55 protein-coding genes, 1 tRNA gene and 1 pseudogene (1 of these 57 running past the window's edge) are annotated in these 57,671 nt (G+C 39.2%); 39 read left to right on the top strand and 18 right to left on the bottom strand.

Annotated features, from left to right (window positions below; all coding sequences use genetic code 11):
- From H6G59_RS22520 to H6G59_RS22395, 26 genes are all read left to right on the top strand, one after another.
- A protein-coding gene (locus tag H6G59_RS22520) for an ABC transporter ATP-binding protein (protein WP_190718735.1) crosses the window boundary here: on the top strand, positions 1-90 show its final stretch. 1,167 nt of this gene lie to the left of the window's left edge; the window shows 90 of its 1,257 coding nt (coding positions 1,168-1,257); the start codon falls outside the window, past its left edge; its stop codon occupies positions 88-90.
- On the top strand, positions 80-604 hold the full coding sequence (locus H6G59_RS22515; RefSeq protein ID WP_190718732.1) for an acyltransferase: 525 nt from the start codon (positions 80-82) through the stop codon (positions 602-604). Before H6G59_RS22520 ends, H6G59_RS22515 begins: the two co-directional genes overlap by 11 nt.
- Positions 589-1,632: a glycosyltransferase family 2 protein gene (locus tag H6G59_RS22510; protein WP_190718729.1), complete on the top strand. Its 1,044-nt coding sequence runs from the start codon at positions 589-591 to the stop codon at positions 1,630-1,632. The genes H6G59_RS22515 and H6G59_RS22510 overlap by 16 nt, the downstream gene beginning before the upstream one ends.
- A 23-nt stretch (positions 1,633-1,655) precedes the next feature.
- Positions 1,656-2,315, top strand: coding sequence for a class I SAM-dependent methyltransferase (locus H6G59_RS22505; RefSeq protein ID WP_190718726.1), 660 nt, complete (start codon positions 1,656-1,658; stop codon positions 2,313-2,315).
- A 17-nt stretch (positions 2,316-2,332) separates the two neighbouring features.
- On the top strand, positions 2,333-3,310 hold the full coding sequence (locus tag H6G59_RS22500; protein WP_190718724.1) for a glycosyltransferase family 10 domain-containing protein: 978 nt from the start codon (positions 2,333-2,335) through the stop codon (positions 3,308-3,310).
- 46 nt (positions 3,311-3,356) lie between these two features.
- A complete protein-coding gene (locus H6G59_RS22495; protein ID WP_190718722.1) occupies positions 3,357-4,352 on the top strand; it encodes a polysaccharide pyruvyl transferase family protein in 996 nt (331 codons plus the stop codon).
- 7 nt (positions 4,353-4,359) lie between these two features.
- Positions 4,360-5,259 (top strand): hypothetical protein, encoded by a 900-nt coding sequence (locus H6G59_RS22490; RefSeq protein ID WP_190718719.1) that lies wholly within the window; start codon positions 4,360-4,362, stop codon positions 5,257-5,259.
- Complete coding sequence (locus H6G59_RS22485; protein ID WP_190718716.1) at positions 5,259-6,356, top strand: glycosyltransferase; 1,098 nt, start codon at positions 5,259-5,261, stop codon at positions 6,354-6,356. The genes H6G59_RS22490 and H6G59_RS22485 overlap by 1 nt, the downstream gene beginning before the upstream one ends.
- An 88-nt stretch (positions 6,357-6,444) precedes the next feature.
- Positions 6,445-7,401 (top strand): glycosyltransferase family 2 protein, encoded by a 957-nt coding sequence (locus H6G59_RS22480; RefSeq protein WP_190718714.1) that lies wholly within the window; start codon positions 6,445-6,447, stop codon positions 7,399-7,401.
- Positions 7,402-7,527: 126 nt separating this feature from the next.
- Positions 7,528-8,349: a glycosyltransferase family 2 protein gene (locus H6G59_RS22475; protein WP_190718711.1), complete on the top strand. Its 822-nt coding sequence runs from the start codon at positions 7,528-7,530 to the stop codon at positions 8,347-8,349.
- Between the two features lie 34 nt (positions 8,350-8,383).
- On the top strand, positions 8,384-9,241 hold the full coding sequence (locus H6G59_RS22470; RefSeq protein WP_190718708.1) for a polysaccharide pyruvyl transferase family protein: 858 nt from the start codon (positions 8,384-8,386) through the stop codon (positions 9,239-9,241).
- A 25-nt stretch (positions 9,242-9,266) separates the two neighbouring features.
- Entirely contained in the window at positions 9,267-10,178 is a 912-nt protein-coding gene (locus tag H6G59_RS22465; protein WP_190718705.1) for a glycosyltransferase family 2 protein, read from the top strand.
- Positions 10,179-10,245: 67 nt separating this feature from the next.
- Positions 10,246-11,139, top strand: a complete 894-nt coding sequence (locus tag H6G59_RS22460; RefSeq protein WP_190718702.1) for a glycosyltransferase family 2 protein — start codon at positions 10,246-10,248, stop codon at positions 11,137-11,139.
- Positions 11,140-11,383: 244 nt separating this feature from the next.
- The gene (locus H6G59_RS22455; RefSeq protein ID WP_190718699.1) at positions 11,384-12,739 is read left to right on the top strand and encodes a calcium-binding protein; all 1,356 of its coding nucleotides are present in this window, start codon (positions 11,384-11,386) and stop codon (positions 12,737-12,739) included.
- A gap of 562 nt (positions 12,740-13,301) precedes the next feature.
- The gene (locus H6G59_RS22450) at positions 13,302-14,648 is read left to right on the top strand and encodes a calcium-binding protein (RefSeq protein WP_190718696.1); all 1,347 of its coding nucleotides are present in this window, start codon (positions 13,302-13,304) and stop codon (positions 14,646-14,648) included.
- Positions 14,649-14,971: 323 nt separating this feature from the next.
- Positions 14,972-16,198 (top strand): glycosyltransferase family 4 protein, encoded by a 1,227-nt coding sequence (locus H6G59_RS22445; protein ID WP_190718693.1) that lies wholly within the window; start codon positions 14,972-14,974, stop codon positions 16,196-16,198.
- A 136-nt stretch (positions 16,199-16,334) separates the two neighbouring features.
- Positions 16,335-17,285: a glycosyltransferase family 2 protein gene (locus H6G59_RS22440; protein WP_190718690.1), complete on the top strand. Its 951-nt coding sequence runs from the start codon at positions 16,335-16,337 to the stop codon at positions 17,283-17,285.
- A 45-nt stretch (positions 17,286-17,330) separates the two neighbouring features.
- A complete protein-coding gene (locus H6G59_RS22435; protein WP_190718686.1) occupies positions 17,331-18,065 on the top strand; it encodes an FkbM family methyltransferase in 735 nt (244 codons plus the stop codon).
- 144 nt (positions 18,066-18,209) lie between these two features.
- A complete protein-coding gene (locus H6G59_RS22430; protein WP_190718683.1) occupies positions 18,210-19,310 on the top strand; it encodes a glycosyltransferase family 4 protein in 1,101 nt (366 codons plus the stop codon).
- Between the two features lie 54 nt (positions 19,311-19,364).
- Positions 19,365-20,540, top strand: a complete 1,176-nt coding sequence (locus tag H6G59_RS22425) for a glycosyltransferase family 4 protein (protein WP_190718680.1) — start codon at positions 19,365-19,367, stop codon at positions 20,538-20,540.
- 67 nt (positions 20,541-20,607) lie between these two features.
- Positions 20,608-22,065: a hypothetical protein gene (locus H6G59_RS22420; RefSeq protein ID WP_190718677.1), complete on the top strand. Its 1,458-nt coding sequence runs from the start codon at positions 20,608-20,610 to the stop codon at positions 22,063-22,065.
- A gap of 22 nt (positions 22,066-22,087) precedes the next feature.
- Positions 22,088-23,254, top strand: coding sequence for a glycosyltransferase (locus H6G59_RS22415; protein WP_190718672.1), 1,167 nt, complete (start codon positions 22,088-22,090; stop codon positions 23,252-23,254).
- Between the two features lie 115 nt (positions 23,255-23,369).
- Positions 23,370-23,966 (top strand): YdcF family protein, encoded by a 597-nt coding sequence (locus H6G59_RS22410; RefSeq protein ID WP_190718668.1) that lies wholly within the window; start codon positions 23,370-23,372, stop codon positions 23,964-23,966.
- On the top strand, positions 23,953-24,507 hold the full coding sequence (locus H6G59_RS22405; protein WP_190718664.1) for a WcaF family extracellular polysaccharide biosynthesis acetyltransferase: 555 nt from the start codon (positions 23,953-23,955) through the stop codon (positions 24,505-24,507). The genes H6G59_RS22410 and H6G59_RS22405 overlap by 14 nt, the downstream gene beginning before the upstream one ends.
- A 408-nt stretch (positions 24,508-24,915) precedes the next feature.
- Positions 24,916-27,141 carry a GumC family protein gene (locus H6G59_RS22400; protein WP_190718660.1) on the top strand — a complete coding sequence of 742 codons (2,226 nt, stop codon included), beginning with the start codon at positions 24,916-24,918 and terminating at the stop codon, positions 27,139-27,141.
- Positions 27,142-27,526: 385 nt separating this feature from the next.
- Complete coding sequence (locus tag H6G59_RS22395; protein ID WP_190718657.1) at positions 27,527-28,321, top strand: LmeA family phospholipid-binding protein; 795 nt, start codon at positions 27,527-27,529, stop codon at positions 28,319-28,321.
- A 151-nt stretch (positions 28,322-28,472) separates the two neighbouring features.
- On the opposite strand, the gene H6G59_RS22390 is transcribed toward H6G59_RS22395, so the two are convergent.
- The 9 genes from H6G59_RS22390 to H6G59_RS22350 all read right to left on the bottom strand — a co-directional run bounded on the left by H6G59_RS22390 (position 28,473) and on the right by H6G59_RS22350 (position 38,199).
- Positions 28,473-29,864, bottom strand: coding sequence for a UDP-glucose dehydrogenase family protein (locus H6G59_RS22390; protein ID WP_190718654.1), 1,392 nt, complete (start codon positions 29,862-29,864; stop codon positions 28,473-28,475).
- Between the two features lie 82 nt (positions 29,865-29,946).
- The gene (locus H6G59_RS22385) at positions 29,947-30,882 is read right to left on the bottom strand and encodes a UDP-glucuronic acid decarboxylase family protein (RefSeq protein WP_190718652.1); all 936 of its coding nucleotides are present in this window, start codon (positions 30,880-30,882) and stop codon (positions 29,947-29,949) included.
- Between the two features lie 377 nt (positions 30,883-31,259).
- The gene (locus H6G59_RS22380; protein ID WP_190718649.1) at positions 31,260-33,404 is read right to left on the bottom strand and encodes a cation:proton antiporter domain-containing protein; all 2,145 of its coding nucleotides are present in this window, start codon (positions 33,402-33,404) and stop codon (positions 31,260-31,262) included.
- 145 nt (positions 33,405-33,549) lie between these two features.
- Positions 33,550-34,206, bottom strand: a complete 657-nt coding sequence (locus tag H6G59_RS22375) for an HAS-barrel domain-containing protein (protein WP_190718647.1) — start codon at positions 34,204-34,206, stop codon at positions 33,550-33,552.
- Positions 34,207-34,310: 104 nt separating this feature from the next.
- Complete coding sequence (locus H6G59_RS22370; RefSeq protein WP_071191365.1) at positions 34,311-34,505, bottom strand: NAD(P)H dehydrogenase subunit NdhS; 195 nt, start codon at positions 34,503-34,505, stop codon at positions 34,311-34,313.
- 192 nt (positions 34,506-34,697) lie between these two features.
- A complete protein-coding gene (gene rodA, locus H6G59_RS22365; protein WP_190718644.1) occupies positions 34,698-36,011 on the bottom strand; it encodes a rod shape-determining protein RodA in 1,314 nt (437 codons plus the stop codon).
- A 166-nt stretch (positions 36,012-36,177) separates the two neighbouring features.
- Positions 36,178-37,248, bottom strand: a complete 1,071-nt coding sequence (locus tag H6G59_RS22360; protein WP_190718641.1) for an Mrp/NBP35 family ATP-binding protein — start codon at positions 37,246-37,248, stop codon at positions 36,178-36,180.
- Positions 37,249-37,380: 132 nt separating this feature from the next.
- Positions 37,381-37,905 (bottom strand): SRPBCC family protein, encoded by a 525-nt coding sequence (locus H6G59_RS22355; protein ID WP_190718638.1) that lies wholly within the window; start codon positions 37,903-37,905, stop codon positions 37,381-37,383.
- 87 nt (positions 37,906-37,992) lie between these two features.
- The gene (locus tag H6G59_RS22350) at positions 37,993-38,199 is read right to left on the bottom strand and encodes a hypothetical protein (RefSeq protein WP_190718635.1); all 207 of its coding nucleotides are present in this window, start codon (positions 38,197-38,199) and stop codon (positions 37,993-37,995) included.
- 91 nt (positions 38,200-38,290) lie between these two features.
- Here H6G59_RS22350 and hemF point away from each other — a divergent pair, with 91 nt between their 5' ends.
- On the top strand, positions 38,291-39,337 hold the full coding sequence (gene hemF / locus H6G59_RS22345; RefSeq protein WP_190718632.1) for an oxygen-dependent coproporphyrinogen oxidase: 1,047 nt from the start codon (positions 38,291-38,293) through the stop codon (positions 39,335-39,337).
- A gap of 252 nt (positions 39,338-39,589) precedes the next feature.
- Positions 39,590-39,952, top strand: a pseudogene (locus H6G59_RS27665) (STAS domain-containing protein); the annotation flags it as partial.
- A 133-nt stretch (positions 39,953-40,085) separates the two neighbouring features.
- Here H6G59_RS27665 and H6G59_RS22335 read toward each other — a convergent pair.
- On the bottom strand, positions 40,086-40,667 hold the full coding sequence (locus tag H6G59_RS22335) for a chromophore lyase CpcT/CpeT (RefSeq protein WP_190718630.1): 582 nt from the start codon (positions 40,665-40,667) through the stop codon (positions 40,086-40,088).
- Positions 40,668-41,034: 367 nt separating this feature from the next.
- Here H6G59_RS22335 and psb29 point away from each other — a divergent pair, with 367 nt between their 5' ends.
- Positions 41,035-41,742, top strand: a complete 708-nt coding sequence (gene psb29 / locus H6G59_RS22330) for a photosystem II biogenesis protein Psp29 (protein WP_190718626.1) — start codon at positions 41,035-41,037, stop codon at positions 41,740-41,742.
- A gap of 181 nt (positions 41,743-41,923) precedes the next feature.
- Here the strand turns inward: psb29 and H6G59_RS22325 are convergent, their stop codons facing one another.
- The 3 genes from H6G59_RS22325 to H6G59_RS22315 form a co-directional block, all read right to left on the bottom strand.
- Positions 41,924-42,286, bottom strand: coding sequence for a phage holin family protein (locus tag H6G59_RS22325; protein ID WP_016953266.1), 363 nt, complete (start codon positions 42,284-42,286; stop codon positions 41,924-41,926).
- Between the two features lie 247 nt (positions 42,287-42,533).
- Positions 42,534-43,190 carry an ExbD/TolR family protein gene (locus H6G59_RS22320; RefSeq protein WP_190718622.1) on the bottom strand — a complete coding sequence of 219 codons (657 nt, stop codon included), beginning with the start codon at positions 43,188-43,190 and terminating at the stop codon, positions 42,534-42,536.
- Positions 43,180-43,968 (bottom strand): MotA/TolQ/ExbB proton channel family protein, encoded by a 789-nt coding sequence (locus tag H6G59_RS22315; RefSeq protein WP_190718619.1) that lies wholly within the window; start codon positions 43,966-43,968, stop codon positions 43,180-43,182. Before H6G59_RS22315 ends, H6G59_RS22320 begins: the two co-directional genes overlap by 11 nt.
- 215 nt (positions 43,969-44,183) lie before the next feature.
- Between H6G59_RS22315 and H6G59_RS22310 the strand changes: the two genes are divergently transcribed.
- Complete coding sequence (locus tag H6G59_RS22310) at positions 44,184-44,486, top strand: YkvA family protein (RefSeq protein ID WP_190718616.1); 303 nt, start codon at positions 44,184-44,186, stop codon at positions 44,484-44,486.
- 49 nt (positions 44,487-44,535) lie between these two features.
- Here H6G59_RS22310 and H6G59_RS22305 read toward each other — a convergent pair whose 3' ends face one another.
- Positions 44,536-44,913, bottom strand: a complete 378-nt coding sequence (locus H6G59_RS22305; RefSeq protein ID WP_190718613.1) for a GxxExxY protein — start codon at positions 44,911-44,913, stop codon at positions 44,536-44,538.
- Between the two features lie 41 nt (positions 44,914-44,954).
- Positions 44,955-48,161: a glycoside hydrolase family 15 protein gene (locus H6G59_RS22300; protein ID WP_190718610.1), complete on the bottom strand. Its 3,207-nt coding sequence runs from the start codon at positions 48,159-48,161 to the stop codon at positions 44,955-44,957.
- 343 nt (positions 48,162-48,504) lie between these two features.
- Between H6G59_RS22300 and H6G59_RS22295 the strand changes: the two genes are divergently transcribed.
- The 3 genes from H6G59_RS22295 (at position 48,505) to H6G59_RS22285 (ending at position 50,471) form a co-directional block, all read left to right on the top strand.
- Positions 48,505-49,608: an acyltransferase family protein gene (locus H6G59_RS22295; protein WP_190718606.1), complete on the top strand. Its 1,104-nt coding sequence runs from the start codon at positions 48,505-48,507 to the stop codon at positions 49,606-49,608.
- 246 nt (positions 49,609-49,854) lie between these two features.
- Positions 49,855-50,130 carry a ribbon-helix-helix domain-containing protein gene (locus H6G59_RS22290; protein WP_071191377.1) on the top strand — a complete coding sequence of 92 codons (276 nt, stop codon included), beginning with the start codon at positions 49,855-49,857 and terminating at the stop codon, positions 50,128-50,130.
- Positions 50,127-50,471, top strand: a complete 345-nt coding sequence (locus H6G59_RS22285) for a type II toxin-antitoxin system PemK/MazF family toxin (RefSeq protein WP_190718603.1) — start codon at positions 50,127-50,129, stop codon at positions 50,469-50,471. Before H6G59_RS22290 ends, H6G59_RS22285 begins: the two co-directional genes overlap by 4 nt.
- 50 nt (positions 50,472-50,521) lie before the next feature.
- Here H6G59_RS22285 and H6G59_RS22280 read toward each other — a convergent pair whose 3' ends face one another.
- The gene (locus H6G59_RS22280) at positions 50,522-51,460 is read right to left on the bottom strand and encodes a serine hydrolase (RefSeq protein WP_190718600.1); all 939 of its coding nucleotides are present in this window, start codon (positions 51,458-51,460) and stop codon (positions 50,522-50,524) included.
- A gap of 113 nt (positions 51,461-51,573) precedes the next feature.
- On the opposite strand from H6G59_RS22280, the gene H6G59_RS27660 reads away from it, so the two are divergent.
- The 4 genes from H6G59_RS27660 to H6G59_RS22265 all read left to right on the top strand — a co-directional run bounded on the left by H6G59_RS27660 (position 51,574) and on the right by H6G59_RS22265 (position 55,035).
- The gene (locus H6G59_RS27660) at positions 51,574-51,702 is read left to right on the top strand and encodes a hypothetical protein (protein WP_277924647.1); all 129 of its coding nucleotides are present in this window, start codon (positions 51,574-51,576) and stop codon (positions 51,700-51,702) included.
- A gap of 88 nt (positions 51,703-51,790) precedes the next feature.
- A complete protein-coding gene (locus H6G59_RS22275; protein WP_190718598.1) occupies positions 51,791-52,504 on the top strand; it encodes a C40 family peptidase in 714 nt (237 codons plus the stop codon).
- A 240-nt stretch (positions 52,505-52,744) separates the two neighbouring features.
- Positions 52,745-53,755, top strand: a complete 1,011-nt coding sequence (locus H6G59_RS22270; protein ID WP_190718595.1) for a glycosyltransferase family 2 protein — start codon at positions 52,745-52,747, stop codon at positions 53,753-53,755.
- A 47-nt stretch (positions 53,756-53,802) separates the two neighbouring features.
- Complete coding sequence (locus H6G59_RS22265) at positions 53,803-55,035, top strand: MFS transporter (protein ID WP_190718592.1); 1,233 nt, start codon at positions 53,803-53,805, stop codon at positions 55,033-55,035.
- A gap of 139 nt (positions 55,036-55,174) precedes the next feature.
- Here the strand turns inward: H6G59_RS22265 and H6G59_RS22260 are convergent.
- Positions 55,175-55,248: transfer RNA gene (locus H6G59_RS22260), tRNA-Arg, on the bottom strand.
- A 38-nt stretch (positions 55,249-55,286) separates the two neighbouring features.
- Here H6G59_RS22260 and moaC point away from each other — a divergent pair.
- On the top strand, positions 55,287-55,793 hold the full coding sequence (moaC, locus tag H6G59_RS22255) for a cyclic pyranopterin monophosphate synthase MoaC (protein WP_190718588.1): 507 nt from the start codon (positions 55,287-55,289) through the stop codon (positions 55,791-55,793).
- Position 55,794: 1 nt separating this feature from the next.
- On the opposite strand, the gene H6G59_RS22250 is transcribed toward moaC, so the two are convergent.
- Complete coding sequence (locus H6G59_RS22250; protein WP_190718585.1) at positions 55,795-55,992, bottom strand: DUF2795 domain-containing protein; 198 nt, start codon at positions 55,990-55,992, stop codon at positions 55,795-55,797.
- 446 nt (positions 55,993-56,438) lie between these two features.
- Between H6G59_RS22250 and H6G59_RS22245 the strand changes: the two genes are divergently transcribed.
- Positions 56,439-57,578 (top strand): GAF domain-containing protein, encoded by a 1,140-nt coding sequence (locus H6G59_RS22245; protein WP_190718583.1) that lies wholly within the window; start codon positions 56,439-56,441, stop codon positions 57,576-57,578.
- Positions 57,579-57,671: the final 93 nt, after the last annotated feature.

Raw genomic sequence — 57,671 nt, 5'->3', positions numbered from 1 at the left:
TTTTATGTAGAACCAGCTTTTATAAATGGCAAAAAATACGACCAGCGTTTAGGTAAGATGAGTATTCAAGGCAGTTGGTATGCTGAGTAAGAAAATTAGGGACATTATCATACCAATTAGAGTGAAATTTTTCCAGAAAATTAATGAATATCTGCTGGAAAGCCAAAAACATACTCTAATGCAGCAATTGAAAAGCTACGGTGACGAATGCCATTTTTATGTTCCATTATATATCAGTAAACCTAGCAATCTTGAGATCGGTAACGCCGTTTCAATTGGAACTTATGTACATATGTGGTGTCAAGGTGGAATCAAAATTGGTAACCGCGTATTAATTGGTTCTCACACCGCGATTACTTCAGTTACTCATGACTATGAGCAAGAGGATATGCGGAAAAACACTATTCTACAACAAGTAGTTATAGAAGATGATGTTTGGATCGGTACACATTCTGTAATTTTACCTGGTGTAAACATTGGCAAAGGCTCTGTTATAGGAGCTAATTCAGTAGTTACCAAAGATATTGAACCATATTCAATAGTTTTTGGAAGTCCTGCAAAACACTATAAGTATCGAGATAGCAAAGAATGCAACCAAATTTAAAAGAGCTACCTCCTCCTATATCTAATCAATTAGGTTTGTATTGGGATGAACAGGAGTATTCTTTATCTGCAAAAATATTATTAAATATTTCTGATTTACCTCGAATTAGTATTATTACACCCAGTTATAATCAAGGTCATTTTATTGAACAAACTATCCGCTCAATATTATTACAAGGGTATCCCAATTTAGAATATATAATTATTGACGGTGGTAGCACAGATAATACAGTAGAGATTATCAAACAATATGAACCCTGGATATCCTATTGGATAAGTGAGCCAGATAATGGTCAAGCTCATGCTATTAATAAAGGTATTACCAAAGCAACTGGTGAAATCATCGCTTATATAAACAGTGATGACTATTATTTACCAGGAACATTGTTTAAAGTTGCTGAACATTTTCGCCAATTTCCTAACACTGACTTACTACATGGAATTTGTCGTTATGTAAATGAAGAAGGGGAAAAAATTGGTGAACAATTTGCAAATATACAAACTCTAGCAGAGATTTTAGATGTATGGGATGTATGGTGGAAAAAACGCCAATTTGTACAGCCAGAAGTTTTTTGGACAAGACGGATTACTGAAAAAGTTGGCTTCTTTAAAGAAGACCTAAACTATGTGATGGATTATGAATACTGGTGTAGAATTTTGCAAGAAAATAGTGTGGTTGGCAAAATTGATAGTGAATTATCTTGCTTTAGATTTACTAGTAATCAAAAATCAACTCATAAAACAAAAGTTGCCCAGGAATTGCTCAAGGTTGTATTTCCTCTGATTTGGAGTGACTCCAAAAAATTAAAAATCAAAAGTCGTATGACTTTACAAGGCAAATGGTTGTATCATGTTGTTCTCGATCAAGAAGTTCAAAAATCATTGAATGCAGGGGATAAAAAATATTTTAGATTTATAAAAATGTTAATTATCGTCTTCAGTAATCCCCAAATTTTATTAGTATCAAATCTTCAAGATAGAATTAAAAGATTTCTATTTCAGTCGAAAGTAACGAAAATAAAGCACTGATTGCGTTTGAGGCAAATATAGCTATGAAAAGTAAGTTGAGATTGGGATATTTGTATTTAAAATTGCAACAACTAAGGGGGAGCTTAAATGTCAGCAGTGAAAAAATAAAAAGACAATTTAGTAGACCAACACTTCCCGTAGATAATAAAGAAATTAATTTGCATCTTGGGTGTGGAAATATTGCTCACCCAAAATTTATTAACATTGATGGCCGTCCTGCACCGCACATTCACTATGTTCGAGCCATCGATAATTTGGCTCCATTTAAAGATAATAGTGTTGACTTGATTTATGCTTGTCATTGTTTGGAACACTTCTCTTACAATCGAGTTCCACTAGTTATCAGCGAGTGGCATAGAGTTTTAAAAGATAATGGAATTCTCCGCATATCAGTACCAGATTTTGATCTGTTAATAAAAATATATAATGATTGTGATCAAAATCTTGATTCTATTATTGGATTACTAATGGGAGGACAGGATTATCAATTCAATTTTCATAAAGCTGCTTTTAATGAAGCAAGTTTGAGAAGGTTACTATTGAATGCAGGTTTTAATGAAGTCAGATCTTGGCAACCTGGTTCAACAGAACTCATGACCTTTAATGACTGGTCAGGACGTTTGCTGGGAGGAAAATATCCTGTAAGTTTAAATCTAGAAGCCATTAAAAACTCAAGTTCATAAAATAAATTTATTACTCCATGCGGATAAAAGTAACTGTTGGCTATCCAAATTGGATAGGAATACGCCAGACACCTAATTCTCAGGGAATTTGGGGAGACTGCGAATTTATCATTAATCAAGAATGTGATTCCTGCGATGCTTGGGTGGTATTGCAAAGTTCAAAAGGGTTGCTTAAACAAGAAACTACACTTTGTCCATCAGAGAATCTGATTTTGATTACCCGTGAACCACCTGAAATGATGTCATGGGCAACCAACTATATTAAACAGTTCAATGTTGTAGTTACTTGTCATTCTGATATCAAACATCATAATAAAATTATTTCTCAGCATGGTCAAACTTGGCATCTTGGTGACAGCCATTCCTTTGATAAATTGGTTAACATAGAACCCCCACAGAAGCAGAAATTATTATCTGTGATTTGTTCTAACAAAACTTTTACTTCTGGTCATCGTGCGAGACTCAAACTGCTGGAGGCACTCAAGAACCATTTTAAAGAACTAGAATTTTTCGGCAGACCAATTAGACCAATTGAAGATAAATGGGATGCTATTTTTCCTTATAAATACAATATTGTATTAGAGAATGGTAGCGTGCCACATTACTGGACGGAAAAATTGACAGATGCATATTTGGGATATGCTTTGCCTCTGTACTATGGCTGTCCCAATATAACTGATTACTTCTCTCCAGATGCATTTCTGCCTATTGATACAGAAAGAATTGATTGGACAATTCATACAATTGAACAAGCAATTAATAATAATTTGTATGAAAAGTCTCTGCCGGCAATTATTGAGGCTCGTCATCAGGTACTATATCGCTACAACTTATTTCCTATGTTGGCTGAACTGTGTAGTCAGTTAACTGGTAGTTCAAAACAAAAAATCACACTTCGTCCAGATTTCGAGTTTAAAACTGAATCGAAAATCTCCTTACTAGCTAAAACTAATCAAGTATTGCGCTCGGTGGTAAGGAATTTTATTAAAAAATAAATAATTCAATGCTAATTTCTACATTTTAAAAATTGTTTTATAACTCATGAAAATTGCGATTTTTGGATATTACAATGCCCTAAATGCTGGAGATGACCGCATTCAATACTGCATTACTCGATTACTTAAAGGTAACAATCTTGTTTTTCTACCTCATTATCTATCTCCACCACAAGAATACCTTCAGAGTTTCGATTGGATATTAATTGGTGGAGGTGGACTGGTATTTGAAAGGGTAGGAATATGGGTTAATATAAAGCAATGGATTACAAAATGTAAGGCTAAAATTGGTGTCTTTGGTTTAGGAGTCAATCGAGTTTCTGAAGATTTACTGCCAGAATTATTGGATTTAATCGAAAAAGCTGATTTTTTTTATGTAAGAGATGAAATAAGTAAGTCATTGCTCAACGAGCATCCTAAAGTAGAAGTGCATCCAGATTTAACTTGGTGTTTTCCTTTTCCACCAGTTGAACCAACTACCTCTAGTAGCAGTAATAAAATTGCTATTAATTTAGCACCATGTCACTGGAAAGATTTTGAACCAGAAATGTGGATAAAAGAATTATCTCAATTTCAACTTAATCCTTTTCCTTTTGACTTTAATGTGAATAGAGATTTTGATTTACTGGAAAAATACTTGGGGAAAATACCTTTTCAAGAATTTACCTTGCAACCACTAATAGATAGTGAAATACTCGTTGCTTGTAGATTTCATGCCATCATTTTTGCTATGCAAATGGGAAAACCTTTTCTAGCTATCAATTATGATGATAAGGTAGAACGATTACTAAAAGAAAGTAATCTTTCAGAATGTTGCTTAGAAACTACAGAATATGCTGTTTTAGGAGAAAAAATCAATTTTATCCGCGAAAATCAGGAAAAAATTCAGGAAAAAATTAATGCATTTGCAGCTTTACAACAAGAACGGTCAATATACTTAAAACAAGCTATTCAAAATCATCTTGCAAATAAAGAAAAAAGGGAAAGTAATTCATTTGCGACTTTGAAAGCCAGCGTCAAAAAAATTCTGATGAGGAGTTGAAAGAGTTATGTCTATTGGTTCAATAATTTATCAGATCCGCAAAAAGTATGAGCATGGTCTGCCCACAGCTTACTACAGGGATTCAGTTAGAAAAAATATATTAGGTTCCAAACCGATTACTAACACATCTGATACTAGTTGTGAAATTCATGTTTTTACTTCTGCCAATGATTGGCTAAATTTAGTCTGGGCATTAAAGTCGTTTTATCATTTTTCTCAGCGTCATTATGCTTTGTGTATTCATGATGATGGAACTCTGACTGATGAAAATCTAGCAACTTTGCAGCATCACTTTCCCAATGCTCGCATTATTGACAAAAAACAGGCTGATGAAAAGGTTTTAGCCTCTCTAGCATCCTATCCTCGCTGTTTGGAGTTTCGCAAAACAAATCTCCTCTCACCCAAGGTGTTTGACTTTGCTCTATATTTGCAGTGCGATCGCTTATTACTGTTAGACAGCGATATCCTGTTTTTTGCAGCACCTACAGAACTTCTGAACCGCATCGATAATCCAGATTATCAACTAAATACACTCAACGCTGATGTGGAGAGTTCCTATACAGTTGAAGCGGATGTAGTGAAAAATCATTTGGGCTTTGATTTGTCCGAGCGAGTAAATTCAGGATTGGGACTAATTCACAAGCGATCGCTTAATTTAGATTGGATAGAAGAATTTCTGGCACTACCAAATATTATTGGACATTTCTGGCGGATTGAGCAAACTATCTATGCCTTATGTAGCTCCAAGTTTGGAGTAGAACTGTTACCACCTGCTTATGACGTGCATTTAGAAGGAAGTATCAACGGTTCCCCATCTCGTCACTATGTCGGCAAAATTCGACACTTAATGTATAGTGAAGGCATTCGTCATTTAGTCCAAAATGGATTCCTCAAGGAGTTACAGTAATGAGTTATGGTAATTCGCCCGCAGAAACTTTGAGGGTTCTGATGATGCCAGATTACAGCGTTCATAACCCCTATCAAACACTCTTATCTAAAGCTTTAGAGAATCAAGGAGTGGAAGTCTTATTTTCTTATGGTTATCGTCGAGTGTTGCCCATATCCAGAGCTATTCAAACTAGTCCAAATAAAATAGATATTTTACATTTACACTGGACAACTCCCTATACCAAAGGAAAAAATATAGTAATTAGATGGATCTATACCATCAAATTATTAGTTGATATTTTGCTAACTAAATTAACAGGTGTAAAAGTAGTTTGGACAAATCATGATCGTATTGACCATGATTCTAAGTTCCCATTGATAGAACAGTGGATGAAACAAAATTTGCTCAAACTAGCAGATAAAATCATTGTTCACCAGGCTTCATCTGTTCAGGATCTTGCTCAAACCTACAACCTAGAAAGCAGCAAAATTGAAGTTATTCCTCATGGACACTATCGAGAATTTTATGGTAGATCAGTTTCTAAAATTGAAGCCAGAAAAGCTTTAGACATCCCATTATCTGGACGTGTTTACCTTAACTTAGGTATGTTACGCCCTTATAAGGGAATTGAACGCTTACTAAAAGTTTTTGAGGGAAATCAGGAATTGCTCAAAGAAAGTATCCTATTAATAGCAGGAAAAGCATTAGATGAAGCCTATGGTCAAAAACTCAAAGAACAAGCTGCTAAAATCCAGGGAGTTTTCCTTTATGATCAGTTTGTAGAAAATAGCCAAATACATCTTTTTTTTAGTGCTGCTGATGTGGTAGTTCTGCCTTTTAAAAGTATTTTAACTTCAGGTAGTCTGATTCTCGCAATGTCATATAATAAACCAATTATAGCTCCTCGCGCTGAAAGTCTCATGGAAACATTAAATGGAGCAGATTGGTTGCTATATGATCCAGAAGATGAGCAAGGATTATTACAGGCTTTAAAGGCTAGTACTCAGCTTGATTTAGACAAATTGAGTGATGTAGTTCAGGAGTCATGCGATCGCTTGGGTTGGGACTATATAGGAACACAAACTCAAAAATTATATCAAAACTTAATTAACTAGTTGATTAATAGTTAAAAGTTTACATATTGAAATTTAATGTATCCATTCAATCAATTTAAATTGAATTTAACTAAAACTAAATCAAATTATGCTACCAAAAATTAGTATTTTAATTCCCTGCTACAATGCAGAACAATGGATTGCACAAGCTATAGAAAGCTGTTTAAATCAGAGCTATCCTCACAAAGAAGTAATTGTTGTTGATGATGGCTCAACAGATGGAAGTTTAGAAAAAATTAAAAGTTTTGGTAATTCCATTCACTGGGAAACAGGAGAAAATCGCGGGGGGAACGTTGCTCGTAATCGTTTATTAGAACTCAGTACAGGAGAATGGTTACAATATCTAGACGCAGATGATCACTTACTTCCTAGCAAGATTGAACAACAAGTCAAATTTATAGCTCAGGTTCCCAGTGCAGATATAATTTACAGTCCCAGTATTTTTGAATATTGGGAAAAAGATATATCTAGACAAGAAATTTTACCTATTCCTGAACCTCACGATCCTTGGATTTTACTAGCTCGTTGGTACTTACCTCAAACAGGTAGTCCCCTTTGGAGAAAGCAGGCTCTTTTAGATGTAGGAGGGTGGAAAGCTAGTCAATCATGCTGTCAAGAAAATGAATTGTATTTACGACTGTTAAAAGCAGGGAAAAAATTTGAGTATTTTGCCGAATCTGGTTCAGTTTATAGACAATGGAGTGAGTCAACAGTTTGTAAGAAAGATAAATCTAAAAATTATCGTGAACGCTTAAATATTACAGATCAACTAGAAGAATTTCTCAAATCTATTGGTGAATTAACAGAGTCAAGACAATTAGCAATTAATCAAGCAAGGTTTGAGTGCGCTCGAATTATTTGGTTATCTAATCCAGATTGGGCAAATCAACTTATTCACCAAATTAAGATGAAGCAAAAAAACTTTATACCTGAAGGTAATTATGCTCCTCAAACTTATAGGTTAACTTACAAAATCTTTGGCTTTTCCGTAGCTGAAGAAATAGCTGCTTGGAAAAGAAAATTTCAAACCAAATTTATTACATAATAACTAACTGTGTGATACCTTACATATTTCATCACAAGATTAAAAGCTCGGATACCATCCGTTCTGTCTAGGTGCAAGATGTGAGGTAAATAAAAAAAGAAATTTAGCATATTTAATGGAGAACTTATGTCAAATAATGATTTTAAAATTCACTCAATTTGTTTAGTTAAAAATGAAGTCGATATTATTGGATACTGCTTAGAACAAGCTTCTCAGTGGTCTGATTATATCTACGTTTATGATGGTGCAAGCACAGACGGAACCTGGGAAAAAGTCCTGTCTATGCAAAGCGAGAAAATTATTCCCTGGAAACAAGATGGTAAAGTGTTTCAGGAATCTCTAAGAGGTGAAGTATTTAATGCTTTTAAGCATCAAGCCAAACCAGGTGATTGGTGGTGTCATCTCGATGCTGATGAATTTTATAGTCCATCTCCGCGTGAATTTCTCTCAAAAATTAGTCAGTTTAATCACGTTGTCTGGGGAATTCCTATCGAATACTATCTAACTGATAAAGATATAGATTTAATAGATTTTAATCAACCTATATCGGAAATATTATCATCCCTAAAGTTCTATCACATAGTAAATTCTGAACCAAGATTTTTCCGGCATCGTGATGGATTAATCTGGGATAATGGTTCTTGGCCACATCACATGGGAGTAGTTAATAAAGAACGGATTTTATATAAACACTACAAATACAGAACTCCTGAACAAATTCAGAAAAGATTAGATACTCGTCGTCTTGCTAGAGAACGAGGCTTTCCCGGATGGGATCATGCTGTAGAAAAAGATTGGCGAGAAAAAATTACCAATCCTGATACATTAAATTACGATGCTCAAGATGGAAATTATGTGATCAATACAGATAGTCTTCCTAATCATTTAGAGTCTTTCCCTCGAAGAATAATGAAAAGATTTATGCATGGTGTTGGTATCTGGACTTAGTTATCATTTTCAAATTTATAACTGAGGAATAAAAATGAAATTATACTATGCAAACAAAACCAGAAGTTATGTTCCCTTTGCTAACTTTGGTGACGATCTAAATGGCTGGCTTTGGCCACAACTTTTACCAGGAGTATTTAATGATGCTTCTTCTGAGTCCGCATTTGTCGGATTTGGCACATTGCTAAATGAAAATTTGCCTAAATTCAAGCAAACTATTATTTTTGGTACAGGCCATGGATTTGGTAATCTTCCCCAGATAGATGATACATGGAAAATATATTGCGTGAGAGGACCTTTAACTGCTGCCGCTTTAAACATTCCACCAGAGTTGGGAATTGCTGATACTGCTATTTTAGTCAACCGAGTTTATCGTCCCACTGATACGAAGAAAAAGTATAAATTGGCGTTCATTCCCTATGCATGGGAGATGGAAAGTAGCCCGGAAATATTTTTAGAAGTTTGTCAGCAATTAGATTACATTTGTATTGATCCACGCTGGGAGGTGGAAAAAGTTCTTCAGGAAATTAGCAAATCCGAACTTGTCGTCAGTGCAGCAATGCATGGTGCAATAGTCGCTGACGCACTGCGTGTACCTTGGATTTCTCTAAAATCTAATGCGGGTATCCCTGATTTTAAATGGACTGACTTCTGTCAATCATTAGAACTTGAGTACAAAGTCAATCGTTTTTATCGATTTAATAGTATTAGTAAGAAAATTCCCAGTTTAAAATTTATTGAAATCAAACGAATGGTTTATTATATTCGCCAACTTGTTCACAAAGCTCAGTTTCAGTTAAGCAAAGATCATGTTATGGAGAATAAATTGAATCAATTAGATGAAAAACTGGATTTGTTTAAACAAGACTTGAAAGCCGGGAAATTTAAATAAATAATTTTTATCAACTTAATTAAATATGGTATTTTTCTCCGTTGTTATTCCTGTTTACAATAGAGTGAATATTATCAAAGCAACAATTGACTCTGTATTTAACCAAGATTTTGATGATTATGAAGTGATTGTTGTCGATGATGGTTCCACAGACAATACTATTGATGCATTAGCACAGTATGGACACAATATAAAAATTCTCCAACAGAACAACCAAGGCCCCGGAAAAGCCAGAAATATGGCTATTCAAATTGCTCAAGGAGAATATATTGCCTTTCTTGATAGCGACGATATATGGTTTCCCTGGACTTTAGGAGTTTACGCAGCAGTCATTAGAGAAACACATCAGCCTGCTTTTTTGGCAGGTAAAGCTATATTTTTTAGTAATGAAAATGAAATAAATTTTGACCAAGTTTCACAACTAAACTATACTGCCTATAAAGATTTATATGCATCGCATAAAAATGCTAATTCATTTCTCACGAGTTCCGTTACCATTCGGCGAGATATTCTCCAAGAAGTAGGTAGTTTTACAGATAAATGGATTAATTCTGAAGACAATGATTTGTGGTTGAGATTGGGAACAGCAAAGGGATTTATTTACATTAATTCTCCTTCTGTATTAGCCTATCGTCAGCATTCTAATAGTGCAATTGCTATCACCACAAAAACTTATGAAGGAACTTGCTACCTGATACAACAAGAAAAAATCAGTCAATATCCCGGTGGTAAAATACGAGAGAGAGAAAGACTGGAAATATTGACAAGGCACATTAGACCTGTAAGTTTAGAGTGTCTACGTGAAGGTGAAATGAAAAAAGGTTGGGAATTATATAAAGAAACATTCAAATGGCATCTTGGTTTAGGACGTTTTCGTTATTTAATCGGGTTTTTATGGCTGTTTTTACTAGCAAGACTGAGTGATAGCCGTAAATAAAATTAGCTAATTTCCATTCCTCAAATCCTGACAGGATAGTTGTCATAAATGATTAACAATTAATATAATGAATAATTGTAAAATTAGTGTAATAATTCCCACGTATAATCGGTTATCCCAACTGTTAGAAACAGTGGAGAAAATTTTAGAATGTAATCCTTGTCCCAATGAAATCATTATTCATATCGATGGTAATGACATCACAACTGAGCCAGGACTCAAACACTTAAATTTTCCGGCTATCAAAATTATTAAGAGTTCTGTTCAAGTTGGTCCAGGTGGTGGGAGGAATATAGCCATTGCTCATGCAAATAACCCAATCATAGCCAGTTTTGATGATGATTCTTATCCTCTAGATACAGACTACTTTGAACGCTTAACAAATCTTTTTAATTCTTTCCCCACAGCAGCAGTTATAGCAGCTAGTATATTCCATATTAATGAAACAATTACACCAGCACAATTGACTGGTACATGGGTATCTAATTTCATCGGCTGTGGATGCGCTTATCGGAAAGAAGTATTTCAACAAACTACTGGATATGTTAATTTGCCAGTTGCTTATGGAATGGAAGAAGTTGATCTATCGCTGCGGCTTCATGATATGGGGTGGAGTATTCTCGAAAGTTCATGGCTGAGAGTATTTCATAACACTCAATTAGAACACCATAACAACCCACGCATTACTGCTGCAAGCATAGCTAATCAGATTTTATTAGCTTATTTGAGGTATCCTATCCTCTTTTGTTGGTTAGGCATTGGACAGTGTATGAGCCGTATTTTCTGGTTAATCAGGCACGGAAGAACGTCTGGCATTGTAGAAGGTTTGTTTCTTATCCCTAAATTGATTAGACAATATCATCAACAACGTCAACCGATTTCCTCCAAATCATTACTTTCTTATCTCCATTTACGTAGGAATACTCTTCCTGTATCTTCAGAGAAGATTTTACCATCGTGAAATTATTAGCTCAAATAATTCCCATGAATTTCCATAATCATAGGCTATACTCAATCAACAAAGTCAGTAGTTTAAGTAGACATTGGTAGATTTTTTGCAACTTTGCCGATGTGTAGTTTATACTGAATGAGTCTTAGCTAACAAGTTAAAATTCTGGTGGGGATATTTTTTTAGATCCTGACCAAAGACTAGCAAAATTGAGTTAAGTTCCAGACCTGGATAACAAAAGGAGTCTCTCGAAAATATGGCAAATTTCATTATCTATAACGGCTATTACACTGTAGATGGAGTTGAAGTTGCTAATCCTACCAATGCAACGATTATCGGTACAGGCGCTAACGATGTCTTTGTTACTTCCACTCCCGCTGTCACTAACGTCAAAATCCGAGCCGGAGCGGGAAATGACATTTTAAAAGGAACAGCTGGTGGCAGACTCGACGGGGAAGCAGGTAATGATACTTTTGATCTCACCGCTACTTCAGGTGTTTATATAGGCGGTGCAGGCGACGATCTTTACAAAGTTTATGATTTTGCCTACACAGGTCTGTCTATCAACGAAATCGGTGGTGGAACAGATACTGTTTTTTCACAGCAGAACTTTTCTTTGTCAACAGGTGCTGCTGGAATCAATTTAAACAGCAGTAGTATTGAGAACCTGACTTTTGACGCTCTCAGCGCCGCGATTGTAGGTGAAGGCAATAACCTAAACAACCAGATTATCGGCAATCAGCAAAATAATATCTTAATCGGATTAGCTGGTGCTGATACCATTTTTGGCGGTTTAGGCAACGATATAATTGATGGCGGTGCCGATAATGATCAATTATTCGGTAATCAAGGAGATGACCTTTTAATTGCTGGAACAGGCACAGATACCGTGACTGGTGGAGTTGGCAATGATAGGTACATTATCGATTCTCTTGATACTGTAGTAGAGCTTGCTGGCGAAGGCACTGAAACTGTTGATGTTACTGTTCTTACTGCTGGCGGTACTTGGGTTACGAGTGCAGAGGTTGAATTCATTAATATTGCTGGAACTAACGCTGCTAATGTCACCCAGACCAACGCTGTTGATACTACTATAATTGGCAACTCTGCTGCTAACACTCTCATCGGTGGGGCGGGCATTGACATCCTGAAAGGAAAAGCTGGTAATGATATTCTTACAGGTGGTGCTGGCCCTAACGGTTTTGAATTTGGTGGTAATGCGTTAGCTGTAGATCCAGTCACAGGGTTCCTAGAAGAAATAGGTGTAACTTTAGGGTTAACAGGAACAGCAACTAATACCATCGGCAAGGATACAATTACGGACTTTGTGTCTGGAATAGATGCAATTGGTTTGAATGTTGCCACCTTTACAGCTGTAGCTGGTTTTGCAGGGTCAGATTTATCAGCAGTTGCGAATGGTTTTACTGTAGTCAACCAAGCTACTAATGCTGGTATTGACAGTCAAAATTTCTACTTTGTTTATAATCAAGGCACAGGAGACTTGTTCTACAATGTCAACTTGTCTGCTTTTGGTTCTGGTGGAGGCGGAATCTTCGCTAACTTGATAGCCGGTACCGCATTAGCCGCGACAGACATAATCCTCTTCGCTTAATAGCCATGCTTGACTTATAGTTAAGCGTCTTTCAAAAGTAAAAGTTAATATTTACTATTTCAGATCCCCGATTTCTTTGAGAAGTTGGGGATCTCATTTTTCAATAACCTCTGATTGCAAAAGTCGAAAAAATCGTGATGTCATTGTGAATGAAATGGAGAATAGCCCCAGATATTAGAGAATGCGCGGAACTTTAGGGCGTAGATAATAGAGTATATCTATGTTTAGTATTTAGTCTATATACATATAAGTACAAAATATTATGCTAATACATAAATTAATCCAAGTCTTGCCGAAGGTTAGATGGCGCGAAATACAAAAAAATATTTTTTAAGTCTGTATATGCAACATTACTTTTAGTATATGCAACGTATAGTCACTAATGTTAGCTATTTAAGTTTGTTAAACAACAAGTATGGTACACTCTCATATGTAAAACCGAATCAGTACTCTAACAGGATTGGAAATTCACATTAAGCTAGGGATATTTTTTTATCCTGAGCAAGAGTACCAAAGTCGAATTAAGTTTTACACCTAGATAACAACAGGATTCTTCCGAAATATGGCAATATTCAATATTTTTGACGGATATTACACTGTCGATGGTACTGTAGTACCCAATCTTAGCAATGCAACGGTAATCGGTACAGGCAGTAACGATCTGTTTGCCAGTTTTACCACTAACACCAAGGTAAAAGCTGGAGCCGGGGATGATGTTTTAAGAGGAGCCGAGGGTGCAAGACTCGAAGGGGAAGCCGGCAATGACACTTTTGACCTTATTGGTCCTTCTGGTGTCTATATAGGCGGTGCAGGAGATGACTATTATCAAGTTTATGATTCTATTACCTACACAGGCTTAAATATCAATGAAACAGGTGGTGGAAACGATACCGTTTTTTCTACCCGTGACTTTTCTTTGTCGACTGGTGCGGCTGGAGTCACATTTATCAGCGGAAGTCAGATTGAGAACCTGACTCTTGGTGGAAGCGCTGTAGTTGGTGAAGGCAATAATTTCGCCAATGTTATTACCGGCAACGGCAGCGATAATATCTTATTTGGATTAGCTGGTAACGATACAATTACTGGTGGTTTCGGCAACGACATAATTGATGGCGGTGCGGGTAATGATCAATTATTCGGTAATCAAGGGAATGACATCTTAATTGCTGGAACAGGCGCAGATATCCTCAGTGGTGGAACCGGTGATGATAGCTACATCATTGATTCTCTTGATAATATAATCGAGCTTCCCGGTGAAGGTTTTGATAGTGTTGACGTTAACGTCCTCGGCACTGGCAATACTTGGACTAATATGGGTAGTGAAATTGAATTTATCAATATCGCTGGAAATAATGTTGCCAATGTCAGACAGAACAGCAATGTTGATACTACAATAATAGGAAATTCTGCTGCTAATATTCTGACAGGTGGCGCGGGCAATGACACCCTGAATGGAAAAGCGGGTAATGATACTCTCATTGGCGGCTCTGGCGCTGATATTTTTGAATTTGGTGGTCAAGCTTTAGCTGTAGATCCATTCACAGGGTTGTTAGCAGAAACAGGGGTTACTTTAGGGTTCAACGGATCTACAAGTACTACTGTGGGCAAGGATAGAATTACAGGCTTCGTATCTGGAATAGATGGAATTGGTTTGAATGTTGACACCTTTGCAGCTGTAGCTGCTTCTGTGGGGTTAGATTTGTCAGCGGTTGCTAATGGTTTTATCTCAGTCAACCAAGCTACTAACTCTGGTCTTGATGCTCAAAATGCATACTTTGTTTATAATCGAGGCACGGGAGACTTGTTCTACAATGAAAATTTGTCGGCTTTTGGTACTGGAGCAGGTGGAGTCTTCGCTAACTTGGGAGTTGGTACTGTATTAGCAGCAGCAGACATAACACTCGTTTAATAGCCATGCTTGACTTATAGTTAAGCATCTTTCAAAAGTAAAAGTTAATATTCAGTTTTTAGATCCTCGACTTCTTTAAGAAGTGGAGGATCTCATTTTAGTATTATAGAAGTTACGCATTGACAATCAATGTTAAATATGTATTGTCTAAAAACCATATCTTCCGTAGGGGTAAAGCGCATTGCTAAACCCCTACAATACTGGTCTATTTACAATCAAAATAATTGTGGATAAAAGCCGGAAACGACCTACTTTCGTGAAAGCATACTATGATTAATTTGTACAGTGCGTAAGTCCTATAGTTAGAAATAAATTCCGCATCCATGCCTACAGCACCTTATAATTGGATATCTTGCCAGATTGGAGCGCGTGAACATTACACCATACCCAGAGCTTTACAACAGCAGGGACAGCTTGCTCACTTGATTACAGATGCTTGGGTATCACCTCAGTCTCCACTAAATTTTTTACCTAAATCTTTCCTAGCTAATTTACGGGAAAGATACCATCCAGACTTAGATCAAGCATCTGTTCACGCTTTCAATACTTCTTTAATTAGATTTGAATTAACTCAACGTCTGCAAAAAAAGACAGGATGGAATCGAGTTATTGCTCGTAATCAATGGTTTCAAAAACAGACAATCAAGACCTTAACAAGGCTATCTGACCAGATTACACATCCTCCCATACTATTTTCCTACAGCTATGCAGCTTTAGATATTTTTCGATTTGCAAAACAACAGGGATGGTATACAATACTAGGTCAAATTGACCCAGGTTTGTGGGAAGAAAAAATTGTTACTCAAGAGTATGAACGATACCCCCAATATCGTGCAGACTGGCAACCAGCACCTTCTGAATATTGGCAAAGCTGGAGAGAAGAATGTACTCTAGCTGATGCTATTGTGGTCAATTCCAATTGGTCGCGTCAACTCCTAGAAAACACAGGTGTTGAGCCTAAAAAAATCCATATCATTCCCTTAGTATATACTCCACCAGAGGCAGCTAGTAAGTTTGTCCGCACTTCTCCAGAATTATTTTCTCAAGAGCGTCCTTTAAGGGTATTATTTTTAGGACAGGTAATTTTGCGAAAAGGAATTGCGGCTGTATTAGATGCTGTTCAATTACTTGAGGGATTTCCTGTTGAGTTCTGGATCGTTGGCTCTGTGCAAATTGAGATTCCATCTCATTTCCAAAACCATCCACAAATTCGTTGGTTAGGCCATGTTAATAGGAGTGAAACAGCACAATATTACCAGATGGCAGATGTGTTTTTGTTCCCGACTATTTCCGATGGGTTTGGATTAACGCAACTAGAAGCACAAGCATGGAAATTACCTATTATTGCTTCTCGTTTCTGTGGTGAAGTGGTTGTAGATGGTGTAAATGGTTGGATTTTGGAGGAAGTTAGTGGTAATGAAATTGCTAATTTGATACAGTCTATTTTGAGAGAGCCAGCGCAATTACGATATTTGTCTCATGGTTTAGCTTTACCATTGAAATTGAGTCTTGAAAATTTATTTCAGTCATTACAAAGTTCCATTCTGTAAGGATTTAGCCTCTATCACTACCTGAATTATTTCTAATAAACTAATAAATATTAGAATAGAAGCTGATCATTTTCGATACAGGTAGCGTTGTGAATATAGGCTTTTGTATTTGTAATATTTGTACTACTCAAGTTTTATGAAAATTTCCGTAATAGTTCCTTCCTATCGGCGTTTTTGGCCTCTTATCAATACAATTCAGGATTTACAACAACAAAACTATAATGACTTTGAAATCATTGTGGTTGATCAGAATCAAGTTTGGCCGGAAGAATGCGAAGAGAGTTTAGCAAAAGTTCGTCAAGACTCTCGGCTTGTTTGGTTAACTTTAGATAAGCCTGACGTTGTAATTGCTAGAAATATGGCTGTTCAGCAGTCTCAAGGAGAAGTTTTACTTTTTATTGATGATGATGTAAAAATTCCTGATCAATTATTTATCGCCAATCATGCTGCAAATTTTATAGACCCTAATACTCACATAGTTTCTGGACGCGAATGTAATCCCGATTCTATTCCCGAAACAAAAGTAGATAAAATCCCTCAATCTTCTGCTTATCTGGAAAAAATTAAAACTTTCTCTCCGCTACAGCAAACTCTGTGGTTTGATCGGAATAGCGAACACAGCACAGAAGTTTGCACTTTTTCAACTTGCAACGGTGCAATTCGTAAGAGTGCTTTCCTTGCAGTGGGTGGATTTGATGAAAACTTTTGTGGTAATTCCTATGGTGATGATTATGATCTGATTTTAAGGCTGCATCAATTAGGCTATAAAAGTATTTATGATCCTCGTCCTTGGCTGATTCATCTGAGAGTTCCTATGGGTGGATTGAGAATGAGTGATTTAAAAAATAAAGTTAATTACGTAAACACAGCAACAGGCTTTTGGTTATTTCTCCTGCGTCATGGTACATTCAGTATGTACTGGCATTTGTTATATAATCATGTTTTGAGAAAAACAGTATTTCTGAAAGTGAATTTACAAAGACCGTGGCGGCAATTATATGTAATTCCAGGGGTAGTTGCCGCATTTTTTCGAGCTTTGTTGTTATTGCGTAGAGGCACTAAATCGGGAATATTAATTTGTAATTAGAATTAAGAAAAAATTAGCTTTTTTTGATTAAAAGTGGATACAAGCATGAAGCAAATTATCAAAAAAATATTCTATCATTTTGGTTATGATATCCAGTCTCGCAGTACTTGGTATTCACATGATGTACGCCGCATAAAGTTCCTCAATGATCATCATGTTTCTTTGGTTTTAGACATTGGTGCTAATGAAGGACAATATGCCCAATCTATACGCAAAGCAGGATATAAAAACCTGATAATATCTTTTGAACCCATTAAAGATGTGTTTGATTTGTTAAATCAAAAAGTCATATCTGATTCACAATGGCAGGCTATGAACATAGCCATTGGTGATTTTGATGGCTATACAGAAATAAATATCTCTAACTTATCTCAAGTTAGCTCGATATTATCAGCAACGGGTTTGGGTGATACTGATTATTGGAAAGGAACTCGCCAACAGCAAGTACAAGTCAGTAAATTAGATTCTCTCATTGATGAACTGAATATTAAAGACCATCGCGTTTGGTTAAAAGTCGATACTCAAGGTTTTGAAGAGCAAGTATTAAAAGGCTGTCAAAATTTAATTAAAGAGAGCATTATTATACTGGAGATAGAACTATCTATGAGGCAGTTATATTCTGGTGAAAAACTTTTTCCAGAAATGTTTATGTTGATTTTGAACATGGGGTTTGAATTGGTTTCTATGTCACCAGTTTATGTGGATTCAGTGACAGGATATGTGTTGCAGTATGATTGTATCTTTATAAAGAAAAGTATTTTAGATTTGGAGGAAAAATAAAGTCTTTACTTTCGGGAAGGGCTGTGAAATTCTAAATTTAGAACTAAAGAAAATATTGAATAATGTCAAATAAATTTAATTTAAGAAAGTATCATTTAAAATACTAACTAAGTTAAGTTTTTTCGGAAATAGAAGAATGTAAGTATGAAATATGCTCATGTTCCAAAAATTAGTGTGATTTTCTATTCTATACTCCCATCTCCATATCAAAGAGATTTATTCTACGCCATATCTCAACATCCTGATATAAACTTAAAAATTTTATACTTAGAACCAGCTTGCGCCGATTCTCCTTGGCCTGAAAAGCCTTTGCAACCTTATGAACACGTATTACCAGGGTTTCATTTAGCTTGGGGTTTATCTCGATTTCATTTTAACTGGCATTTTCCATCAACCTCTCAAGCTGATGTGGTGGTGCTAAATGGCTATATGAATGTAACTACTCAGTTGTTACTCAGATTGCAAGCTCAAAAAATTCCTTGTATTTTTTGGGGTGAAAAAATGGTGGGTAGTTCACAGGGAATTAAAGGAAAATTACAAAAATACTTAGCAGATAGTTTAAAATGTTGTCGAGCGATCGCAGCCATTGGCACTAAAGCACAACAGGACTACCAACAACGGTTTCCTGATAAACCTATTTTTAATATTCCTTACTACTGTGACTTGAACTCTTTTAGCCAAGATTTACCCCAGCGTCCACGCAATCCCATTACTATTCTGTTTTGTGGTCAGATGATTGCGCGCAAAGGAGTCGATATTCTGATTCAAGCATTTGATCAGCTGATTCAAGCTGGTTTAAATGCTCGTTTACTGCTGGTGGGAAGAGAAGCAGAACTTCCTCAATTGTTAGCAGTATTACCCATTATGACTCGGCAAAAAATTGAATATGCAGGATTTCAATCTCCTGAAAATTTGCCGCATTTTTTTCGAGAAGCTGATATATTTGTCTTACCTAGTCGATATGATGGCTGGGGAGTAGTTGTTAATCAAGCTCTTGGGGCTGGATTACCTATTATTTGTTCTGATACAGTTGGTGCTGCTTATGATTTAGTTGAACCTGGTAAAAATGGCTTTCTATTTCCATCAGGTGATGTTATCAGTCTAACTGAAATTTTAATAAATTATTTAAACAATCCAGAAACAATTGCAGCAGCAAGCGAAGAATCACTCAAAAAAGCAATTAAATTTTCGCTACAGGCAGGTGCAGAAAGTTGGATTGACGTGTTTCAAAAAGTTGCTCCATAGTTGGTTTGGTTTATTGATGTTAGAGATTGTTCAAAAATTAATTATCACAATTTAATGCGAATCTTATTTGTTAGCAGCAGTTCTGGGTCACGCGGTGGAGGTGAACTCTATTTAATTTATCTAGGGCAAGAACTAGCAAATCGGGGCTATTCTGTGGGATTATGGTGTTCTCAACATCCAATCATGGATGAACTTGCTAGTTCATTTGGTAGGTTTGGAGAAGTATTGCGATCGCCCTACGTCAATACATACAATCGTAAATTGCGTTCCTTTTCAGATGTTTTCCCTCGCTCTCATCATGGTTGTATCTCAGATTGGCAAGCTTTTCAACCTGATATTATTCATTTCAACAAGCAAAACTTAGAAGATGGGTTGGATTTATTAACATGGTCTGATTCTCTACAAATACCGACATTGGCAACTATCCATATTACCCAAACTCAGTCCAGTTTAGGAGCAGTTTTAGGCACATGGCGGGACAAAATAGCTAAAAGAGCATTAAATAATTTTAGCGGTTCACTTCTAGCCATTTCCGAAAATCGTGGTCGAGAATTAAAAAAGTTTCTCCCTTCTTTGGCTGAGAAAATAACAGTCATTGACAATGGAGTTTGCATTCCTGAAGATACAGAACGTTTGACAAAGCGTCAATCCGCTCGTTCCCAACTAGGAATCCATGCAGATGAATTACTAATAGTAGCAGTGGGAAGAATGGAAGCACAAAAGCAACCGCTGCTATTTTTACAATGGGCTACTCACCTCAAGCGTAACATTCCTACTGCGCGTTTTTTATGGGTTGGAGATGGGCGTTTAACTCCCATGTGGGATCAATGGGTTGTCGAATATAATGCCCAAGAATACATCCAACGCTTAGGTTGGCAAAAAGACGTGACACCATTTTTAGCAGCAGCAGATGGATTTTTTCATCCTGCTCAGTTTGAGGGATTACCATTTGCTTTGTTGGAGGCCATGGCTTGGTCTTTGCCATGTATGATTAGTTCATCTCTAGCATATGAGCTAAAGTTTCCCCCAGAGGTTTGTTTCATAGCTTCTGGAGAAGACAACCTCACTGGGTTAGACGCTTTTGTTAATCCAGGTTTACGGGATTCTGTGGCTAGTGCAGGTTATCAATTAATCAAAGAGCGATTTTCTTTAGCAAATATGGTAGATAGTTATGAATCTCTCTATCACAAGCTCATTCGTAACATATCTGGCAAATTACCCATAATGTAGAGATGTTGTATGCAACGTCTATTAGTTCGCAGATTCGCAGTTTTTTATTGGACATGATATCAAGCTCATGAGCATCTCCAGCAATCCCTACTATTCACCGCAAAAGCCACCTATCACCAAAAAACGCATAACAAAGGCAACATTTTTGGGAACAGTTGCCTTGATATCTAGCTTAGTCATAGCATATGTAAATATTAGTTTAGATCAAGCTCCTAGCCTCATGGCTAATCAGGTAGCTATAATCGTGATAGTGGGAATAGCTCTCAGTATCTGGAGTGACAGTCGTCGCGGGTTGCAAAATTTGTTTCGAGCCGATTTAGCTTGTATAGTATCTCTGTATTTTTTAACACTGATTGAGTTTCTCTATCCACAGACAAAGTTTGATCAACTTTTGACTTCTGAGCAAACTGCCCATGCTCTCTACGCTCTTTTGGTTGGATTTGGTGGACTGGGAATTGGTCGCCACATAACTTTGTTTAAGCCAGCACCTCCCAGTTGGTTAGACTTCGGTAATATTCCTGATAAAGCGCTGTTTCGGATATTTTGCATCTCAGCCTTTCTCGCATACTTATATGTTTTTATGTCAGTTGACTTCAATCCTATTAAGCTAATGGAAGCTCAACTTGGTCCACGGTTTGCTGTGCCGTGGGGACGAGGGCGTTTAGGCGACTGGCGAGTATTTTTGTCGGAACTGAAGCTATTTTCTTACGTCTTACCACCCCTAGCAGGTATTATCTGGAATCGTCGTCAATCTTTTCGCAGTTGGCAAATATTTTTGGTTGTAATCGTCTTTGCGTTCAATTTGTTGGATGGATTTGCAGGCGGAACACGCAGTGTTGTTGGTGCCTATATTGCCACATTCCTGGGTGGCTATTTACTAACATTACAGCGTCCTAATCTGTTTAATGTCACTGTTCCTATTGCTGTGATGGGATATGCTATGGTGTTTGCCACCCGTCATATGCTGGGGTTTAGAGAGATGGGCATCAGCAGATATTTAGCAACCGCAGCCTACGCTAGTCAGAAGGTACAAGGAACGCTAGCAGTGGATTACAACCTGAATAGCATCGGTTTATTAGTTGATGCCTTCCCGATGAAGCATGATTTTCTGGGACTGGAATTGTTATTTGTATTTGCCACCAAACCCATACCTAGAATTTTGTGGCCTAACAAACCGGAAGGTCTAAGTATATCCATCGAAGAAGTCGTGGGTGCTGATGGTTGGACAGTAGCTACAACTTATGTTGGCGAAAGCTACATGATGGGTGGTATGTTGGCAGTTATATTAATATCCCTGTGCATAGGTATATTAGCAACTTGGTGGTCTCGCACAGCTACATTTCATACTACTGGTTACGGTATAGTAGTCAACGCTTTAGGCTTTTTTACAGCAGCAGTTACTATGCGGAGTCTGATTATCTTTACAACTTCGCTCCTACCTATTGTGGGGTTAATTTTTATTGCCAAGACTTTTCCGGGTTTATTGGGGATTAAACGCTTACGTAACCAGTATCCGCGAAGTTAATTACACTGAAATATATTAAAAAATGAAAGTTTTACACGTAATTCCTTCTATCAGCCCTAAGCTAGGAGGTCCGACGCAGGTAGTTCTTAATTTGGTACGAGCCTTGAGAGCAGAAGGAATAAATGCAGAGATTGCAACTACTAATGATGATGAGGGAATGCTGCTGGATGTGCCATTATTTGAGCGTGTAGAATACCAAGAGCTACCAGTTTGGTTTTTTCCCCCTGCGGCTCGCATCAAAGCGTTTCTACCTTCACTAGAATTTACGCAGTGGCTATGGAAAAACATCAAAAATTACGACATTTTAGATAATCACTATTTATTTTCATATCTTCCTAGCTGTGCTGCTATTTTTGCCCAGTGGCAACAAGTTCCATACACAGTGAGAATCATGGGACAATTAACACCTTGGGCATTGGCGCAAAGCCAGTTAAAAAAGCAAGTTTATAGCACTTTAATTGAGCGACGTAATTTAAATAATGCTGCGGCTATCCACTGTACATCTGTGGGTGAGATGGAAGATGCGTTGCGGTTTGAAGTTAAGCCACCTAAAATAGTTTTGCCTTTGGGAGTGAATCCACCTGTATTGATTTCTGATGCTAAATACAAATTGCGCGATCGCTATCATATCTCTACTGAAGTTCCGATTGTTCTGTTTCTTTCCCGTCTACACTACAAGAAACGTCCTGAATTGTTGATTCAAGCACTGGGTGAGTTAGTAAAAAAAGAACAGAAGTTTCACTTACTTATTGCCGGTTCTGGAGAAGATTTATATGTTAAATCTTTACAGCAACTAGTGGCATCCCTCAATCTCACAGCGCAAACTTCTTTTGTCGGGTTTGTCAGTGGATATGATAAGGATTTGCTGTTGCAAGGTGCGGATTTGTTTGTATTGCCCACTTATTCCGAAAATTTTGGTATCGCCCTAGCAGAAGCGATGGTATCGGGTTTACCAATTATCACCACGCCCGGAGTGCAAATTGCGCCGGAAATCGCTGAAGCTCAAGCTGGAATTATTGTAGAAGGAGAAATAGAAGCTTTGCAAGGAGCGATCGCTAATTTTTTAAATTCTCCCCAATTCCGGGAACAAATTGGTCAAAATGGCCGTTCATTTGCTTTAGAACGTTATTCATGGCAGACAATTGCTAAACAGTTAGCTACTGCCTATCAAAAAATCATTAATCAATAATAGCTGTTAAATTGTATGATGCCAATGTGATCAGGGTGGGCGAATTCATTTTTCTTGTGTACCCTTTGTGGAAGACAGTCCAAATAAACCAACTGAAAACACATTGATTTTACTCATGAACTGGTCATATCGCCAATTCAAAAAATATTGGGTTTTAAGTTTAGTCGGCTTTATCCTGGTGATTATAACTGTTATTCCTATCAGAATAGCGATCGCCTCTTACCAAGCGCCCCATCCCCAAGCTATCCTTACTCTTGGTGGTGGACCAGAGCGAGAAAAGTTTACAGCCGAATTTGCTCAAGAACATCCTCATCTAGATATCTGGGTTTCCAGCGGTATACTCCCAGCCCAAGCCTTTGCTATTTTTGAGAATGTAGATATTCCTACGAACCGTATTCACCTCGACTACCGTGCTGTTGACACAGTTACTAATTTTACTACCCTGGTTGACGATTTCCAGCAACGCCATATTCAGCACATCTACCTGGTTACTTCAGATTTTCATCTCCCAAGGGCAACAACCATAGCCACCCTAGTTTTAGGTAGCCAAGGCATTACTTTTACCCCAATTTCTATTCCCTCCGAACGACCTAGAGAATCAGTTGCTCGTATTATCCGCGATAGTGGACGTTCTCTATTGTGGATTGTATCAGGTCGTACTGGAGCCAGTTTCAACCCTCGTTTTCGTCCCCCAATTTATGCATCTAGATAATTACACAGTCGGCAATTATACCCCAGGTGCGCCCTACCTTCAGCAACTTTTGTGGTACTTTTTGGGTTCACCTTTAGTTGAAAGTTATTTGCTACCAGTATCATCAGTAAAAATTGGTATTCTCCGTATCTTTGGTGCAAGTATCGGTAAAGGAGTCCGTATAAAGCCGGGGGTACGAATCAAATTTCCCTGGCGTTTGAGTATCGGTAACTATGTCTGGATTGGGGAAAATACTTGGATTGACAACATTGCACCTGTCGTGATAGAGAATCATGTCTGTCTATCCCAAGGGGTTTATCTATGTACTGGTAATCATGATTGGAATCATCTGGATTTTCAATTGATTCCTGCTCCCATACATATTGAAGAGAGTAGTTGGATAGCAGCAAAATCGGTCATTGGTCCGGGAGTCACAATTGGACGGGGAGCAGTTTTAATCCTAGGTAGTGTGACTGGAAAATCCTTAGAGTCAATGATGATTTATGCAGGTAATCCTGCTCAACCTATTAAGAAAAGGAAAATGGGACAAAAAGCTGAATAGTTCCCCCCACATCAAAATCTACTTATTCTTGAAAAATTACCCAAATTATATATATAGGATTTCTATAGTAATAATGGCTACACCACCCAAGTTAACAGTAATCAAACCAAATTTTTATATCATCAACAAAACACACAACGGAGAAGCTAGGGTGTAGAATGTAAACAAATTTTTTTTATCTTCCCATGATGATACAATTCACACAAGACTATAATGGTAGTAAATTAACTCAGGGATCAAAAATGCTATTATGTAAAGATACTGAAAAAGAAAAAAAAGAAGGCATCTACGGGATGAGTAATTTGGAAATTTTAAGTTTACTCATTGGGAATTTTAGAAATTAGTTCAGTACAAGTGATACCGAACAAACATAAAATATTTACCTAAATAATTCAACGATACAAATCCATGATAAATCAGAATTCTAATATAGTCTCAAATGCTCATGAGAATGGAAAGGTAACTGTTGCACCAGCATTATTGCCATTTCAGCCTTTTTCACCTTTGGAAACAGAGGATGAAGATTGGAATCCAAGAGAATTATTAGGGATTCTGCGACGACGAGCCTTAGTGATCACAGTGGTTGTTGCATCTGTTATGGGTGCTGTTGCTTATTCAACATTGAACCAAGAAAAGATATATCAAGGCAATTTTCAGCTTTTAGTTGAACCTGTAACAGGAGACAACACTTTACAAACACTCAATCTTCCAGACTCTACAGTTCCTAAATCTGGACTAGATTACGACAGTCAAATTCAGGTTATGAAAAGCCAGGAAGTCATACAAAATGTTATAAAGGAGTTGCCCTCTTCCTCTTCAAATATTACTTATAATTACCTAATCAGAAATTTAACTATCCGTCGATTAGGTTCAACAAAACTTATAGAAGTGAGCTATAAAAGCAAGTATCCTCAGGAAATTAAAATTGTCTTAGATACAATTTCTAAATATTATTTAAAGAACAGTTTGGAAAAGCGTCAAACCAAGTTACGTCAAGGGCTTGAATTTGTAGATAAACAACTGCCTTTACTCAAAGAACGAGTAACTCAGCAACAACAACTACTGCAAATTTTCCGACAAAGATACGAGTTTATTGATCCAGAAAGCAAATCTACTTCAGTTGCTCAACAAATGCAAACCTTGGATCAGCAACGACTAGATGTTAATCAACAGTTAGCCACAGCGCGTGCTGCTTATATCAGTTTATCAACACGAGAAGGAAAACTAGCAACATTAAATAACGCACCTATATATGGGCAGTTAGTAGTCCAATTGCGCCAATTGGAAGCCCAAATATCAGCTGAATTAGTTCGTTTTCAACCTGACAACCCAGTTATAGAATCACTACAGGAGAAAAGACGAAATCTTCTGCCTCTTCTGGAAGAGGAAGCAAATCGGTTTTTAGGTCTAAGAGTAGCAGAAGCGACTACTCAGATTCAAAAACTAGAGGTAGAAAGCCAAGAACTGGCTAAGGTTGAACAGCAATTAAAGCGCAGATTTCAGCAGTTACCAATTTTAGCCAAACAATACAGCGAAATTCAACGTAATTTGCAAGTTGCAAATGATAGCCTGAATAAGTTTTTAACTACAAAACAAGAACTTTCCATTGGTGTAGCACAGACAGAAATTCCTTGGGAATTAATACAAGCACCTTCTCAGGGTGAATTGCCTATATCTCCAGATATTCCACGTAGTTTGTTGCTGGGATTAATGACCAGTTTAGCTGCGGGAATTGGTATTGGCTTGCTCTTAGAAAAAATGGACAATACCTATCATAGCGTCGAGAGCATGAAAGAGAAGATAAAACTCCCATTTTTGGGATCTCTTCCCCTTGATAAACAAATTTCCACGAATCAATTATCTAATCCTAACAACGGCGTTGCCGGAGAAGAAAATTGGTCAGGCAATCTTTCCAAAAATATAGGTTGGTTTTCTAATCTCTTCCGTAATCGCAATGGAAGTGATGGCTATTACGGACAAGGAATATTTTGGGAATCTTTACAGGTTCTTTATTCCAATATTCAACTACTTAATTCTGATAAACCAATTCATGCCTTAGTTGTTTCCTCTGCTATGCCCGGAGATGGAAAAACTACAGTTTCATTCCATATCGCCCAAATAGCCGCAGCCTTGGGAAAACGAGTACTACTTGTAGATGCTGATCTCCGCCGCCCCCAGGTTCACAAAGTATCAAATTTACATAATCTATCGGGATTGAGTAATGTAATATCTTCAAATATGGCAGTTGAGCAGGTAATTCAGCAAATACCTTCTATGGATCTATTATCTGTGATTACCGCAGGACCCACACCGCCCGACCCTGCCCGGTTACTCTCATCAGATAAGATGAAGCAACTGATGGAATATTTTAAGAAAAACTTTGATTTGGTGATTTATGATGCCCCTCCAATGCTGGGATTAGTTGATGCCCGACTCCTAGCACCCCACACTGATGGTATGGTGCTGGTGGCAAGGATCGACAAAACAGATAAATCCGCACTGATACAACTTCAGGATACTCTCAGAACTTCTCCCATCAACGTCTTGGGTGTTGTTGCTAACGGGGATAATAAAAAATTAAGTGGTTACAATAATTACTACTATACCAATAGGAAAGAAACAAGATTTGGTTAGATATCTGTAGATGGAAAGCCTGTTTTCCTGGGTTCTGGATGCTTGGCGGTGTAGGTGTAGCCAGCCGCAGGCATGGCTCTACTAACTTAATTATTTTATTTGTTGAGTAGGGTGCGTATAGCCCTTCGGGCATGGCTAAGTGCAAAGCACACGCTGTGCGAACGCTAGAGCGGGAATGTAACGTACCAATTTTTTCATTTTATGATGTTGAATATATTTGTAAATCTCAACACGCACAGCAAATATTGTAATATCCGACACATTTATTTACCAACCATCAGTTAACCTGCACACAGCTATCGGAATATTAAATCTGGGGATCGCTTGCACTATTGTTGACAATTTGTTACAAAAGTACAAAGAACTTCTAGAGACCCAGAACCTAATGTTAGGCGGACTTACTGGTTTAACAGATCCCAAAAGCAGCGATTGGGGAGAGCGAATGCTCAACACAGTCGCCAGCCAAACGATTCGCCACCTGTTTAGCATGAGCGAGTCAGTAGAAGTCTTTGTGCGCTGCTATCCCTCCAGCAAACTGTTGCAAGGCAGCATTGATAGCTTTAAAATGAGCGGTCGTGGTTTAGTAATTCGTAGAGACTTCGCAGTTGAAGAAATGTCTTTTGAAACCGATGCAGTCTCCATTGACTTCGGCTCGGTTTTAAGTGGCAAACTCAGCCTCAAGCAACCTACCCAAGCGGTAGCTCAAGTAATATTATCAGAAGTAGGAATCAATCAAGCTTTTCAGGCAGAATTGGTGAAAAAGCGCCTGCTAAACCTTTCTGAACCGACTTTGATGGCCATATCTGGTGGGGAACCAGTTTCGTTTACAGAAGTGCAAGTACAACTATTACCGGAAAATCGGTTACATCTTGTAGCTAAAGCCGATTTAAACAATGGCGAACTCATACCCCTGAGTATGAATCTTGGTATAGGTATTGAAAGACGACGACGGGTTTCTTTCAAAGACCCGAAAATTGAACTTGAGCAAGTTCCAGAACCACAAAAAGAAATTTCCCAAACTTTAAGTATTGCACTGGTGGAAATTTTAGATAACATGGTCGATTTAGATCGCTTTGATCTTGATGGGGTAAAAATGCGACTTAACCGTTTAGAAACTGAAGGTCAAAGGTTAATTTTTAGCGGTTATGCAGAAATAGAACGTATCCCGCGTAGTTCTTGAAATGGAAAAAAATTAAAATAATTCGTAATTCGTAATTCGTAATTTGTAATCCGTAATTAAACGCCGCCCAGAGTAAACTAGGCGGCGATGTCATTAAAAATTAAAAAACACAAGTTGCATAAATTTTTTAATTTTTAATTTTCAATTTTTTTTATCGTCCCACACCGACATATTGGAATCCCGCTTTAACCATTGCTTCAGGGTCTAAGAAGTTACGACCGTCGATCATCACGGCGTGACTCATCAATTTTGCCATTTTCGCATAATCTAAAGTGTTGAACTGTTGCCATTCAGTGACGAGTACCAAAGCATCACAGCCATCAGCTAGTCTTTCTGCATCGGTTTCTACCAATACACCAGAAAGACCATGACGCATACCTGTTTGGGAAATAATCGGGTCATAAGCCTTGACTTTAGCTCCCAGTCGGTTGAGTTGCTCAATTAAGTTGAGCGCAGGTGCATCACGTAAATCGTCGGTATCTGGCTTGAAGGTCAAACCAAGTAGTCCAACAGTTTTACCTTTGAGGATTTTCAGGACTTGCTGGAGTTTTTCCAACGCAATCAAACGTTGGCGTTCGTTCACACTCACAGCGGCTTTCATGAGTTGGGCTTCATAGCCATAATCATCGGCTGTGTGAATCAGCGCCGAGACATCTTTAGGGAAGCAGGAACCACCCCAACCAATACCAGCTTGTAAGAACTTGTTCCCAATGCGGGAATCTAAACCAATACCTTTTGCGACTTGGGTAACATCTGCACCAACGCGATCGCAAATATTAGCAACTTCGTTAATAAAACTAATCTTGGTCGCCAAAAAAGCATTAGCAGCGTATTTGATCATTTCTGCGGAACTCAGGTCTGTAACCAATACTGGTACAGGGGGTAAAGATTGGTCAGCAGCAAACTTGCGTTCCACAATTGGGGCATATAGTTCTTTCATCATTCCGACGGCTTGTTGACTATTGCCCCCTAAGACAATCCGATCCGGGTTAAAGGTGTCATAAACTGCTGAACCTTCCCGTAAAAACTCTGGATTGCTGACAACATCAAACTGAGCAGCAATATCTGGTAATTTCTCCTCCACTGCTGTCCCACCTGCTGGTATCAATGTTTTTTGGCGTTCAGCAATGCCATCTAAAACAATCATCCTTACCCAGTCACCAGAGCCGATAGGTACAGTAGATTTATTAACAATGACCTTATAACCACCGTTAAGATTTGCCCCTATACCGCGAGCTACAGCTTCTACATAACGGGTATCACTTTCACCAGTGGGTAAAGGAGGAGTTCCCACGGCAATAAACAGAATTTCGCCGTGAGCCACTCCCGCAGGCAGATCCGAAGAAAATTGAATATTTCCAGTATTAATGGCAGACTGCATAATTTCCGAGAGTCCTGGCTCGAAAATTGGCGACTGACCAGACTTCATTAATTTTACTTTTTCTTCGTTGTTATCTATGCAAATAACATCATGTCCAATATGAGCCAAACAAGCACCTGTTACCAAACCAACATAACCAGTCCCGATTACACAAACACGCATTTTTTAACTCCTTGCTTTTTTGTCATTAGTCATTAGTCATTGGTCATTAGTCGTGAGTTCACAAATGCCTAATGACAACTAACTAATTGTTACTTTCAATACGTTGGCGAAAATCTTCTATTGCCAGTTTTAACCCATCTTGCAGAGGAATGGTAGGTTCCCAATTTAACCAAGTTTTTGCTCTGGTAATATCGGGACGACGACGACGAGGATCATCTGAAGGTAAGGGTTCAAACTTAATTTGTGCATCTGGGTTAATCAAATTCTGCACAGCCTGTGCCAATTCCAAAATTGTGTATTCATCAGGATTACCCAGATTTACTGGCCCAATGTACTCACCATTCATCAACCTGATTAGTCCTTCCACTAAGTCAGAGACATAGCAGAAGCTACGAGTTTGTGTACCTTCACCGTACACAGTTAAAGGATTACCCCGTAAGGCTTGAACTATCAAGTTGCTAACTACCCGACCATCGTTTTCTAACATTCGTGGGCCATAGGTGTTAAATATTCTGGCAACCCGAATATCGACTTTATTTTCTCGGTAGTAGTCAAATGCTAAAGTTTCAGCGATTCTTTTGCCTTCGTCATAGCAAGAACGGATACCGATAGGATTGACACTACCTCGATAATCTTCGGTTTGGGGATGAACTTCTGGATCACCGTAGACTTCACTGGTGGAAGCTAACAAAAACCTGGCTTTCACACGTTTAGCTAACCCCAACATATTCATTGTTCCCATCACGTTAGTTTTAACGGTTTTAATGGGGTTGTACTGGTAATGTACCGGAGACGCAGGGCAAGCTAAATGATAAATTTGATCAACTTCTAACCGAATTTCTTCGGTGATGTCATGACGGATCATCTCAAAGTTAGGGTTGTTTAACCATTTGAGGATATTACGTTTATGTCCGGTATAAAAGTTATCCAAACATATGACTTCATGACCTTCGGTCATTAGTCGGTCGATCAAATGGGAACCAATAAACCCAGCACCGCCCGTCACCAAAATTCTCATAAATTTCTCGGTAATTTTACAGTTATTTCCAATTGGTATGATCTTGATTCTTGGATTACCCAGCTAGGGTACAAAAATAGATAACTAACGAAGATCACGGAAAAATGTATTTGTGGATCGGATAATTTTTCTACATATACAATGTTGTGATCCTCATATTTGTTGCCTGCATGATTAAAGAAGCAAAATAACTAACATCTTCTAATAATTCGAGGATTTTTAGCTAGAGTTCATCAAATCTTCAAAAAGAATATAAAGCAACGGACAGGGCGGTGAGGACACCAACTGATTATAAAACCTAGACACCAAAAGACTTTTCAGACTGTCAAGAGTCTCCTGTTCTCTGTCAGCTGCTATAAATGTTTTTTAAAGTATTTTTACACAGAAGCTGTATTACTAGGAATAGTTTTTGACCAAAGTACATTTTGATTGTGTTGGGGTTCTCCCAGAATAATGATTGAGCAAGTCAGTTGGCTAACTAATTGGTTGGTAACATCACTAATGGCTAATCCTCCCGGACTAGTACGATTACGGATAAAAGGCAACACAATTAAATCATATAGTCTGGCGGCTTGCAAAATCGCTTGGGCAACATTTTCATGAGCAATAATTTGAATCTCAGGCGGATGAGCCAAAGCTAATTTAGATACTAGTACAGAGAGATGCGATCGCCTAGCAGCAATTTTACTCGAACTGGTGCGGCGATCGCACACATTCAAGATAGTAATGTGGCTCTGATTGGCATCGGCTAACATCTGGGCAAATTTCACAGGTGTTAGTGTGGGAGTCATTAAGTTTTCTATTGGCACGAGAATGCGCTGAATTTTTTTTGGTGATTCCACCAGACGTGCCACCGCCACAGGGCAATGGGATGCCCAAAGGACACTATCAATCACATTACCCAACAAACGCGCCCTCAAGCCGGTACGTTTACCCCAACCCATGACAATTAAATTTGCCTTTTGTTCACGAGCCGCCCGACTAATTCCTGGGGCAAAGGCATCATCAATTCGCAGTAATGGTTCAGCTTTTGCGCCCAATAATTGACTTTGTGCTGTGGCTTTTGCTAATAACCGCTCACTCCGTTGCCAAGCGACTTCTAACTGGGGTGTATCCATCTGAGCCGTAGCATGAGCGATCGCTAATGGTAAAATTTTGCCATTGGACTGACACGCCAATAATGCCGCCATTTCAATCAAATACCTTTGATTATGGGGATTATACAAAGGTACAACTATAGTCAAATGATCATGTGCTGATTCTCCTTGCTGTTCAGACAGAGTCCTTGGTGATTCCTCTTGAACTGATGAACAAGTTAAACCAGTAGCACTCGCAGCCACCACACTCGTCAGCCAGGGACCCAAAGTCGCTGTCATCACCATTAAAACAATCACACTGTTGAATACCAATGGTGGCAGTAACCCTGACCGATATCCTCCTAATGCCACAGCTAATGTCGTACTTACCAAAGGAATTGACAACGACCAAATTGTTAGAGTTTCCTGCCAGTTATAGCGGTAAACCAGTTTTGCCAACAAAGCAGCTATAAATTTGCTAGTAATCAAACCGCAGAAAATTAACAACAATAACTTGATTGTGCTATCGCCGTCAAAAAAGGCAGGTAAATCAATCCTTGAACCTAGATCAACAAAGAAAATGGGAATAAATAACACACTGCCAATAAACACCAATTTTTCTTTAACTGGCCCTTCGCCCACAGCTTCATTCACCGCCAAACCCGCTAAAAACACACCGACTATTTTTTCTAACCCCATCATTTGAGCAACTACAGCGGCAACAAACACAGACATTAAGACAAATAAAAACTTGTTGCCCTCGTCGTCTCCAGACCTTCTGAAAAATTCTTTACCTGCCCAATCAAATCCTACTAACACTATCAAAGCGTAAATTGTTATTAATGCTATTAAGGGAATTAGTTGCTCAACGCTGAATACCCCCGCCTGAGAGCTTGCTATACAAACACTTAATATCAGCAGTGTGCCGATATCAGTAAAAATTGTAGCTCCCATTGTCATGGTGATAGCCTCGTTATTGACTACTCCCAAATGACTGAGAATCGGATATGCCAAAAGAGAGTGAGAGGCAAGTAAAGCACCAATTAATATGGAAGTATCCCAGCCAAAGCCCAAAAATCGTCCTACTAATGTGCCGATTATCAGGGGTAGACTGAAAGTCAAACTACCAAATACCAAAGAACGAATTTTCTGTTCACGAAAAACTTTGATATTAAATTCCAATCCAGCTATAAACATTAAGTAAACTAACCCAATGTCTGATAGCAAGGTAATCATTGGCGATTCTGACTCCAATAAACGCCAGCCTGATGGACCAAGTACTACCCCAGCGCAAACCAAACCCACTAATCCTGGCAATCTTAGCCGATCAAAAAGGATAGGTATAACTAAGATAACCACCAATAAAATAGCAAAGGGAACAATGGGTTCCTTACCAAGAACTTGGGAGGTTGGTTCCGAAGCCAGCACTTGTAATAAGAGTTCCATAGGTAGGACTGAAATGGGCAACGGTGCAGCTGCGATAATCGGAAGAACTATCGCCTGATTTATATAACTTTCAAAAGCTCCCCTGAATAAATATTAAAAAAACTTAACTTAACACTAACCAGGCAATTGTTTAGGAACTAACAGCCTACGGGTGGATTTGACTCAAAATAAACCGTAAGCGATCATAATCGTCTTTTAGCAGCACACTCAGGTGTCGTCCAGCTTTAATCAACCATTCTCGATCAGCTTTGCGTAACTGGTAAACTTCACGAATGGCAGACGCGGCCAAAGATTCTACCGGCGCACCGTTAATCAAAAGTAATGTCCGCAAAAAATCTAGTTTTTCAGTGAACTTGACAATTGCTTCTGGTTGACACCGATAAACAGCTTGATGAATCTGAGGTGGACGGGGGGGGAGATACTGATATATTCCTTGGTTATAACTTAGATTTTGAGACTGCTGCTCAAATCCAACAATCGCAGCCCGAAATTCAGTTCTGAGCATAGCAAATATCTGGGGTTGTTCCTCGCGCAAAGTTTGCAAGGACAACCCCAACGCCCTGGCTCTGTGTACAGAATCTATAGGCATAGTTGTGGCATGATACACCACAGCATAGACTTGATTGCCAGATTCTTCATCCACAGCACAAACCCAACTACCAAAAGGTGGCATAGGCGGAAAACTCAAGTCTTCCGGTTCTAAACACTGTGCCAAAAATTCAGTAGTCGCGGTTTCGATCACCTCCCCAATGTGGTGAGGATGGCGATCGCCTGTAGCAAACTGTGGTAAAGGTAGACGCATGGGAGTGCTGAGTAACGAGTGCCGAGTAACGAGCGCTGAGTCAACAGTTGAGAATTATCATCTAATTACCTATCACCCATCACCCATTACCTATTAGCTATTAGCTATTTTCCTTTTTTCTTGGCTGTAGTATCTACAGGTTCTAATTCTGGCAAGCGAAAGGTAATTAATTTATCCCAATTACCACCTTCAAAAAGTACAGCTACCTTGCCATCACTGACCCGTTGCACAAGTCCTTCATAGCGATAATAGGTGTCTGCGGGATTTTTGACGCGAACAGTTGCTCCAGGAAGAATCATGTTTTTACCCTCGGTTTATTCTCTGTTAATACCTTAATATTAATTGTTTGTCAGTTGTCAGAGGGAATAGGGAATAAATCGGCTTTCTTGCTGGGGGCTTTCTTGCTGGGTGCTGGACGAATAAAGATAAATACTCTCCCCATCTTGAGCGTCCCCGCGTCTCCCCATCTCCCTAGTCACCTGCCACCTAATTTAATAATATTTTTGACGTTGGCGGAAATTGGCTACAGATTCTACTATTCCTAAAGAGATGAAGTTGGTCAGCATCGCAGAACGACCATAACTCATCCAAGGTAAGGGTATACCAGCTACAGGTGCTAAACCAACAGTCATGCCCACATTCACAATTAGTTGAAACACAATCATCGATAAAACACCGATAGCCAACAACGAACCAAAATTATCTTTGGCGGTTTGAGCTACGTGTAGTAGACGGAAGCAAATCAAGCAGAAGACAAATAATACTATTAAACAACCAACAAAACCGAATTCTTCACCAACGGCAGAGAAAATAAAATCTGTGTGCTGCTCAGGTACAAAATTGAGTTGAGTCATCGGACCTTTGAACAAACCCCATCCCCAAACTTCTCCGGCACCAATGGCAATACGAGATTGAATTAAGTGATAACCCGCACCAAGGGGATCATGTTCAGGATTAATAAATACACTCAGCCTGTCTTTTTGATATTCTTTTAATACGTGATTCCAAGCGAAAACTCCTAATTCACCCCCCAACATATTGAGACTAAAAGCAGCAATAGCACCAACATTAAATCTCCGCCAGGGTAAAGTCTGCCATCCCACAATCCCCATAGCACCTGCCCACGCTAAACCCAAAGGGCTAAAAGATAGTTCTTTAAGCAACACTATCGGACTTGACAAAGGCCAGGATATACTAAACAGAATTGCCGACACCACCGGGGAAATCATCAGGATTAACCAACCCGGATTGGCATTTGCCCAATAAAGCATTCCTAGAACTATCGCCCCAAATACTAGAGATGTAGCCAAATCTGGTTGTAAAAATATTAATGCCCAAGGAATAGCAGAGATTGCCAAGACACGGAACACACTGTCAAGGGTAGAAGCTGTACGTCTGTGCAGTAAAGCTGCTAGGGTGATAATCATCCCTATTTTGGCAAATTCTGAGGGTTGGACATTGAAGCCACCAATGCTAATCCATCGCTGTGCGCCTTTGGCACTAGTACCAGCGATCATCACAATTATCAAACTAAAATTAGTCAGCGCGTAAGTTATCCAGTGCCACTGAATCAGGTTTTCGTAGCGGCAACGAGCCAAAAACAAAGCTATGATTGAGCCAATCCCAGCTACAAGCCAGTGCCACCACCAGTCAGTTACTGGCTGCTTCAGTTCTGTACTCAGAATCATCAGACCGCCAAACATACTCAGGGCTACAGGTAAACAAAACAATAGCCAATCTACTTGCTGCCAGGGTTTAACCCAATATTGCCAGCGGATTTTGGGGAGTGAAGGTTTTAATAACATTGTGCGAGGAGAAACTTGAGCGTTAAACGGGGATTGGGGACGCGGAGATAGGGAGATAATAGGGAGACACGGGGACGCGGAGATAGGGAGACGCGGGGAAGAGAAAAGTAAGACTTACCTGCCTTCTGCCTTCTGCCTTCTGCCTTTTGCCTTCAGCATAGCTGCCTTATGTTAGAGCAGCCACTGATACTTTACCGGCGATAGTTAAAGCGATCGCTTTCAGGGCAATAGCCGAAGCTGAATCTGGTTGAGCAACAACTATTGGCACACCATGATCACCGCCAATTCTAGTAGAAATTTCTAAAGGTACACATCCCAACAGTGGTACTCCTAATTCTGCGGCAGTTTTTGAGCCACCTCCGGAACCGAAAATATCATATTGCTTATCCGGTTGATCTGGGGGAATAAAATAGCTCATATTTTCCACAATTCCCAATACCGGGATATTCAACTGCTGGAACATCCGCAACCCCTTCCGCGAATCCAATAGCGCTACTGTTTGCGGTGTGGTGACAATCACTGCCCCAGCTATCGGTACTGCTTGGGTTAAAGTTAACTGAGCATCTCCTGTTCCTGGTGGCATATCCACAATTAAATAGTCCAGTTCTCCCCATTCCACCTGATAGAGAAATTGGCGAATTATGCCATTGAGCATTGGTCCACGCCAAATCACAGGCTGATCTCGGTCAATTAAAAAGCCCATTGAGACTAATTTAACACCATGATTAAAAGCAGGTTCCAGGATTTCACCTGTTTCTGTGGAGCGAACAGCAATTTTGGCATCAGCCAAACCCAGCATGGTAGGGTCATTAGGCCCGTAAATATCCGCATCTAACAAGCCGACTTTAGCTCCTGTTTGTGCTAGAGCCACGGCAACATTTACCGCCACTGTGCTTTTACCAACGCCGCCTTTACCGCTAGAAACAGCAATAATATTTTTTACGCCCGGAACACCATTACGGTCAGGTAAGCTTTTTTGTTGTGGTGTTTCTGCTGTCACTTCTACACTGATATCTATCACACCTGGGAGCTTGTATACCGCTTTTTTACAATCTTCAACAATAAATTCCCGTAAGGGACAGGCGGGAGTTGTCAACACCAAAGTAAAGCTAACCTTGCCAGCGTCAATTTTGACGTTGCGAATCATATTCAGTTCTACCAGGCTTTTGCGAAGCTCTGGATCTTCAACTGGTCGCAAGACTTCTAGGACTGAGTGAGCATCTAAAACATCATACATAGCGTGTATACCCTTGCCGCCTTAATAAAATTTAAAAAATTGTCATTTTTACCTACTTGCATCTTAACTTTCTTGGGTCATTAGTCATTGGTTTATTAATTTTCCCCTGCTTTCTGTCACCTGTCACCCGACTTAAAAATCAAAACAACTATTATCCAAAGATTTTTTCTTGCCTGATACTGTTGGTAATGCTGCCTTTTCTACAGCTTCAACCAAGGAACGTGCTACCCGATCTGCATAAGGACGAGAGAACGACCAAATTAGAGGTGATAACCAACCGCGTAATGTCACAGAATAAGATAAATAACTTCCACAAACAGTTGACTCCACTTGGTATGTCACCCGTTCCTCAATTCCGGGAATTGCCAAAATGCGGATACTCAGCATTTTTTTGGGATTGACGCATTCTACAAAAATCTGGATGGGAATCGGCGAAAAGCGTGTGAAAGCCTGGAAAATCAATCCAGGTTTGGGGACTAGTCCTAATGGTACGTTGGTACTTTTGAGTAGTGGATGCCAAGAAACATCTGTGAAGTCAACTACTTGTTGCCACAGTTCATCTACAGAAGCAGAACTGATCTCTCGATACGTCCGCACCAGAGCAGCGCAAAATCGAAGACGTTTGCGGTGGCTGAATTTTGACAACCAACTTTGCACTTTTCTCATCCTCCTCTAGGAGCAAACCTACACAGTATCTGGTAACTTTGGCATTTTCGGCAGTAGCTTTTTGCTTGAGCCTTTCATCTATTTGCCACAGATGCCAGACAACAAACAAACTACTTTGTAGACTAATTGGTCAGAGTCTGGTATTCGTACCAGAATGTTCCAAGCAAAAAGTCGAAAAAAAACTTGGTTAATATACAAGCCTATACGCATTTGAGGGACAATAGCTCTAGTCATGCCCATCAATGGTGTAAAAGCTTGACAACTAGGAAAAAGCAGTTTTGGCATTCTTGAGCTTTGGTGGCTCTGATTGCCGACAAATTTTGAAAATGAAAATTTGTAGCTTTCACAGAAATTGTAATTTTAGGTTCGGGAATCTATGTTGACCAACTCGCAAACACCCACTCTAGCAGCAGAATCATCCCACTTTCTTCCAGCATCTGACGCTCAGGCTAGAGTCAGTCAGTTTATGCAAAATTTACAAGCCGAAATTACTCAAGGTTTAGAGGAACTGGATGGTGTTGGTAAGTTTCAAGAAGACAGTTGGCAGCGTCCAGAAGGGGGTGGCGGGCGATCGCGTGTACTGCGTGATGGGGCTATCTTTGAACAAGCTGGTGTAAATTTTTCTGAAGTTTGGGGTTCCCATCTGCCACCGTCAATTTTAGCTCAACGCCCTGAAGCAGAAGGACACGGCTTTTATGCCACAGGAACTTCACTGGTGTTACATCCCCGTAATCCTTACGTACCCACAGTCCATTTAAATTACCGCTATTTTGAAGCAGGCCCAGTATGGTGGTTTGGTGGTGGCGCTGATTTGACACCTTATTATCCCTTTGCTGAAGATGCAGCCCATTTCCATCAAACTCTCAAACAGGCTTGCGATCAACATCACCCAGAATATTATCCGGTGTTTAAGCGTTGGTGTGATGAATATTTCTATCTCAAACATCGAGATGAAACACGCGGTGTGGGCGGTTTGTTTTTGGATTACCAAGATGGTCAAGGGGCTATATATCGCGGACCCGACCCCAATGGGGCAGCAGCTATTTATAGTAATGAGGTAGGAAAACTACCACCACGGACTTGGGAAGAATTATTTGCATTGGTGCAAGACTGTGGTCGAGCCTTTTTACCAGCCTATGTACCAATTGTGCAAAGACGACATGGGATAGAATATGGCGATCGCCAACGGAATTTTCAACTATACCGTCGCGGCAGATATGTAGAATTTAACTTGGTTTACGACCGGGGGACAATTTTTGGACTCCAAACCAACGGACGCACAGAATCCATTCTCATGTCCCTACCACCTTTAGTGCGTTGGGAATACGGCTACAAACCAGAACCCAATTCGCCCGAAGCTGAGTTGTATGAAACTTTTCTCAAGCCTCAAGATTGGATCAACTGGACACCAAGTCATACTTAAGGTATGTGCGTTAAACTACTAAATACGGACATTTCCCAAAAATGTCGTGTTTTTAGCTGTAGCTTGCTCATCTCCAATTTCATCTGAGGATGATTCTGTGTCTGGTGAGCCAACTAACTTACTAAAAATCTAAGAACTATCCCAATGAAGGTGAAATTTAAAGATGAAAAGAACAGCAAGTTTTTTGGCTCACTAATTTTAAGTCTATATACAAAAGTAGTTGATATTCAGCCCATATCACGGAGAAGTACAGTGAATATAGACCAAAAAGCCTATACAACCCAAGACGGCAGTACTGTAATTGTTTTGAAACCTACAGATCGCTTAGACATCACAACTGCTTGGCAATTTCGTCTGAAATTACAGGAATGTATTTCCAAAATCAGTCGTCATGTAGTTGTGAACCTGGAACAAGTAGATTTTATTGATAGTTCTGGTCTCACTGCTTTGGTCGCTGGGATGCGTGATGCTGATAAAGTTAAGGGCAGTTTCCGCATTTGCAATGTCCACCCAGATGCCAAACTTGTTTTTGAGGTGACAATGATGGACACAGTTTTTGAAATCTTTGAAACTGAAGCAGAAGCTTTAGAAACCCTGTTCCCCAGCTTAGTCAGCAACGATCATCATCTTTTCGAGCCAGGACATCAAAATACTCACCAGACAAGCCCCACGTCTGGTTTAAATTCCGCATCTGCTCAATTTGTCCAATCATTGGCAGATGAATCGACTTGACGTAAAGAGTGGATCTTCAATGAATCTTCGTGTAGCGATAAGGACCGACTGTTGCTCCCCATGTGGCTTTTCCAGTCTCGGAATCAATTCCTTTGTCGTAGCTGAGAAATTTGGTTTCAGTAGCCTCAAAACCCAAAGAAACTTGTATCCTGTTGCCAAGATAAGTAAAACTGCAAATACTTGCTGGAGGTGCAGAAGCAGTAAACCGATAAAGATTAGGGGCTAGGGTTTCCTGAGTCACTGACAAAATACAGCCTGGTAGTAAATCTAACTGCTCTGATGTCAACTGATTCAGTAAAGCGGGGTTACTACCTGCGCCTCGGAGGGCATTTGGATCTTTAGGCATATAGTATTGCACTTGTAGAAACTCAGACTCCTGTCTTAACCGCATGATTCTTTGGCGGTAAGGTTTGTCTAGGTTGACAGTATTCGCTTGTTCAGCAAATAGGGTGATACTGTCTTCTGAGAAAAGATTAATTGGTCGTTGCCATAAACGCAGGTGAACATACCAAACAGGTTCTGCCATAGCCTGTTCCTGATTGTCAAATTCACCAGCCAGGTACTGACCCAAAGTGATTAATTGTGGGGACAAGCTCATAAAATATCCGTAGATCAAAAATGATTATAAATCTGAGTTAGTTTGATCAGCAAGAGTAAGACAAAAAATAATTCGTAATTCGTAATTCGTAATTCGTAATTCAGTTTTGCAATAGCGGGACTTAAACCCCCACCTCTGCCTTCATAATTCTGCTTGATCCCCAGAAATAAAAATGATAGTGACAGAGAAAACTGCAAAGCTGATGCAGTAAGTCTTTGAGAATCAAAAATCCGTCTTGGAAAGTTTGCTCAAGTCGGCATAGCCGCCCACGCAACTTTCCGCAAAATCTAAAATCCAAAATTGTATAACTTGGCAAAGAAGCCTTTAAGCTAGAAAATAAGAACACGTCGCCCTTAACATTTTCTCTGTGAATAACGTCCGTACTGTCTCTGATACAAAGCGAACTTTCTACAGTCTTCATACCCGTCCAATCAACACTATTTACCGCCGGGTAGTGGAAGAGTTGATGGTGGAAATGCATCTGCTGTCGGTCAATGTCGATTTTAGCTACAATTCAATTTATGCCTTGGGCGTCGTCACAACTTTTGACCGCTTCATGCAAGGCTATCAACCCGAACGGGATCAAGAATCGATTTTTAGTGCCTTATCTCAGTCTGTAGAGCAAGATCCACAACTTTATCGACAGGATGCAGCCAGATTGCAAGCTGTCGCTCAGAGTTTACCAGCTAAAGACTTAATTGCTTGGTTGAGTCAAACCACTCACTTGGATGTAGATGGCGATTTGCAAGCACAACTGCAAGCAATAGCTCAAAATCCTAATTTTAAATACAGTCGCTTGTTTGCTGTTGGTTTATTCTCATTGCTGGAACTAGCAGATCCCGAACTAGTCAAAGATGACAAGCAACGCAATGAGGCACTCAAAGCGATCGCTAATGGTTTGCATTTATCAGAAGATAAACTTAGCAAAGATTTAGAATTATACCGCTCTAACCTAGACAAGATGGCACAAGCACTGATAGTGATGGCAGATATACTCACCGCTGATCGGAAAAAACGTGATCAGCGTCAACAAAAATCTACCACCTCAGTTGCCCCTCCTAGTAACAACGAATAATTCGTAATTCGTAATTCGTAATTCGTAATTCGTAATAGTGCTTACAGTCCCGCTAGGGATACGTAATTAAAGGTTGCCAATCATAAAATAGCCAATGCAAACCAACCTTGTTTACAACTAAGAAAATTTACAATGTAGTAAATTCTAAATTACGAATTAGCAATTACGAATTACGAATTATTTACACACCCAGTAATTTGTAAAGTACGCTGTTAATAACAGTCAGAGCAAAAGCTCCTAAAACAGCACTCCAAACACCATAACGTAAGCGAAAACCCTCCACTAACCATGCAGCTATACTAAAACAAGCCACAGCAATCATAAATGTGAAGATACCAGATAATAAGTCAAATGTGGCAAAATTTGGGATAATGAATACAGCACCTAGAATTGGTCTAACTAATGCTGTAATAATACCAAGAATTGCAGCGGAAAAGACGGCTTTTCCTGGAGTATCAATTTCAACCCCAAAAGGCAATTTGCTAATAATCCACAAGCTGATAGAAGTGACTATCCAAACAATTAACAGTGTCACAATATTCATTGCCGCAACCCTTGAAACGTAAATGGTGATGGCGATAAATTACTTGGTTTATTGATAGAAAAATCTGTGTAGCTTAACCAATTATTTATAAATTAGCAGCAGTTCTGACTCCAACTGGATTTTATTTTAGATATCTTTAGGTTTATCCAATTTTTCTTGATATTTCTAAAAAATAAAATTCCCCCTAGCCCATACTATTAAAGAGGGTTTGGGGGATTTTAACATACAAACGTTTACAGAAATTGTGTCACCTTTTAGGTGTAGAATTGCTGTTTCCCGGTGCTACAGGCACTTGAGGGACGCTGTTGTTGGGAACTATAGGCGAAACACCAGGATTGATACCTTCCCCAGTAGCAGGCAATTGATTTGGGGCTAGGGGCAGAGAAGGGTTAAAATTGCCTTGAGCATCACTGCCTGGAATTGGTACCGTGTTAGGTATTGGCATCATCGGGGTAATTGGTGAGTTGGTGAGTGGTTGCGATGGCCCAGGAATAATTCCCAAAGACACACGATTACCTCCCACTTGCCGCAGCAAATCTAATGTTTGGATGACATCGTTATAAGTTGCTGTACGCGATGCATTCAGCACCAAGATGCCATTAGGATTTGCTTGGACATATTGCTTTAATCTTGCTTCTAATTCCTCCCGTCTGACAGGATCTTTTTCAATGTAAGTTTGACCAACAGCATCAATAGTCACAGGTAAGATATTACTACTCTTCTGTGAACTAGCAGCAGAAGTTGTACCAGTGCTGGCTTTGGGTAAATCAACATTAATTGCTTGTTGACGAGTAAATTGCAAGGCCGCTAACAAAAAGAATGTCAGAATACAAAAAACGACATCAATTAAAGGGATAATTTGAATTTGGACTTCTTCAACGGGAGTATGCAGGTTAACTTTCATTTTCTAGCTCTGGTGACGAGTTAGGGTGAGAACTTTGGGGTGTTTCCTCTGGAGGGGTTTCGGGGGTTTCTGTAAACTTGTTTTTACCTCGCTTGCGGGGTGGATTAAAGCGTTCCCGTGCAGATTCCCGTACAATTCCTGATGTACTTTGATGAGGATCAGGGGGAAACTGACGATAGAGTAACTCTAAATCATTCCCAGCTTTATTAAAAACTTTGACTTGGTTAACAACAAAACCCTGAAACAGGCGATAAAATACCAAAGTAGCGATCGCAACGATTAAGCCGGCAGCGGTACTAATCAGGGATTCCCCAATCCCCGTAGTTACGCCAGCCGTCGATTCAGTACCCAAATCGCCAATGCGAATTGAGCGCAAAGAGTGAATCAAACCTAAAACTGTACCCAACAATCCTAATAGCGGGGAGAGAGCAATCACAGATTCTAAAAGTTTTTCTCCCCTCCGCATACCTGCTATTTCTTCTGCGGCTGTTGACTCTAGCGCCAATCGAAAGGTTTCCGCATCACCTTTTTGTAAACGTAGCGGTGCATAGAGAAAACGTCCAATCGGCTGATCTACTGCTTTTTGGGCAATTTCTGTAGCTATTTCCCAATTCTCCGCAGCAGCATCAAGAACGCGCTCAACTATTTCCTTTTCCTGTGTCAAAATCCGCAACCAGAACCACAGACGCTCGAAAATGACACTTAACGATAGGACAGACAGCACCAGTAGAGGCCACATTGCTGGGCCGCCCTTCTTAAACAAATCTAAAATATCCACTGTGTAGGTTTCCTCCCTCCATTACTAGAGCAACAATGCTAGAGCATTTTAATTCTAGAGATTAATGCACCATTACCACACTCAGCCACTTTATCGCTAGATAAGTAGTAAATAACTCCTTACTACTACCATCTTCTATACACACTAGGGCGGTTATTCCCACCGGGAGTTTAGAAGAGAATTTGCCAAAATAAAAATAACTGGAGGTTAAAAATATGAACTTCTCAATTCAATCGCTTTACACATGGTATCGGAACACACTTCGTAATCCCAAATACCGTTGGTGGGTAATTCTGGGTACAATAGCGTATCTTCTCAGCCCCATAGATATTGCTCCCGATTTTATACCTGTTATTGGACAAATTGATGATGTTTTGCTTTTGACTTTACTAGTTTCTGAAGTTTCTGGATTAGTTATTGATGGCTGGAAAGCGAAAAAAGGTGATGTAGAAACTAGTGTTAATGAGTCTACATCTACAGATAATACTGTTGATGTTGATGCTGTTTCTGTGAAATAAGTTTTTTTAACGCAGAGGAACGCGGAGGTTAACGCGGAGGTACGGGGAGTTAGAGGTTGTTAGCTACTCGTTTGATGCCATCTTTGAGGTGAAGGACGTTAAAGTTGATGAGGAGTCCGAGTTTACATTTGGCTAGTTTGAGATAAGTGAGAAGTTGAACGGAGTGGATTGGGTTTAAGGATTCCAAGGCTTTAACTTCTACTATGATTTTGTTTTCGACTAGTAAATCTAACCGATAAGCACAATCTAATTTTACATTTTCGTAAATCAAGGGGACAGGAATTTGTCTACCAATATTGAGATTGGCTTTTTTGAGTTCATAGTCTAAACATTCCTCATAGGCTGACTCTAACAACCCAGGTCCCAACGCAGTATGTACCCTCATCGCACAACCAATAATCAACCCACTTAACTCATTCTCTTGCATTCTCTGCGTTCCTCCGCGCTTACCTCTGTGTTCCTCTGCGTTTAAGCATCTTCACCAAACTCTATCAAGAACCTAAACGCCTTCAAAATATAATTAGCGCAATCTTGAGGAGAAGTGTTGTAAAAATGTGGCCATGCTAAACCTTTATCTTCATCATAATGATTACTGCGATGGGGATGATTTTCTAGCCATGCTAACCGCACTGCGTGACCGACTAACACATCTAAAACTATATATTCTTCAATTTGTAAGCTGGGGTTATTAGCGACGATTGCGGCTAATTCCATCAATGCTTCTACATTAACTTGGCGATATTCTGGGGCTTCAATTTTATTCAATAAATGTTCAACTAGCAAAGCAAAATTTCTTTCTCCTGATGTCATTTCTGAAAGCATTACTTCACTATCTAAACGATTGCGTCGTTCTAATTTATCGCCAATTACTAGACCTTTACAATGTTGCATTAATAGCCAAACTTGTTTAAAAAAGTCTTTAGGAACGCGGTTGAGTGCGCCTTCGGCTTGGCGAAATCTGCGCCAGTTTTCGGAATTAATGGCAATTTCTTCGCTAATTGCTGGTAAAACTACCCAAGCGATATCACTTTCTTTTTGTTTGACGTGAAGTGATTCTTGTTGACGTAATAAACCACTAACGCCACTATAACCAGTTAATACTTTATACAAGCGGATTTTTACTTCAAATGGCGAAAGTTGCATTAAGTAATCGTAGGCTTCATCTTGAGTGACGTGCAATTCTTGAGCTAGTTCGCTGGTAATTAATAGAATCAGATAACCGACTCTTAGGGTTAGCAGTCCTTGAAATAATTCTGGTTCTGATTTGATTAATATACCCAAATAAATCAAAATCTCTTGGGTCAAAACGCGATCGCGGATATCCTCACGACAGAAGTTATTAATTTTTTCCGCAATTTCATGGTGAGACATGGGTACAACCATCAGAGAAGCCTCACTGTAAGCCCTACCCACAGCAATTTGCTTACCTCGTACCACTATACTTGTGACTGCATCAGATAAGCCAATATCCACCATTCGGCGCAAACCCGCAGCGCGACGCACCACTGCCCAAATACCTAAATCTCCGGCTTTGGTGTAAACTTCATCCAGTAAATCTGCTACTGTTACAGGTCTTCCGGGGCCACCATATCCTGTATCAAATTCTAAACTCTGTAAACGTTTTAAAGTTTGCAATAACTCAATTTGCTCATAAATATTTTCTGATGAACGCAAATGCAGCAACAATGAATTCAGGTTAGTTTCACATTCCATTTGGAATTCTTGGGTATGTCCTAACCGCCAATTTTTTGCCGGATTATAAGCTAGATAATAGCAACGTATCCCGGCATTTTTTAATGGTAATTGGGAAAATTCCGCATTGGGAAGAAAATCAATTGTTTGCATTCCTGCTGTCAGCATCAACTGATTTATTCGCCCTAATTTTACCTGGACACCGTTACAAACACCATCTTTTAGTTCTTGCATTAATTCTAATAATGCTTCGGAACCGATTTCTAACATGGTGTGAGTTAACATTAAAGTTAGCGTCGGACGACCTAAATCACTCCAATATTTTTGGATATAAGCTAATTCACTTCTCAGTTGATCTACCAAAAAGTGGTAATCAAGAGTTAAATAAAACTGCTGAGAATCTAGAAAAGATGGTAAAAATACGACTGTTTCACCGCAAATCCTAAAAATTCTTGATGTCGTCAAACTCCGCAAACGTCTTATCGGACGACCAGTTAAACCGAGTTTATCATTCCGCCCAATTTGTGTATAAATGTGGGAAAGATCCCCAGATTTTCTCACTTGAATTGGTTCAACTTGGGTAGGAGTTTGGGTTTCAATTCCGTGAACTGCTAGCTTGGCTTGTAATTCTTCGTCTTCTGCTAATAAAGCAATTTGTATTAATGCTTCGCGTTTTTTGTTGATACACAAATTTCTACCTAAAGGGTCAATTTCGCCAATTGCTATTAATCCTTCACTCAACATTTGACCAAGTAAGTATAAACTTTGCGCCCAAACTAAAGGGATATTTTCATTAGGTAAACGGGGTTGAGTTTGTGGTGCTAATTTTTCGGCTTCGACGTTTTCAGCAGGGACATAATAAAGTTCAGGTAATAACCGTTGTCCTTCACTTTCTACAAGTAATGATTCTAATAGTTGTTGATATTTTTTAACTTGTTCTTGTTCTCCGCGAAATATACCATCAAGAACTAAATATGTGAAAAATAACGGCCATTCACATTCAATATCTTCAAATTGCTTTAATTCCCCAGGTTCATAATGTAAGCGTTGAGTGTCTTCTAAAACGGTTTGATGTCCATCCCGCAAAAAGCGTTTACAACCGTATTTACCTGCGAGTTTGGTGATAATTTTATTAAAAGTCCGTTCTCGCAATTGCACATCTTCCACTGCAAAAGCGGGATAACTAATAATACTTAAAAGTGCTGCATCAACTTCTTTGGAACCTGATTCTCTTGGTAATAAAGATTCTAAGGTAATTCTGGCTCTAGCAATTTCATCGGGTAGTACATGAATTACTGAAGTTTGACTTCCATGTATACCAAAAAGATTGAGTCCGTTGATAGCTTCTAAAGCTGCTTTAGCCATTCCTACGGAACTAGCATTTAATTCAGCACTACCATGATTAATTTTATTTCCTCTTTCCCAAATGCCAAAGTCTGGAGTGCGGTAAGCTCGGCCAATATAATAAACTAAATTCTGGACAAAGTTAACTTCATCAAGTGTATAAATAATTGATAATCCCCCAGCAGTCATTTGCGCCAACATCAGTAAAAATATTGATGTTGCATCAAGTTGCAAATGTCCCCATTCGTCATCACCAACTACAATGTCACCAGTGGCTGTATTGTATTTAGCGTGCAGTCCATCTAATAAAGATTGAGTATGCTTAAATGTTTCTACTTTTTGTGCTTGTCGCATCATGGCAAACAGCAAGCCCCGCATTAGCTTGACAACACTGTGCTGAAGTTCGTAGGTGCGCCCCTCGTCGTGGTCTAGTTTACGATATGCAAGAGCTAAACCCCAAACTGCTAAAATGCTGTAGACGTTATCTCTTACCCAAGCATCGGTATAATCACCATGAGCGGTAATTGCTGTACTCGCAGGGAGCAAACCAGTAATGGGATTTTGACGAGCTATGATAATTGTCTTGATTTGCTGGTAATAAGTATCCAGACGAGTTGACAATGCTATGGGTGTTTTCATAAGTTGCTGGGGAACGGCTTGGTAAATTCAACCTTATAACGGCGAGGTAAATAATATAACTCAATACAGAAAGACTTTTGTCAATGGTGACAAGATGACAACTAGCTAAGGGTTATGTGTTTACTGAGATATGAGCTAGAAAACAATTTTCCTACTTATCCGTACAAAAAAACTATTTCTACACAATTTTAATCACAATTTGGAAGATACATACCATTTTCTGATAAATTAAATTATTTGCCATCTAGCTCTTAAGCTCTCGGTGAGACAAAAGCTATTAGCGATGATGATTAAATCCTAATTTTTAAGAGCTTACTACTGTAATAGGAAATTATTCAATCTCATGAAACTCAAACATATTGATGCTTTAAGAGGAATTGCTGTCCTATTAGTTATTTTGGTTCATACAAACGACAGTGTGAATGGAGTATCATCACCATTACTATACTTTTCAAAGTATGGACAAATGGGTGTGCAGTTGTTTTTTATTATTTCTGCTTATACTTTGTGTCTTTCTATGGAAAGACATCAAGGAGAATACTTGAAATTGCTAAATTATGCTATTCGTAGATATTTTAGAATAGCACCTCTGTATTACATAGCAATATTTATTTATATGTTACGGAGTGGTGTAAACATATATATTGATTCGGGAATTTTTACAATTGACGGAAAATACAATTTTATTAATATTGCTACCAATTTGTTATTTGTGCATGGACTTTACCCGCCTGCAAATAACAATATAGTTCCTGGCGGTTGGTCTATCGGTACTGAAATGTTGTTTTATATGATTTTCCCTTTTGTATATACATTATATAGGAAAATACAACGAGACAAAAGTATTTTATATCTAATTTTACCGTTGATAATGCTATTCATAAATATTATAGTTCAATATGTCATTGGGGTTGAACCTACGAATGGTGGCTTTATTTATTTTAGTATTATTAATCAATTACCTGTATTCTTGTTAGGTATAAGTTTATTTTTTTTAGATAAAAATCAAATATTAAAATCCTTCACTTATCAGCTTGATATTATTCTTTTTATTTTCTTAACTGCTATTTCCATGATGTTAATGTTTAAATTTCATATTCCCTATCGAGACGCTCTTATACCATTTATATCGGGATTATCTTTTATTTTTTTATATGATTTCTCTTCAAAAAAAAATTTTCTCAATCGTCAAACTCTGATGAATTTAGGCAGAGTATCTTTTTCTGTTTACATATTCCATTTCTTATTCGCCTGGGATTTATCTAGAACGATATACGGTTATTGTAAGTCTTTTTTACCAGGAGATATCTTATTAGTTATGTGTTTTATAATCACAACTATTTTAACGTATAAAATTGCGGTAATTACAGAAAATCTCATTGAAAAAAGAGGGATAAATCTAGGAAAGTTATTGATAGAAAAAATCCAAAATAAATCAGTCTCATAGATTTAAAAAACTGGGGTTGACAATGACTAGGAAAAGGTTGAGTCTGATGGAGATGGCATGGGTAAAAAAATAGTATTGATACGGAGTAACCACGCCTCTATTGATTGCTGAATTCCGCTTTAATTACTGAGGTCTAACTGATGTCTAAATGTGGAAATTATTTATGATCAACTTGCACTTACTAATTGATGCTCAAAACGATATCATATAAAGCATCACTTCAGACATCACAGCCTAGAACGCGCCATGAAAGCAGAAACAATTCGCACGACGTTAACAATCCCGAAAGAACTGCTAGAAGCTACAGATAAAGCAGTGCTAGAGGGAAAAGCCAAAAGTAGGAATGATTTTGTGGTGCAGGCTTTGAAGCGGGAATTAGCAGCCCAAAAGAGAGCCGAAATTGATGCTGCTTTGGCAGAAATGGCAAAAGACCCAGATTATCAGACCGAAGTATTAAAAATGGAGGCTGAATTTGCGCCGGCTCAGTGGGAGGCGTTGCAGCTAGGGGAATCTCCAAGATGAAAAGGGGTGAAGTGTATGATGCGCGTCTAGAAATGACAGAAGGTTCGGAACAGGGAGGAACTCGCCCCGTAATTATTGTCAGTCGTGACGTGATTAATCTATCTAGCCCTGTGGTTTTAGCAGTACCTTGTACCACCTATCAAGACGGGAAGCGAGTTTACCCTACCCAAGTTTTAATTTTAGCACCAGATGGCGGACTGAGGAAAGACTCAATCGCAATGGCAGATCAGGTGCGGGTGTTGTCTAAAACCCGCTTTTTGCGTTTAAGAGGGGTACTTTCTGAAGTGGTAATGGCGCATTTGGCACAGGCTTTGTTGATTGCTTTAGATTTGCCCGGTTGAGTAGGAAGTAGAGTGCGTTAAATGCCGTTAACGCACCATTCATATCATGTTTATAAATTGCTAACCGCTGCCGCAATTTTTCCGGAAACAAAAGGTAAAATTTCCCGGCTTTTGGCTTGCGTTTTCCCTTCTGTAAATACCACTAAGAGATAAGGACGTTGATCTGGTAATTCAATATAAGCGGCATCGTGACGGACTGTGCTTGTCCAACCTGCTTTTGACCAGATTTGACTATTTTGGGGTAATCCACTGCCTAAGAAGCCTGTAACTTGGTCTTCTTCTACATCTTGGGGTAACTCCAGAGGGTTGAGACTGCGTTTGAGTAAAGCCATCATGGATTGCGATCGCCCACTCGACACCGCTACCCCACCCACGATACTATGCAATAACCTGGCAGTAGCATTGGTAGTCAGCATATTCCGATTTTCAAACATCTCTCCATAAAACGCCCTTTCTCTTCCATAGGGGCCATCACCCCAAGTTTTTTGACAGACGTTAATAGTCGCCATTTCTTCCCACCCCAAAGACTGATAATAGCGATTAATAATATGGCGCTGATATTTCCAAGTTTCAAAAGGGCCAGGGGGTAACTCTGCTCCAGATGTAGTACCGCTGAGAATATCGACAATTAAACTGGTAGCATCATTACTAGAGTCCACAATCATATCCCGCAAGGCTCGCTCCAATTCCTTGGAAGTATTGCTCATTCCCTTTTCTAGCCATTCATGAACTGCTACTAAATAAAACAACTTGACTACACTAGCGGGATAAGTGCGTTCTACACCACGATAACTAAATCCTCGCACCGGATGATTCCAAAAAGCATCAGGAGTCAACGCACCACCTGTATTTACTAGCACTGGTGGATCATAAACAACCCAAGTTAAAGCAATTTGGTTACGGGCTAAACTTGTAAATTTAGACCAAGTTGCCTCTAAAATTTCATTACCGAGATGTTCTAGTTGTTCGTTTTTATTAAAAAAAACCATTTGTGAATAATGTCCTTATGCTATCAGGAGTCTCGTTTCTCGCTTAATCCTATCATTACCTGTATAATTACTGAGATGGTAACTATGATTAGGCTGATTTTAGGTAATTTATCATGACACTTGATTTAATGAGGTTTTATCAAGCTTGCAACCCGAATAAAACTCTTGATAAAAGTAAAGCTGAAGATAGACAATACTATATTGATTTTTCAGAGGTGCAGCGGTTGTGTGATCATGTCTGAATAAGGATTTAAAGATTAACAGAATAATAGATTATATAATCCTGTTCATCCTTAAATCCTGGATATCCTGATTCAGATAATATTAATCATGTCAATAAACGTACTAATTCCCCATTCCCCAACAACAGAATATCACTGTAACATTGACCTAAATATCTATGATTCTCCTGAATGTGTCCGTTTAGCGACCCAAGCCGCAAAAGGACGACATTTAAAAATCACATCCAATCATCAAAATACAGCTATAGAAGTTCTTTTATGTGAAGATAACTATCCAGGATGGTTATCTGTTCAAGATTTGCAATTTCTCCAACCAACAGAAACAATATATCAACCCCAATTCATCTCAGCCGCAGAAATTCAACAACACATACCCGCAGTTATCGCTTTTACTCAAGCAGCAAAACGACAAGATAATTATTACCTTTGGGGTGGAACTGTAGCACCAAATTATGACTGTTCTGGTTTAATGCAAGCCGCTTTTAAATCTGTGGGTGTGTGGCTACCGCGAGATGCTTATCAGCAAGAAGATTTTACTCAACCAGTTGATATTAATGAAATACAACCAGGGGATTTAATCTTTTTTGGCACTCCCCAAAAAGCAACTCATGTAGGTTTGTATTTGGGTGATGGTTGCTATATTCACAGTTCAGGAAAAGAACAAGGACGCAACGGAATTGGAATTGATCAACTTTCGGAACAAGGTGATACAGTTAGTCAGTCATATTATAAACAATTACGCGGTGCTGGTAGAGTTGTGAAAAGTTATGAACCGCATAGAAAACAAAGTAGGGTGGGTTAGCGACAGCGTAACCCACCATTATCCTTGAGTTGATGGTGGGTTACGGACTAGCGTCCTAACTATCAACAATTACGCGGTGCTGGTAGAGTTGTGAAAAGTTATGAACCACATAGAAAACAAAGTAGGGTGGGTTAGCGACAGCGTAACCCACCATTATCCTTGAGTTGATGGTGGGTTACGGACTAGCGTCCTAACCCACCCTACAATGTAAAATCAGCTATCAGCTATCACCTACTAGCAATGATTAATCACCAACTACCAATTACCAATCACCCATTACCAATTACCAATCACCCATTACCAGATGTATCCGTAGTTGTACCCATAAAAGATGAAGTAGAAAGTTTACCTTTATTGTTGGAGGCGATCGCTTCCACTCTCAGTGCTAGTAATTTAAATTATGAAATCATCTGTGTAGATGATGGTTCTAGCGATGGTTCGGCGGAATTTCTCAAGGAACAAGCCCAAATTCGTTCTGATTTAAAAGCGGTAATTTTGCGGCGTAACTACGGACAAACTGCGGCTATGGCGGCTGGGTTTAATTATGCCACAGGAAAAGCGATTGTGACTTTAGATGCAGATTTGCAAAATGACCCAGCTGATATCCCTATGTTATTAGCAAAGCTGGATGAAGGTTATGATTTGGTCAGTGGTTGGCGGCAAAATCGCCAAGATGGGGCGGTAAATCGGTTGCTTCCTTCTAAAATTGCCAATTGGTTAATTCGTCGCAGTACAAGCGTTTATATTCATGATTATGGTTGTTCTCTGAAAGCCTATCGTAGCGAATTAGTTGCAGATATGAACCTTTACGGGGAATTACACCGCTTTTTACCGGCTTTGGCATATATCGAAGGGGCGAGAATTACAGAATTGCCTGTGCGTCATCATGCGCGACGGTTTGGAAAAAGTAAATATGGGATTTCACGGACTTTCCGGGTGTTGATGGATTTGTTAACTATTCTGTTTATGAAAAAATTCCTCACCCGGCCAATGCACGTTTTTGGGCTTTTGGGCTTAATTTCAATGGTTTCTGGGTTGGGAATCGGCATTTACTTGACTTTTCTGAAATTGGTTTGGGCTGAAATGATTGGAAATCGCCCTTTGCTGATTTTGGCGGTTTTATTACTAGTAACAGGCGTGCAGTTATTTTGCTTCGGTCTGTTGGCAGAGTTATTGATGCGTACTTATCATGAATCTCAAGGAAGGCCGATATATCGGGTGCGGGAAGTAGTGGCAAAAAATGTTAAGTAACGTAACAATAGAAAGACAAATTACTTAGCATTAAAATTGCATCTGCCGTGAAAGCTTTTGATACTTTTGACGCTGATCTGCGGCGAAACCTGCTGATATTGTTTGCGGCGGGTTTATTATTCTGGTCAAGTTTAGCTTCGTTGTTGCCCACTTTACCTTTATATATCGAGTCTATTGGCGCGACAAAGCAACAAATTGGAATTGTGATGGGTAGCTTTGCTATTGGGATGTTGCTATTTCGTCCCCTAGTTGGTGCATTAGCAGATAGTCGGGGGAGAAAGATTGTCTTGCTGATTGGGATGTCAGTGGCTGCGATCGCACCCCTTGGTTATTTGGTAGTAAAATCAATTCTACCTTTAATGGCAATTCGCGCCTTTCACGGTATCAGTATAGCTGCCTTTGCCACAGGTTACATCGCCTTGGTAGGAGATTTAGCACCAGAACACCGACGTGGTGAAATCATCGGTTATATGAGTTTGGTTAATCCTATCGGTGTAGCACTTGGCCCAGCTTTAGGTGGATATTTACAAGCCGCATATGGTTACACACCATTATTTTTGTCATCGGCTATTTTAGGTAGTTTGGGTATATTATGCATCCTACCAATTGCCAATCCATCTATTGTAGAACAACCTACAAACTCCACGGGTGATCGATTTTGGCAATTACTAATTAGTCCCCGTGTGCGTGTACCTGCTATTGTACTTTTACTGTTTGGTTTAGCTTTAGGTACTGTACATACCTTTATTGCGTTGTACATCAAATCAACAGGAGTAAATTTAAATGCCGGATTATTTTTTACAGCTGCGGCTATATCCAGTTTTAGTGTCAGGGTATTTACTGGTCGGGCTTCTGATCGATATGGGCGAGGTTTATTTATCACCTTCAGCTTAATGGTTTATACTTTGGCAATGATCTGTATTTGGCAGGCAAACAACCCCTTAACTTTCTTGCTGGGAGGATTTATAGAAGGTGCTGCTTCTGGAACAGTCATTCCTATGATTTCAGTAATGATGACAGATAGGGCATTACCCCATGAACGAGGGCGGATATTTGGCGTATCTTTAATGGGATTAGATTTTGGACTGATTATAGCTGGCCCAATTTTGGGTGCTGTTGCCCAACAAATCGGCTATCGCAGTATGTTTGGTTTTGCGACTGGTTTAAGTGTCTTGGCAATTCTGATTTTCGTCACCCAGTCCAGCCGAAATTTATCCAATTCCCTCCGCTTTGCCTTTGGTCGTGGTGAAGATGTTTATGCTTTGAAAAGCAGGGTGTAGGGCATTGGGTAGCATTAGGTAGAGGAGAAATTTTTGCCTCCTATTCCCTAATTACTGTCACCTGTCACCTGTTCCCTGTCACCTAAAAACAAAATGCACAAACCCTAAACAAAGAGCTTGTGCATTTTATTGTAATTAACGGGCGAGGAGGGATTCGAACCCCCGACACCGTGGTCCGTAGCCACGTGCTCTAGTCCACTGAGCTACACACCCTCAACCGACTGCATCTAATAATAACACATCTTTCTCAAATGACGCAAGATATTTTTTCAAATTCTGTTAACTTAACTCATCTCGATGATCAGGGAGAGGCGCAAATGGTTGATGTGTCTGACAAAATCCCTACTGTGCGCCAAGCTGTAGCGAAAGCCAGGGTGCGGATGCTGCCAGCCACCTTTGCCGCCATTCAAGCCGGAAATGCTCCTAAAGGGGATGTTTTGGGAACTGCTAGGTTAGCGGGGATTATGGCCGCCAAACAGACATCTAATTTAATTCCCCTTTGTCATCCTTTACCCTTACAAAAAATTACAGTTGAAGTAACACCAGATCCCCAACTACCCGGTTATCAAATTTATGCCACAGTGAAAACTAAAGCTGAAACTGGTGTGGAAATGGAAGCTTTAACTGCGGTTTCTGTGGCAGCGCTGACTTTGTACGATATGGCAAAAGCTTTAGAAAAGTCGATTCAAATTGAATCAATTAGTTTGGTAAGTAAGACTGGTGGAAAATCAGGCGATTATTCCCCACCAGTTCAATAAACTACTGAATCTCACCTATAGCTTTGTTAAGGTCGGTTGGATTTTCATATTCTTCATCATCTGGCAATTGTTCTAGTAATGAAAGCAGCTGCTTATCGGCTCCTTGCTCTCTAGCGTGTTCAATCAATTCTTCCTTATTAGCAGGATAGTCAACACCTTTCAAATGTTTTTGGAGTTCAACTGGATTTGCTTTAGGCATAATCATTCACCGCTTAAGGTCATTACCATCTTCACAAGTGGATTGATTAACTCCCTCTATCAAAAAGATGAATAAATGTTAATTCAAAAAAATAAAAATTCATCCACTTGGTTGATGTCAAAATTTTGGGATAAAAACTGATATTTCTCTCTTTGGTTTTGTTTCTTAGGCGGCGTGTTAGAAAATTTCTCATTCATCAACCAGCATTTCTATAGCTGTTGAGACATGAGCAAAAAAATTGATATTATTTGATAATATCAACCTAAAAATGATAAAATCTACGCACCAAAATTATTTGCCTTGACAGAGTGTGGTGAAAAGAGTGGAGAAGGGCTTTGACATTTTCCCAAAACTTTCTTTTTCTTCCCCTACACTCTGCCTAAACCATTGATTTTTACTCTCCGTAAGTTCTCAGTGATATTTCTTAATCAAGAGATGTTAAAACTATGTCCCCTCAGGGAAAGAATGCAGTAGAAGCAGGGCTTATATACACATCAACAGGCGGAATTCGTGCTGAGATGTTGCGCTCAGAAATCTATCGTGCTTGGGAAAGATCGCATTTACAAGGGGCTGATAACCGCGCTCTTCAAGCTGAGAAACTATCTAGCTTGGAGACTGAACGTTTAGTAAAGCAACATAGTGATCTGATTAATTTAGCGGCTCCCTACTTCCGAACCTTATCACAGGCTGCGGGAACAGATCGTCATGCAGTGATGTTAAGCGATCGCCAAGGCATTCTACTAGATGTAGTGGGAGACAAGCAAACCATACAAGCTTCCGAATCATTTCCTACTCCGGGTTCTCTGCTGTCGGAAGCTGTCGCTGGTGCCAATGGTATCGGTACTCCCTTAGCTGAAGAAGGTTATGTAGAAATCGTGGCCGCAGAGCATTTTATTCAAGGATTTCATCCCTTCACTTGCCAGGGAATTCCCCTGCGGGACGAAAACGGGGAGATTATTGGTGTGTTCAGTATCTCAGTCCGTCGTCCTGATGCAGGACAAAGATTGAAAGAGATATTGCTGTGTGCATCTCACGGTATTGAAGCAGAATTATTGATAGGAAATTTAGAAAAAGATATTCGCCGTGTGTTAGCATCAAATCCTGATGATTATCAACCATTAGAAGAACTGCGTCAAGATATCATTCAAGGGCATCAAGCCGCACGGTTAAAACTGGAAATTGGCTCTCGGATGGTAGCTGTTAATCGCTTAGATTATGCAATGCAATTGCTGCAACAGGCAGAAAAATCAATTCAAATATTTCGTCATCGTGCTGCAATTTGGCGGAGTTTAGCATCATTAGAAATCGGACAAATTCAACCTCTATCACTTAGTGATAGTTTGCACGATTTGGTAGACCTTTTAGCAACTGAGGCTGCTATCCGCAAGGTGGAAATTCTCACTTACTGGACAGAGATAATTACAGTATCAGCAGATATCAGATCGCTGTTACGCAAGCTGCTGCGCTGTTTTCTCAATTCTTTTGAGAATGCAGGTAAAGGTGGCACAGTAAAAGTTATAGTTGAAAAAATGCCCTATGCTGAATTTGCACAAGTCCGTTTTACATCTCTTCCTGGATCAGGGTAAGAGCATCTCAATTAGGCTTGACATAAGGGATGAGAGGAATCTAATGTAGAGTCAATGAAACAGGAACTGAGAACTCGAATCATATAATTGTTA

It is taken from the genome of Anabaena lutea FACHB-196, assembly GCF_014698305.1.
GTDB classification, from domain to species: Bacteria; Cyanobacteriota; Cyanobacteriia; order Cyanobacteriales; family Nostocaceae; genus Anabaena; species Anabaena lutea.
The sequence above is the reverse complement of the archived record's forward strand: the minus strand, read 5'-3'. Positions and strand labels throughout refer to the sequence as shown.

Bases quoted from the DNA above. Each gene is read 5' to 3' on its own strand.
- H6G59_RS22270 (WP_190718595.1), top strand. From the start codon at position 52,745: ATGATTAATCACCAACTACCAATTACCAATCACCCATTACCAATTACC.
- H6G59_RS22285 (WP_190718603.1), top strand. From the start codon at position 50,127: ATGAAAAGGGGTGAAGTGTATGATGCGCGTCTAGAAATGACAGAAGGT.
- H6G59_RS22310 (WP_190718616.1), top strand. From the start codon at position 44,184: ATGAACTTCTCAATTCAATCGCTTTACACATGGTATCGGAACACACTT.
- H6G59_RS22350 (WP_190718635.1), bottom strand. From the start codon at position 38,199: ATGCCAAAACTGCTTTTTCCTAGTTGTCAAGCTTTTACACCATTGATG.
- H6G59_RS22320 (WP_190718622.1), bottom strand. From the start codon at position 43,190: ATGAAAGTTAACCTGCATACTCCCGTTGAAGAAGTCCAAATTCAAATT.
- moaC (WP_190718588.1), top strand. From the start codon at position 55,287: ATGACGCAAGATATTTTTTCAAATTCTGTTAACTTAACTCATCTCGAT.
- H6G59_RS22475 (WP_190718711.1), top strand. From the start codon at position 7,528: ATGTCAAATAATGATTTTAAAATTCACTCAATTTGTTTAGTTAAAAAT.
- H6G59_RS22415 (WP_190718672.1), top strand. From the start codon at position 22,088: ATGAAAGTTTTACACGTAATTCCTTCTATCAGCCCTAAGCTAGGAGGT.
- H6G59_RS22335 (WP_190718630.1), bottom strand. From the start codon at position 40,667: ATGAGCTTGTCCCCACAATTAATCACTTTGGGTCAGTACCTGGCTGGT.
- H6G59_RS22305 (WP_190718613.1), bottom strand. From the start codon at position 44,913: ATGCAAGAGAATGAGTTAAGTGGGTTGATTATTGGTTGTGCGATGAGG.
- H6G59_RS22505 (WP_190718726.1), top strand. From the start codon at position 1,656: ATGAAAAGTAAGTTGAGATTGGGATATTTGTATTTAAAATTGCAACAA.
- H6G59_RS22360 (WP_190718641.1), bottom strand. From the start codon at position 37,248: ATGTATGATGTTTTAGATGCTCACTCAGTCCTAGAAGTCTTGCGACCA.
- H6G59_RS22250 (WP_190718585.1), bottom strand. From the start codon at position 55,992: ATGCCTAAAGCAAATCCAGTTGAACTCCAAAAACATTTGAAAGGTGTT.
- H6G59_RS22405 (WP_190718664.1), top strand. From the start codon at position 23,953: ATGCATCTAGATAATTACACAGTCGGCAATTATACCCCAGGTGCGCCC.
- H6G59_RS22495 (WP_190718722.1), top strand. From the start codon at position 3,357: ATGAAAATTGCGATTTTTGGATATTACAATGCCCTAAATGCTGGAGAT.
- H6G59_RS22375 (WP_190718647.1), bottom strand. From the start codon at position 34,206: ATGCGTCTACCTTTACCACAGTTTGCTACAGGCGATCGCCATCCTCAC.
- H6G59_RS22395 (WP_190718657.1), top strand. From the start codon at position 27,527: ATGTTAGGCGGACTTACTGGTTTAACAGATCCCAAAAGCAGCGATTGG.
- H6G59_RS22275 (WP_190718598.1), top strand. From the start codon at position 51,791: ATGTCAATAAACGTACTAATTCCCCATTCCCCAACAACAGAATATCAC.
- H6G59_RS22435 (WP_190718686.1), top strand. From the start codon at position 17,331: ATGAAGCAAATTATCAAAAAAATATTCTATCATTTTGGTTATGATATC.
- H6G59_RS22245 (WP_190718583.1), top strand. From the start codon at position 56,439: ATGTCCCCTCAGGGAAAGAATGCAGTAGAAGCAGGGCTTATATACACA.
- H6G59_RS22295 (WP_190718606.1), top strand. From the start codon at position 48,505: ATGAAACTCAAACATATTGATGCTTTAAGAGGAATTGCTGTCCTATTA.
- H6G59_RS22390 (WP_190718654.1), bottom strand. From the start codon at position 29,864: ATGCGTGTTTGTGTAATCGGGACTGGTTATGTTGGTTTGGTAACAGGT.
- H6G59_RS27660 (WP_277924647.1), top strand. From the start codon at position 51,574: ATGACACTTGATTTAATGAGGTTTTATCAAGCTTGCAACCCGAATAAA.
- H6G59_RS22280 (WP_190718600.1), bottom strand. From the start codon at position 51,460: ATGGTTTTTTTTAATAAAAACGAACAACTAGAACATCTCGGTAATGAA.
- H6G59_RS22325 (WP_016953266.1), bottom strand. From the start codon at position 42,286: ATGAATATTGTGACACTGTTAATTGTTTGGATAGTCACTTCTATCAGC.
- H6G59_RS22370 (WP_071191365.1), bottom strand. From the start codon at position 34,505: ATGATTCTTCCTGGAGCAACTGTTCGCGTCAAAAATCCCGCAGACACC.
- H6G59_RS22445 (WP_190718693.1), top strand. From the start codon at position 14,972: ATGCCTACAGCACCTTATAATTGGATATCTTGCCAGATTGGAGCGCGT.
- H6G59_RS22470 (WP_190718708.1), top strand. From the start codon at position 8,384: ATGAAATTATACTATGCAAACAAAACCAGAAGTTATGTTCCCTTTGCT.
- H6G59_RS22300 (WP_190718610.1), bottom strand. From the start codon at position 48,161: ATGAAAACACCCATAGCATTGTCAACTCGTCTGGATACTTATTACCAG.
- H6G59_RS22410 (WP_190718668.1), top strand. From the start codon at position 23,370: ATGAACTGGTCATATCGCCAATTCAAAAAATATTGGGTTTTAAGTTTA.
- H6G59_RS22420 (WP_190718677.1), top strand. From the start codon at position 20,608: ATGAGCATCTCCAGCAATCCCTACTATTCACCGCAAAAGCCACCTATC.
- H6G59_RS22490 (WP_190718719.1), top strand. From the start codon at position 4,360: ATGTCTATTGGTTCAATAATTTATCAGATCCGCAAAAAGTATGAGCAT.
- H6G59_RS22455 (WP_190718699.1), top strand. From the start codon at position 11,384: ATGGCAAATTTCATTATCTATAACGGCTATTACACTGTAGATGGAGTT.
- H6G59_RS22400 (WP_190718660.1), top strand. From the start codon at position 24,916: ATGATAAATCAGAATTCTAATATAGTCTCAAATGCTCATGAGAATGGA.
- H6G59_RS22515 (WP_190718732.1), top strand. From the start codon at position 80: ATGCTGAGTAAGAAAATTAGGGACATTATCATACCAATTAGAGTGAAA.
- H6G59_RS22385 (WP_190718652.1), bottom strand. From the start codon at position 30,882: ATGAGAATTTTGGTGACGGGCGGTGCTGGGTTTATTGGTTCCCATTTG.
- H6G59_RS22500 (WP_190718724.1), top strand. From the start codon at position 2,333: ATGCGGATAAAAGTAACTGTTGGCTATCCAAATTGGATAGGAATACGC.
- H6G59_RS22460 (WP_190718702.1), top strand. From the start codon at position 10,246: ATGAATAATTGTAAAATTAGTGTAATAATTCCCACGTATAATCGGTTA.
- H6G59_RS22510 (WP_190718729.1), top strand. From the start codon at position 589: ATGCAACCAAATTTAAAAGAGCTACCTCCTCCTATATCTAATCAATTA.
- H6G59_RS22480 (WP_190718714.1), top strand. From the start codon at position 6,445: ATGCTACCAAAAATTAGTATTTTAATTCCCTGCTACAATGCAGAACAA.
- H6G59_RS22485 (WP_190718716.1), top strand. From the start codon at position 5,259: ATGAGTTATGGTAATTCGCCCGCAGAAACTTTGAGGGTTCTGATGATG.
- H6G59_RS22430 (WP_190718683.1), top strand. From the start codon at position 18,210: ATGAAATATGCTCATGTTCCAAAAATTAGTGTGATTTTCTATTCTATA.
- H6G59_RS22450 (WP_190718696.1), top strand. From the start codon at position 13,302: ATGGCAATATTCAATATTTTTGACGGATATTACACTGTCGATGGTACT.
- rodA (WP_190718644.1), bottom strand. From the start codon at position 36,011: ATGTTATTAAAACCTTCACTCCCCAAAATCCGCTGGCAATATTGGGTT.
- hemF (WP_190718632.1), top strand. From the start codon at position 38,291: ATGTTGACCAACTCGCAAACACCCACTCTAGCAGCAGAATCATCCCAC.
- H6G59_RS22465 (WP_190718705.1), top strand. From the start codon at position 9,267: ATGGTATTTTTCTCCGTTGTTATTCCTGTTTACAATAGAGTGAATATT.
- H6G59_RS22380 (WP_190718649.1), bottom strand. From the start codon at position 33,404: ATGGAACTCTTATTACAAGTGCTGGCTTCGGAACCAACCTCCCAAGTT.
- H6G59_RS22425 (WP_190718680.1), top strand. From the start codon at position 19,365: ATGCGAATCTTATTTGTTAGCAGCAGTTCTGGGTCACGCGGTGGAGGT.
- H6G59_RS22290 (WP_071191377.1), top strand. From the start codon at position 49,855: ATGAAAGCAGAAACAATTCGCACGACGTTAACAATCCCGAAAGAACTG.
- H6G59_RS22440 (WP_190718690.1), top strand. From the start codon at position 16,335: ATGAAAATTTCCGTAATAGTTCCTTCCTATCGGCGTTTTTGGCCTCTT.